This is a genomic window from Enterobacter cloacae complex sp. GYL001, assembly GCF_049237125.1.
GTDB lineage: Bacteria > Pseudomonadota > Gammaproteobacteria > Enterobacterales > Enterobacteriaceae > Enterobacter > Enterobacter hormaechei_C.
This window is the reverse complement of record NZ_JBMKGW010000002.1, coordinates 514,546-570,754: the sequence shown is the minus strand read 5'-3', so window position 1 is coordinate 570,754 and position 56,209 is coordinate 514,546. Positions and strand designations below refer to the sequence as shown.

At 58.7% G+C, this 56,209-nt stretch carries 56 protein-coding genes (2 of these 56 running past the window's edge); 20 read left to right on the top strand and 36 right to left on the bottom strand.

Going from position 1 to position 56,209, the window contains the following annotated elements; genetic code table 11:
- Together norV and norW are read left to right on the top strand one after the other, a co-directional pair.
- On the top strand, positions 1-1,327 hold the 3' portion of the coding sequence (gene norV, locus ACOTWU_RS06800; RefSeq protein ID WP_017692783.1) for an anaerobic nitric oxide reductase flavorubredoxin. The gene continues 122 nt to the left of window position 1, outside the view; the window shows 1,327 of its 1,449 coding nt (coding positions 123-1,449); its start codon lies off the left edge, out of view; its stop codon occupies positions 1,325-1,327.
- Entirely contained in the window at positions 1,324-2,457 is a 1,134-nt protein-coding gene (norW, locus tag ACOTWU_RS06795; protein ID WP_126498816.1) for an NADH:flavorubredoxin reductase NorW, read from the top strand. The genes norV and norW overlap by 4 nt, the downstream gene beginning before the upstream one ends.
- Before the next feature lie 125 nt (positions 2,458-2,582).
- Here norW and ACOTWU_RS06790 read toward each other — a convergent pair whose 3' ends face one another.
- The 4 genes from ACOTWU_RS06790 to ACOTWU_RS06775 all read right to left on the bottom strand — a co-directional run bounded on the left by ACOTWU_RS06790 (position 2,583) and on the right by ACOTWU_RS06775 (position 7,546).
- Complete coding sequence (locus tag ACOTWU_RS06790) at positions 2,583-3,605, bottom strand: HoxN/HupN/NixA family nickel/cobalt transporter (RefSeq protein WP_033487574.1); 1,023 nt, start codon at positions 3,603-3,605, stop codon at positions 2,583-2,585.
- Between the two features lies 1 nt (position 3,606).
- On the bottom strand, positions 3,607-5,823 hold the full coding sequence (gene hypF, locus ACOTWU_RS06785; RefSeq protein ID WP_126498815.1) for a carbamoyltransferase HypF: 2,217 nt from the start codon (positions 5,821-5,823) through the stop codon (positions 3,607-3,609).
- A 6-nt stretch (positions 5,824-5,829) separates the two neighbouring features.
- Entirely contained in the window at positions 5,830-6,375 is a 546-nt protein-coding gene (gene hydN, locus ACOTWU_RS06780; protein ID WP_017382793.1) for an electron transport protein HydN, read from the bottom strand.
- 133 nt (positions 6,376-6,508) lie between these two features.
- Entirely contained in the window at positions 6,509-7,546 is a 1,038-nt protein-coding gene (locus tag ACOTWU_RS06775; RefSeq protein ID WP_323132051.1) for a LacI family DNA-binding transcriptional regulator, read from the bottom strand.
- A 189-nt stretch (positions 7,547-7,735) separates the two neighbouring features.
- Here ACOTWU_RS06775 and ascF point away from each other — a divergent pair, with 189 nt between their 5' ends.
- Positions 7,736-9,187 (top strand): PTS cellobiose/arbutin/salicin transporter subunit IIBC, encoded by a 1,452-nt coding sequence (gene ascF, locus ACOTWU_RS06770; protein ID WP_017382795.1) that lies wholly within the window; start codon positions 7,736-7,738, stop codon positions 9,185-9,187.
- An 18-nt stretch (positions 9,188-9,205) separates the two neighbouring features.
- A complete protein-coding gene (locus ACOTWU_RS06765) occupies positions 9,206-10,630 on the top strand; it encodes a 6-phospho-beta-glucosidase (RefSeq protein WP_220719731.1) in 1,425 nt (474 codons plus the stop codon).
- 88 nt (positions 10,631-10,718) lie between these two features.
- Here ACOTWU_RS06765 and hycI read toward each other — a convergent pair whose 3' ends face one another.
- The 9 genes from hycI to hycA form a co-directional block, all read right to left on the bottom strand.
- The gene (gene hycI, locus ACOTWU_RS06760; RefSeq protein ID WP_017382797.1) at positions 10,719-11,174 is read right to left on the bottom strand and encodes a hydrogenase maturation peptidase HycI; all 456 of its coding nucleotides are present in this window, start codon (positions 11,172-11,174) and stop codon (positions 10,719-10,721) included.
- Positions 11,167-11,577 carry a formate hydrogenlyase maturation HycH family protein gene (locus ACOTWU_RS06755; RefSeq protein WP_063159876.1) on the bottom strand — a complete coding sequence of 137 codons (411 nt, stop codon included), beginning with the start codon at positions 11,575-11,577 and terminating at the stop codon, positions 11,167-11,169. The genes hycI and ACOTWU_RS06755 overlap by 8 nt, the downstream gene beginning before the upstream one ends.
- Positions 11,574-12,341: an NADH-quinone oxidoreductase subunit B family protein gene (locus tag ACOTWU_RS06750; RefSeq protein WP_032669323.1), complete on the bottom strand. Its 768-nt coding sequence runs from the start codon at positions 12,339-12,341 to the stop codon at positions 11,574-11,576. Before ACOTWU_RS06750 ends, ACOTWU_RS06755 begins: the two co-directional genes overlap by 4 nt.
- Positions 12,341-12,883: a formate hydrogenlyase complex iron-sulfur subunit gene (locus ACOTWU_RS06745; RefSeq protein WP_126498812.1), complete on the bottom strand. Its 543-nt coding sequence runs from the start codon at positions 12,881-12,883 to the stop codon at positions 12,341-12,343. The genes ACOTWU_RS06750 and ACOTWU_RS06745 overlap by 1 nt, the downstream gene beginning before the upstream one ends.
- 9 nt (positions 12,884-12,892) lie before the next feature.
- Entirely contained in the window at positions 12,893-14,602 is a 1,710-nt protein-coding gene (hycE, locus tag ACOTWU_RS06740) for a formate hydrogenlyase subunit HycE (protein ID WP_032660327.1), read from the bottom strand.
- Positions 14,603-14,617: 15 nt separating this feature from the next.
- A complete protein-coding gene (locus ACOTWU_RS06735) occupies positions 14,618-15,541 on the bottom strand; it encodes a respiratory chain complex I subunit 1 family protein (RefSeq protein WP_017382801.1) in 924 nt (307 codons plus the stop codon).
- Between the two features lies 1 nt (position 15,542).
- Positions 15,543-17,357: a formate hydrogenlyase subunit 3 gene (gene hycC, locus ACOTWU_RS06730; RefSeq protein WP_126498811.1), complete on the bottom strand. Its 1,815-nt coding sequence runs from the start codon at positions 17,355-17,357 to the stop codon at positions 15,543-15,545.
- Complete coding sequence (locus ACOTWU_RS06725; protein WP_017382803.1) at positions 17,354-17,962, bottom strand: 4Fe-4S dicluster domain-containing protein; 609 nt, start codon at positions 17,960-17,962, stop codon at positions 17,354-17,356. The genes hycC and ACOTWU_RS06725 overlap by 4 nt, the downstream gene beginning before the upstream one ends.
- 72 nt (positions 17,963-18,034) lie before the next feature.
- On the bottom strand, positions 18,035-18,499 hold the full coding sequence (hycA, locus tag ACOTWU_RS06720; protein WP_017382804.1) for a formate hydrogenlyase regulator HycA: 465 nt from the start codon (positions 18,497-18,499) through the stop codon (positions 18,035-18,037).
- 210 nt (positions 18,500-18,709) lie between these two features.
- Here hycA and hypA point away from each other — a divergent pair, with 210 nt between their 5' ends.
- The 6 genes from hypA (at position 18,710) to flhA (ending at position 24,457) form a co-directional block, all read left to right on the top strand.
- Positions 18,710-19,060, top strand: a complete 351-nt coding sequence (gene hypA / locus ACOTWU_RS06715; RefSeq protein WP_006811742.1) for a hydrogenase maturation nickel metallochaperone HypA — start codon at positions 18,710-18,712, stop codon at positions 19,058-19,060.
- 3 nt (positions 19,061-19,063) lie between these two features.
- Positions 19,064-19,927, top strand: coding sequence for a hydrogenase nickel incorporation protein HypB (gene hypB, locus ACOTWU_RS06710; protein WP_017382805.1), 864 nt, complete (start codon positions 19,064-19,066; stop codon positions 19,925-19,927).
- Positions 19,918-20,190, top strand: a complete 273-nt coding sequence (locus ACOTWU_RS06705; RefSeq protein ID WP_015571696.1) for a HypC/HybG/HupF family hydrogenase formation chaperone — start codon at positions 19,918-19,920, stop codon at positions 20,188-20,190. Before hypB ends, ACOTWU_RS06705 begins: the two co-directional genes overlap by 10 nt.
- A gap of 3 nt (positions 20,191-20,193) precedes the next feature.
- Complete coding sequence (gene hypD, locus ACOTWU_RS06700; RefSeq protein ID WP_017692769.1) at positions 20,194-21,315, top strand: hydrogenase formation protein HypD; 1,122 nt, start codon at positions 20,194-20,196, stop codon at positions 21,313-21,315.
- Entirely contained in the window at positions 21,312-22,322 is a 1,011-nt protein-coding gene (hypE, locus tag ACOTWU_RS06695; RefSeq protein ID WP_017692768.1) for a hydrogenase expression/formation protein HypE, read from the top strand. Before hypD ends, hypE begins: the two co-directional genes overlap by 4 nt.
- A 62-nt stretch (positions 22,323-22,384) precedes the next feature.
- Positions 22,385-24,457: a formate hydrogenlyase transcriptional activator FlhA gene (flhA, locus tag ACOTWU_RS06690; RefSeq protein ID WP_017382808.1), complete on the top strand. Its 2,073-nt coding sequence runs from the start codon at positions 22,385-22,387 to the stop codon at positions 24,455-24,457.
- A 61-nt stretch (positions 24,458-24,518) separates the two neighbouring features.
- Here the strand turns inward: flhA and ACOTWU_RS06685 are convergent, their stop codons facing one another.
- The gene (locus ACOTWU_RS06685) at positions 24,519-24,863 is read right to left on the bottom strand and encodes a nitrous oxide-stimulated promoter family protein (RefSeq protein ID WP_022649174.1); all 345 of its coding nucleotides are present in this window, start codon (positions 24,861-24,863) and stop codon (positions 24,519-24,521) included.
- Positions 24,864-25,038: 175 nt separating this feature from the next.
- On the opposite strand from ACOTWU_RS06685, the gene ACOTWU_RS06680 reads away from it, so the two are divergent.
- On the top strand, positions 25,039-25,269 hold the full coding sequence (locus ACOTWU_RS06680) for a SymE family type I addiction module toxin (RefSeq protein WP_017692767.1): 231 nt from the start codon (positions 25,039-25,041) through the stop codon (positions 25,267-25,269).
- A 113-nt stretch (positions 25,270-25,382) separates the two neighbouring features.
- On the top strand, positions 25,383-27,944 hold the full coding sequence (gene mutS, locus ACOTWU_RS06675; RefSeq protein WP_017692766.1) for a DNA mismatch repair protein MutS: 2,562 nt from the start codon (positions 25,383-25,385) through the stop codon (positions 27,942-27,944).
- 140 nt (positions 27,945-28,084) lie between these two features.
- Here mutS and ACOTWU_RS06670 read toward each other — a convergent pair whose 3' ends face one another.
- Genes ACOTWU_RS06670 through ACOTWU_RS06660 form a run of 3 tightly spaced genes read right to left on the bottom strand, consistent with a single transcriptional unit; the run spans position 28,085 to position 30,336 of the window.
- Entirely contained in the window at positions 28,085-28,306 is a 222-nt protein-coding gene (locus tag ACOTWU_RS06670; RefSeq protein ID WP_100122782.1) for a non-oxidative hydroxyarylic acid decarboxylases subunit D, read from the bottom strand.
- 10 nt (positions 28,307-28,316) lie between these two features.
- On the bottom strand, positions 28,317-29,744 hold the full coding sequence (locus tag ACOTWU_RS06665) for a non-oxidative hydroxyarylic acid decarboxylases subunit C (protein ID WP_015571702.1): 1,428 nt from the start codon (positions 29,742-29,744) through the stop codon (positions 28,317-28,319).
- Positions 29,734-30,336, bottom strand: a complete 603-nt coding sequence (locus tag ACOTWU_RS06660; protein ID WP_003862111.1) for a non-oxidative hydroxyarylic acid decarboxylases subunit B — start codon at positions 30,334-30,336, stop codon at positions 29,734-29,736. Before ACOTWU_RS06660 ends, ACOTWU_RS06665 begins: the two co-directional genes overlap by 11 nt.
- A gap of 174 nt (positions 30,337-30,510) precedes the next feature.
- On the opposite strand from ACOTWU_RS06660, the gene ACOTWU_RS06655 reads away from it, so the two are divergent.
- On the top strand, positions 30,511-30,918 hold the full coding sequence (locus ACOTWU_RS06655) for a MarR family winged helix-turn-helix transcriptional regulator (protein WP_015571704.1): 408 nt from the start codon (positions 30,511-30,513) through the stop codon (positions 30,916-30,918).
- Here ACOTWU_RS06655 and ACOTWU_RS06650 read toward each other — a convergent pair.
- Positions 30,915-31,802, bottom strand: coding sequence for a LysR family transcriptional regulator (locus ACOTWU_RS06650; protein ID WP_045907392.1), 888 nt, complete (start codon positions 31,800-31,802; stop codon positions 30,915-30,917). The two genes, ACOTWU_RS06655 and ACOTWU_RS06650, sit on opposite strands and share 4 nt — an antisense overlap.
- 109 nt (positions 31,803-31,911) lie before the next feature.
- Here ACOTWU_RS06650 and ACOTWU_RS06645 point away from each other — a divergent pair, with 109 nt between their 5' ends.
- Positions 31,912-33,114, top strand: coding sequence for an MFS transporter (locus ACOTWU_RS06645; protein WP_126498810.1), 1,203 nt, complete (start codon positions 31,912-31,914; stop codon positions 33,112-33,114).
- On the top strand, positions 33,111-33,488 hold the full coding sequence (locus tag ACOTWU_RS06640; RefSeq protein WP_015571707.1) for a DUF4440 domain-containing protein: 378 nt from the start codon (positions 33,111-33,113) through the stop codon (positions 33,486-33,488). The genes ACOTWU_RS06645 and ACOTWU_RS06640 overlap by 4 nt, the downstream gene beginning before the upstream one ends.
- A gap of 50 nt (positions 33,489-33,538) precedes the next feature.
- Here ACOTWU_RS06640 and rpoS read toward each other — a convergent pair whose 3' ends face one another.
- Together rpoS and nlpD are read right to left on the bottom strand one after the other, a co-directional pair.
- Entirely contained in the window at positions 33,539-34,531 is a 993-nt protein-coding gene (rpoS, locus tag ACOTWU_RS06635; protein WP_013098493.1) for an RNA polymerase sigma factor RpoS, read from the bottom strand.
- A 59-nt stretch (positions 34,532-34,590) separates the two neighbouring features.
- Positions 34,591-35,664 (bottom strand): murein hydrolase activator NlpD, encoded by a 1,074-nt coding sequence (gene nlpD, locus ACOTWU_RS06630; RefSeq protein WP_232964265.1) that lies wholly within the window; start codon positions 35,662-35,664, stop codon positions 34,591-34,593.
- Here nlpD and ACOTWU_RS06625 point away from each other — a divergent pair.
- Positions 35,597-35,737 (top strand): peptidase, encoded by a 141-nt coding sequence (locus ACOTWU_RS06625; RefSeq protein ID WP_223230135.1) that lies wholly within the window; start codon positions 35,597-35,599, stop codon positions 35,735-35,737. The genes nlpD and ACOTWU_RS06625 overlap by 68 nt on opposite strands.
- 94 nt (positions 35,738-35,831) lie before the next feature.
- On the opposite strand, the gene ACOTWU_RS06620 is transcribed toward ACOTWU_RS06625, so the two are convergent.
- The 11 genes from ACOTWU_RS06620 to cysG form a co-directional block, all read right to left on the bottom strand.
- On the bottom strand, positions 35,832-36,458 hold the full coding sequence (locus ACOTWU_RS06620) for a protein-L-isoaspartate(D-aspartate) O-methyltransferase (RefSeq protein WP_015571709.1): 627 nt from the start codon (positions 36,456-36,458) through the stop codon (positions 35,832-35,834).
- Positions 36,452-37,213: a 5'/3'-nucleotidase SurE gene (gene surE / locus ACOTWU_RS06615; RefSeq protein WP_017382816.1), complete on the bottom strand. Its 762-nt coding sequence runs from the start codon at positions 37,211-37,213 to the stop codon at positions 36,452-36,454. Before surE ends, ACOTWU_RS06620 begins: the two co-directional genes overlap by 7 nt.
- Positions 37,194-38,243 carry a tRNA pseudouridine(13) synthase TruD gene (gene truD / locus ACOTWU_RS06610; protein WP_032619143.1) on the bottom strand — a complete coding sequence of 350 codons (1,050 nt, stop codon included), beginning with the start codon at positions 38,241-38,243 and terminating at the stop codon, positions 37,194-37,196. Before truD ends, surE begins: the two co-directional genes overlap by 20 nt.
- Positions 38,240-38,719, bottom strand: coding sequence for a 2-C-methyl-D-erythritol 2,4-cyclodiphosphate synthase (gene ispF, locus ACOTWU_RS06605; protein WP_015571711.1), 480 nt, complete (start codon positions 38,717-38,719; stop codon positions 38,240-38,242). Before ispF ends, truD begins: the two co-directional genes overlap by 4 nt.
- Entirely contained in the window at positions 38,719-39,429 is a 711-nt protein-coding gene (ispD, locus tag ACOTWU_RS06600) for a 2-C-methyl-D-erythritol 4-phosphate cytidylyltransferase (RefSeq protein WP_032671932.1), read from the bottom strand. The genes ispF and ispD overlap by 1 nt, the downstream gene beginning before the upstream one ends.
- A gap of 19 nt (positions 39,430-39,448) precedes the next feature.
- Positions 39,449-39,760 (bottom strand): cell division protein FtsB, encoded by a 312-nt coding sequence (ftsB, locus tag ACOTWU_RS06595; RefSeq protein WP_003862095.1) that lies wholly within the window; start codon positions 39,758-39,760, stop codon positions 39,449-39,451.
- A gap of 79 nt (positions 39,761-39,839) precedes the next feature.
- Positions 39,840-40,166 (bottom strand): DUF3561 family protein, encoded by a 327-nt coding sequence (locus ACOTWU_RS06590; protein ID WP_006811767.1) that lies wholly within the window; start codon positions 40,164-40,166, stop codon positions 39,840-39,842.
- Positions 40,167-40,224: 58 nt separating this feature from the next.
- Complete coding sequence (gene cysC, locus ACOTWU_RS06585; RefSeq protein WP_015571713.1) at positions 40,225-40,830, bottom strand: adenylyl-sulfate kinase; 606 nt, start codon at positions 40,828-40,830, stop codon at positions 40,225-40,227.
- Positions 40,830-42,254: a sulfate adenylyltransferase subunit CysN gene (gene cysN / locus ACOTWU_RS06580; RefSeq protein WP_058689535.1), complete on the bottom strand. Its 1,425-nt coding sequence runs from the start codon at positions 42,252-42,254 to the stop codon at positions 40,830-40,832. The genes cysC and cysN overlap by 1 nt, the downstream gene beginning before the upstream one ends.
- A gap of 9 nt (positions 42,255-42,263) precedes the next feature.
- Complete coding sequence (cysD, locus tag ACOTWU_RS06575) at positions 42,264-43,172, bottom strand: sulfate adenylyltransferase subunit CysD (RefSeq protein ID WP_006811770.1); 909 nt, start codon at positions 43,170-43,172, stop codon at positions 42,264-42,266.
- Positions 43,173-43,181: 9 nt separating this feature from the next.
- Entirely contained in the window at positions 43,182-44,540 is a 1,359-nt protein-coding gene (cysG, locus tag ACOTWU_RS06570) for a siroheme synthase CysG (RefSeq protein WP_023304331.1), read from the bottom strand.
- Between the two features lie 237 nt (positions 44,541-44,777).
- On the opposite strand from cysG, the gene ACOTWU_RS06565 reads away from it, so the two are divergent.
- Positions 44,778-45,821 carry an aminopeptidase gene (locus ACOTWU_RS06565; protein ID WP_015571715.1) on the top strand — a complete coding sequence of 348 codons (1,044 nt, stop codon included), beginning with the start codon at positions 44,778-44,780 and terminating at the stop codon, positions 45,819-45,821.
- Between the two features lie 93 nt (positions 45,822-45,914).
- Here ACOTWU_RS06565 and cysH read toward each other — a convergent pair whose 3' ends face one another.
- The 3 genes from cysH to cysJ all read right to left on the bottom strand — a co-directional run bounded on the left by cysH (position 45,915) and on the right by cysJ (position 50,266).
- Positions 45,915-46,649 (bottom strand): phosphoadenosine phosphosulfate reductase, encoded by a 735-nt coding sequence (gene cysH, locus ACOTWU_RS06560; protein ID WP_015571716.1) that lies wholly within the window; start codon positions 46,647-46,649, stop codon positions 45,915-45,917.
- A 99-nt stretch (positions 46,650-46,748) separates the two neighbouring features.
- Positions 46,749-48,461 carry an assimilatory sulfite reductase (NADPH) hemoprotein subunit gene (cysI, locus tag ACOTWU_RS06555; RefSeq protein WP_015571717.1) on the bottom strand — a complete coding sequence of 571 codons (1,713 nt, stop codon included), beginning with the start codon at positions 48,459-48,461 and terminating at the stop codon, positions 46,749-46,751.
- Entirely contained in the window at positions 48,461-50,266 is a 1,806-nt protein-coding gene (cysJ, locus tag ACOTWU_RS06550) for an NADPH-dependent assimilatory sulfite reductase flavoprotein subunit (RefSeq protein WP_032619140.1), read from the bottom strand. The genes cysI and cysJ overlap by 1 nt, the downstream gene beginning before the upstream one ends.
- Before the next feature lie 303 nt (positions 50,267-50,569).
- On the opposite strand from cysJ, the gene queD reads away from it, so the two are divergent.
- The gene (gene queD / locus ACOTWU_RS06545) at positions 50,570-50,935 is read left to right on the top strand and encodes a 6-carboxytetrahydropterin synthase QueD (RefSeq protein WP_006811776.1); all 366 of its coding nucleotides are present in this window, start codon (positions 50,570-50,572) and stop codon (positions 50,933-50,935) included.
- On the opposite strand, the gene ACOTWU_RS06540 is transcribed toward queD, so the two are convergent.
- Entirely contained in the window at positions 50,920-53,274 is a 2,355-nt protein-coding gene (locus tag ACOTWU_RS06540) for a helix-turn-helix domain-containing protein (protein ID WP_252049357.1), read from the bottom strand. The two genes, queD and ACOTWU_RS06540, sit on opposite strands and share 16 nt — an antisense overlap.
- A 171-nt stretch (positions 53,275-53,445) precedes the next feature.
- On the opposite strand from ACOTWU_RS06540, the gene ACOTWU_RS06535 reads away from it, so the two are divergent.
- Entirely contained in the window at positions 53,446-54,615 is a 1,170-nt protein-coding gene (locus tag ACOTWU_RS06535) for a M20 aminoacylase family protein (RefSeq protein ID WP_015571720.1), read from the top strand.
- Between the two features lie 27 nt (positions 54,616-54,642).
- Positions 54,643-56,040, top strand: coding sequence for an MFS transporter (locus tag ACOTWU_RS06530; protein WP_017382823.1), 1,398 nt, complete (start codon positions 54,643-54,645; stop codon positions 56,038-56,040).
- A gap of 17 nt (positions 56,041-56,057) precedes the next feature.
- Here the strand turns inward: ACOTWU_RS06530 and queE are convergent, their stop codons facing one another.
- Positions 56,058-56,209 carry the end of a 7-carboxy-7-deazaguanine synthase QueE gene (gene queE / locus ACOTWU_RS06525; protein ID WP_015571722.1) on the bottom strand. Its footprint extends 520 nt past the window's final position, so 152 of the gene's 672 nt are visible here — the last part of the coding sequence; its start codon lies beyond the right edge, outside the window; the stop codon is at positions 56,058-56,060.

Genomic DNA, 56,209 nt, shown 5'->3' with positions numbered 1-56,209 from the left:
TGAAGGTAAAAACGTCCTGATCGATACCGTCGATCACAAATTCAGCCGCGAGTTCGTGCAGAACCTGCGCAGCGAAATCGATCTGAATGAGATCGACTACATTATCATCAACCACGCGGAAGAGGATCATGCCGGGGCGCTGACCGAGCTGATGTCCCACATTCCGGATACCCCGATCTACTGCACCACCAACGCCATTGACTCCATCAACGGCCACCACCACCATCCGGAGTGGAACTTCCACACCGTGAAAACCGGCGACACGCTGGATATCGGCAATGGCAAACAGCTGATCTTCGTGGAAACCCCAATGCTGCACTGGCCGGACAGCATGATGACCTACATGACCGGTGACGCGGTGCTGTTCAGTAACGACGCCTTCGGCCAGCACTACTGTGACGAACGTCTGTTCAACGACGAAGTGGATCAGACCGAGCTGTTCGAACAGTGCCAGCGCTACTACGCCAACATCCTGACCCCGTTCAGCCGTCTGGTCACGCCAAAAATCACCGAGATCCTCGGCTTCAACCTGCCGGTGGATATGATTGCCACCTCCCACGGCGTGGTATGGCGTGAAAATCCAACCCAGATTGTCGAACTGTACCTGAAGTGGGCGGCGGACTATCAGGAAGATCGCATCACCATCTTCTACGACACCATGTCCAACAACACCCGCATGATGGCGGACGCCATTGCCCAGGGCATCAACGAAGTTGACCCGAACGTGGCGGTGAAAATCTTCAACGTGGCGCGCAGCGATAAGAATGAGGTATTGACCAACGTCTTCCGCTCCAAAGGCGTGCTGGTGGGTACCTCCACCATGAATAACGTGATGATGCCGAAAATTGCCGGACTGGTAGAAGAGATGACCGGCCTGCGCTTTCGTAACAAACGCGCCAGCGCCTTTGGTTCACACGGCTGGAGCGGCGGCGCGGTAGACCGTCTCTCCACCCGTTTACAGGATGCCGGTTTTGAGATGTCCCTGAGCCTGAAGGCGAAATGGCGTCCGGATCTCGACGCGCTGGAAATCTGTCGTCAGCACGGTCGCGACATTGCCCGCCAGTGGGCGCTTGCGCCGCTGCCGGAAACCGCACCCGCTGCGGCAGTTACGCCGAAAGCTGTAGCAGAAGCCGCTCCTGCCGCTGCCGACCTCGGCCCTTGCATGCAGTGCAGCGTCTGCCAGTGGATTTACGATCCTGAGCTGGGCGAGCCGTTGCAGGATGTCGCGCCGGGTACGCCGTGGAGCGAGGTGCCGGACAACTTCCTCTGCCCGGAATGTTCCCTCGGGAAAGACGTCTTTGATGAACTGGCAACGGAGGCAAAATGAGCCACGGCATCGTCATTATCGGCTCGGGCTTTGCCGCCCGCCAGCTGGTGAAAAATATCCGCAAACAGGATGCTAACGTGCCGTTGACGGTGATCGCCGCCGACAGCATGGATGAGTACAACAAGCCTGATTTAAGCCACGTTATTAGCCAGAATCAGCGCGCCGACGATCTCACCCGCCAGACGGCGGGGGAGTTTGCAGAACAGTTTAACCTGCGTCTGTTTCCGTACACCTGGGTCACCGATATCGACGCCGACGCCCACGTGGTGAACGCGAAAGATAAAACCTGGCAGTACGACAAACTGGTGCTGGCGACGGGGGCATCGGCGTTTGTGCCGCCGGTTGAGGGCCGCGAGCTGATGGTCACGCTCAACAGCCAGCAGGAGTATCAGGCCAGCGAGACCCTGTTACGCGACGCCACGCGGGTGATAATTGTCGGCGGCGGACTGATTGGCACCGAGCTGGCGATGGACTTCTGCCGGGCGGGAAAATCCGTCACCCTGGTTGACCACGCGGCCAGCATTCTGTCAGCGCTGATGCCAGCAGAAGTAAGCAGTCGCTTACAGCATCGTCTGACCGACATGGGCGTGCATCTGCTGCTGAAATCGCAGTTACAGAGCCTAAGCAAAACCGAAACCGGCATTTGTGCGACGCTCGACCGCAACCGCAGCGTGGAAGTGGATGTGGTTATTGCAGCGACGGGGTTGCGCCCGGAAACCGCGCTGGCGCACCGCGCGGGCGCAGAGATCAATCGCGGCGTGAAGGTGGACAGCTACCTGCAAACCACCCAGCCGGACATTTATGCCCTGGGCGACTGCGCGGAAATTAACGGCCAGGTGCTGCCGTTCCTGCAACCGATTCAGTTAAGCGCCATGTTCCTGGCGAAAAACCTGCTCGGCGGCAACGCCCCGGTGAAATTACCCGCCATGCTGGTGAAGGTAAAAACGCCGGAACTACCGCTGCATCTCGCAGGTGAAACGCAGCGTCAGGATCTGGACTGGGAGATTGTCCTTTCGCCTCAGGGCATGGTGGCGCGCGGCACCGATACCGACGGTCAGATGCGCGCCTTTGTCGTCAGCGAAGACAGAATGAAGGAGGCCTTCGCGCTGCTGAAATCGCTACCAGCTTAACCCTCGTCATGCCGGGTGGCGCTCCGCTTACCCGGCCTACAGTACTGCCACGCTTACTTAACCTTTGGATTTTGTTGTCCACCGCCCCGATGTCCCGGGGCTTTTTTATCGCTACACTTTCAGCGTCAGGAGCGCACCACCAGCGCGTCATAACCGCGCCAGCGATAGTTCGCCATCGAGATCAGCCAGCAGGCGACAAACAGCCCGACCACCACAAATCCGGCATCGCCCAGGTTATCGTTCACCGCGCCAATCAGATCCCACACGCCGCCGCTGAGGGCGAACTTGTCCATCAGCAGACCCAGCGCTTCCAGGCCGCCGATAAACAGCGCCACCACCACCGAAGTGCCGGTGATGGTCATGTTGTAGTAGAGCTTGCGCTGCGGCTTGTTAAACGCCCAGCCGTAGGCACCCACCATCAGCAGGTTATCGAGCGTATCCACCAGCGCCATGCCGCTGGCGAAGAGCGCCGGGAAGATCATGATCGACCACACCGACATCCCGCTGGAGGCGCTGGCGGCGGAGATCCCCAGCACGCCGATTTCGGTGGCGGTGTCGAACCCCAGGCCGAACAGGAAACCGACCAGGTACATCTGCCAGCTTTTATTGACGAGGCGGAAGGTTTTGCCGAACAGCCAGTTCATGACGCCGCCCTGTGCAGGCAGCGTGATGTCGCCCTGCACGGGATTGCCGTGTTTCAGCGCCTGAAAACTGCGCCAGACGCCGCGCAGGATCACCATATTCACCAGCGCCATCGCCAGCAGGAAGGTGGCGGAGACGGCGGTGCCAATCAGGCTGCCGGTTTCGTGGAACCATGCCATGTTTTTCTGAAACGCCGTGGCGGTAGCGGCGATAGCAATGGAGGCCAGCACCACGATGGTGGAGTGTCCGAGGGAAAACCATGCGCCCACGCCGGACGGGCGCTTGCCCTGCTGCATCATCTTACGCGTCACGGTATCAATCGCGGCGATATGGTCGGCATCCACCGCATGACGCAGTCCGTAACACCAGGCCAGCAGGCTGGCCGCCATCAGCGCCGTACTGCCGCTAAAGGTGTGCCACGCCAGCCCCCAGGCCAGCAGGTTAGCCATCCCGAGAGCCAGCAGCAGGCACGCTGCACGAGGTTCATTGCGTAAAAGTCGTAACATTTTAAATCCCTTGTGAACATGATCGGGCGGCAGCAACCACCGCCTGCCCGAAGGAGATCGCTCCGTCGCCTGCGGGCAGGCGCGAAGGAAAAAGAAGCGTGAAATCAGAAAGGTAATGACGAAGGCGCGCGCGCAGCAGGCGGTTGTGAAGGACGCCTCCGCTGAAACACACCGTCGTGAGCGACCGTCGGCGGGCATGCGTTGCCGCCAGTTCGCTCAGCCCTTTTGCCAGCGCATCGTGAAAAGCCCAGGCACGCTCGCCGGGTTCCGCCCGCCAGGTAAGCCACTGTTGCCAGAACAGCGCAAGGTTATCCGTCTGGAGCGTCACCGGATGATCAACCCCTGCGCAGCGTTCGGCCAGCGCCTCCAGCCGGCACGCGGCTTCGCCCTCATAGCGTTGCGTTTCAATGCCCAGCGCACAGGCCACGGCGTCGAACAGACGACCACAGGAGGAGGCCCGCGGCGCATTGATACCGCGCGACACAGCCGTTGCCAGCAGCGGCCAGTTTTGACGCTGTACCACCTCAGTTTCCGGGTACTGCTGCCAGTCAGGTACGAACGCCAGACAGTGGGCGAGCAAATTGCGCCACGGCTGTTTTGCCGCCAGATCGCCCCCCGGCAGCGCAACGGCTGGCAGACCGCCCAGCCGTTCGCAGTCGCGATAGTTCACCCGCAGGCACTCGCCGCCCCACAGCGCGCCGTTCTCGCCCATGCCGATCCCGTCCAGGGTCAGGGCAATAACATCCCCGCCGTCGAGCGGCCAGCCGTTCTCCGCCAGACACGCTGCCGCATGCGCATGATGATGCAGCACGGTCTCAACGGGCAGCGCCTGCGCCCGGGCCCACTGTCGGGCGTGATAACCCGGATGGGCATCGCACACCACGCGCTCAGGCTGAAAGGCGTAGATGTCCTGCATCGTCGAGAGCGCACTGCGCCACTGCGCCTCTACCCCCTCGTCGCTCAGATCGCCAAAATGCTGGCTCAGCACCGCCTGGTTGCCACGCACCAGGCAGAAGGTGTTTTTCATCTCCGCGCCGGTGCATAACATGGGCGGGATGTCGCGGAATCCGGCGGGCAATGTGATGGCATCCGGTACAAAACCCCGCGCGCGACGCAGCATCGTGCCCTCCCGGTCCATCACTGAATCATCCATCCGTTGCAGGATGTCGCGGTTGTGCAGCAGGAAGCCATCAGCGATGTCACTGAGTTCTTCCAGCGCCTGCTGGTTGCTTATGGCGGGTGGATGGCCGCTGAGGTTGCCGGAGGTCATCACCAGCGGGCGCTGGCAGTCCAGCATCAGCAAATGCTGGAGCGGGTTCGCAGGCAGCATCACGCCGACCGTATCCAGCCCCGGCGCAATCACCTCAGGAAACGCAGGAAGGCAGGATTTTGGCGTCAGCACAATCGGCGCAGCGGGTGAACGTAACAGCGTCTGGATGGCCTCCGGCAGATCGTCCGCATGCGGGATCATCACCGCCAGCGGCCTGGTCGGGCGCTGCTTGCGTGCCCGTAATTTCCGAACCGCCTGCGGGTTAAGCGCGTCGCAGACCAGGTGAAAACCGCCCAGCCCTTTGACCGCCACAATCCCGCCGACTTTCAGCATCGCCACCGCCGCGCTTAACGCCGATTCGCGGGTGGCAGCACCCTCCCCAGCTCGCCACTCCAGCTGCGGTCCGCAATCCGGGCAGGCCACCGGCTGGGCGTGAAAACGCCGGTCAGCCGGGTTGCGGTACTCCGTTTCACAGGGCACACAGAGCGGGAATGGCGCCATTGACGTGGCCGGGCGGTCATAGGGCATGGCGCGGATAATGGTAAACCGCGGCCCACAGTGGGTGCAGTTGATAAACGGGTAGCGGTAGCGACGTTCGCGGGGATCGCGCATCTCCGCCAGGCATGCGGGACAGGTGGCGGCATCCGGGACGATTTGCGTGTCCATCGCCCCACTCTCGCTGTGGCGGATGACAAACTCGTCCGGCAGCGTCGTCCAGCTGAACGGCTGCGTTTCAATGCGATCGATGCGCGCCAGCGGTGGGCAGTCCTGGCGCAGTCTCGCGGTAAAGTCACCCCCACTGCCCGCGAGACGCACCAGGACACCCTCTCCGTCGTTGCAGACGTCGCCTGCCAGCCCCAGCTGGTGCGCAAGCTGCCAGACGAAGGGACGAAATCCTACCCCCTGCACCTTGCCGCGCACCCGAAGCTGTACGCCATTAACGCGCATTGCAGCTTAAAACAGCAGCGATGACGAGGTGTCGAACGCCGCGCGGCGGCGTTTTTCGGCACTCATCTGTTCGAGCTTGTCGCGATCGACGCAGACCAGCGCATGCGTCGGACAGGCTTCCATACACGCCGGACCGGCGTCGCGGTGGTAGCAGAGGTCACATTTATTGGCTTCGGCTTTCTCCGCGCGTACGCTCAGCCCGATACCGCTGTTGCGCACCACCGGGCGAACCACCACCTCCATCGCGCCATACGGACACGCCACCACACAGGTTTTGCACCCGATGCAGCGCTCCTGCATCACATGCACGAAGCCTTTCTCGCGCTTAATCGCCCCGTTCGGACAGACGTTGGCGCACGGCGCATCTTCGCACTGGCGACAGATAGCGGCGGTAGAAATATTCACGCCTTTAATGACGTGGATGCGCGGCAGGAAGGTATCAGGGGTGAGAGAGGCGCAATCCTGCTCTGCCTGATGGGACACCACGCACGCCACTTCACAGGTACGGCAACCAATGCATTTGCTGGCATCGGCCATAATAAAACGGTTCATCTGCTTCTCCGGCATTACTGTTATGCGCGAAGCTATTCATAAACCGTGCCAATATTTAATGCATTGATTTTATAGGGAAATTTAAAAGAGAGGGATCTGTCATCGTCATTAGTGACGATGACTGATGTCGACGTCAGCGATGCGGGCCGTCAATGACGGAGTCGCGCAGGATAAGCTCGCCGGAGAAGGTTTGCTGAGGCTTAAACTCACCGCCGTCGAGCATGAAAATCATACGGCTGATGGTCTCCTGAATCATCTCCGTTACCGGAATACGCACGCTGGAGAGGGACGGCACGATATAGGGCGCGATTGCCACGTCGTCAAAGCCGATGACGGACACTGCGCCCGGCGTGGCGACGCCGCTCTCGTGCAGCTGCCTGATGGCGCCAATCGCCATGTCGTCGTTACTCGCCACCAGCGCGGTAAACGTTTCGCCGCGGGTGAGCAACTGAGAGACCGCCGCCGCGCCGCTGGCCGGGTTCCACTTCCCTTCGGCGATCAGCGCGTCGCGAACTGCAATCCCGTGCTGCGCCAGCGCGTCCTTGTAGCCGGAAAGACGCTCCACCCCGGTGGGGGAATCCAGCGAACCGGTGATAAACGCAATCTCCCGGTGGCCTTTCTCAATCAGCTGCGATACCGCGTCCTGACACGACGCTTTATGATCGGACCAGACGCTGTGACTGCTGTTTTTCCGCAAACGGCGGTTGAGCACCATGATCGGCTGCTCGCATTTCTCAATGATCTCGTCCAGCGCTTCCACGCTCAGAAAACGCGGATAGATGATTACCGCGTCGCAGCGCATGTCGAGCAGGTACTGGATCGCCTCGCGCTCCTCTTCGGCGCTGTGCTTGCCGTCCGCCAGGATCAGCTGACGCCCCTTCTCTTCCGTCATCCGCGCGGCGTTAAACAGCAGCTCGCTAAAGTAGACCCCATGGTACAGGGTGTTCGTCACTACCAGCCCCAGAGTCTGGGTGCGTTTGGTCGCCAGGTTTCGCGCCAGCAGATTGGGGCGATACCCGCTCTCTTCGATGGCCTGAAAAACCCGGTCTTTCGTCTCCTGGCTGACGTAACCGTTCCCCGACAGTACCCGGGAGACCGTCGCTTTTGATACGCCTGCCCGCTTCGCCACTTCCAGCATCGTGGTCATATTATTATTCCGTCTGAACCTGATGGGCGCAGTGTACTGCACCGCAGAAAAATTGTCGCAGCGGCGTTATCACGCTTTTTACGGCCACGAGTGATCGTCATCACGAAACGAAAAAATGCATAAAAAGTGATCTTGTTTCATTAAAAGAAACTCATGATGATTGTGTGAAACCGGTTTCCTACACTTCTCACAACGATAACAGGATCACATCCGATGGCAAAAAATTACGCTGCGCTGGCGACCGACGTCGTTAGCGCGCTGGGCGGCAAAGAGAACATCGTCGCCGTCACCCACTGTATGACGCGACTGCGCTTCGTCCTGAAAGACGAAAGCCTCACCGACGCCGCACGCCTGAAAAGCATCAGCGGCGTGCTCGGCGTGGTGCGCAACGACAACCAGTGTCAGGTGATCATCGGCAACACCGTGTCCCAGGCATACCGTGAAGTGGTGAGCCTGCTGCCCGCTAACCTGCAACCTGCCGTAGCGGAAGGTCCACAGAAGCTCACGCTGCGCCGGATTGGCGCCGGGATCCTCGACGCGCTGATCGGCACCATGTCTCCGCTGATCCCGGCGATCATCGGCGGGTCGATGGTCAAGCTGCTGGCGATGATCCTTGAGATGACCGGCGTGCTGGGCAAAGGCGACCCGACGCTGACGATCCTGACCGTTATCGGCGATGGCGCGTTCTTCTTCCTGCCGCTGATGGTGGCGGCGTCCGCGGCGGTGAAGTTCAAAACCAACATGTCGCTGGCAATCGCCATCGCGGGCGTTCTGGTTCACCCGAGCTTTATCGAGCTGATGGCGAAAGCCGCGCAGGGCGAGCACGTTGAGTTCGCCTTCATTCCGGTGACGGCGGTGAAATACACCTACACGGTGATCCCCGCCCTGGTGATGACCTGGTGCCTGTCATACATCGAACGCTGGGTGGATCGCATTACCCCGGCGGTGACCAAAAACTTCCTCAAGCCGATGCTGATCGTGCTGATTGCCGCCCCGCTCGCCATCGTACTGATTGGCCCGCTCGGGATCTGGATCGGCAGCGCCATCTCCGCGCTGGTCTACACCATTCACGGCTATCTGGGCTGGCTCTCCGTTGCCATTATGGGCGCGCTGTGGCCGCTGCTGGTGATGACCGGGATGCACCGCGTGTTTACGCCGACCATCATCCAGACCATTGCCGAAACGGGCAAAGAAGGGATGGTGATGCCGTCGGAGATCGGCGCCAACCTGTCGCTCGGCGGTTCGTCGCTGGCGGTGGCGTGGAAAACCAAAAATCCGGAGCTGCGCCAGACGGCGCTGGCCGCGGCGGCCTCCGCCATCATGGCGGGGATCTCTGAACCGGCCCTGTACGGCGTAGCGGTACGCCTGAAGCGTCCGCTGATTGCGAGCCTGATCAGCGGCTTTATCTGCGGCGCGGTGGCAGGCATGGCAGGCCTTGCCAGCCATTCGATGGCGGCGCCGGGGCTGTTTACCAGCGTGCAGTTCTTCGACCCGGCCAACCCGATGACCATCGTCTGGGTGTTTGGCGTGATGGGTCTGGCGGTAGTGCTGTCGTTTGTGCTAACCCTGCTGTTAGGGTTTGAGGATATCCCGGTAGAAGACGAAGCCGAAAAAGCACGCGCCCTGCAAACCGCACCGGTACAGAACAAAGCAGCAGAAGCATAAACTGAAAGCGAGGTAAGAATGTCTGTTTTTCCACAAGGATTTTTATGGGGCGGCGCGCTTGCCGCCAACCAGAGTGAAGGGGCTTACCGTGATGGCGGCAAAGGACTGACGACGGTCGACATGATCCCCCACGGCGCAAACCGTCTGGCGGTAAAAGTCGGCAAGGAAAAACGGTTTTCGTTGCGGGACGACGAATTCTACCCGAGCCACGAGGCGATTGATTTTTACCATCGCTACAAAGAAGACATCGCCCTGATGGCGGAGATGGGCTTTACGGTGTTCCGCACCTCGATTGCCTGGAGCCGCCTCTACCCGAACGGCGACGAACCGCTGCCGAATCAGGAAGGCATTGCCTTCTACCGCGCGGTGTTCGAGGAGTGTAAAAAGTACAACATCGAGCCGCTGGTGACGCTCTGCCACTTCGACGTGCCGATGCACCTGGTGACGGAGTACGGCTCCTGGCGCAACCGTAAGATGGTGGATTTCTTCACCCGCTACGCCCGCACCTGCTTCGAGGCGTTTAACGGGCTGGTGAAATACTGGCTGACCTTCAACGAAATCAACATCATGCTGCACAGCCCGTTCTCCGGCGCGGGGCTGGTATTTGAAGAAGGTGAAAACGAGGACCAGGTGAAGTACCAGGCCGCGCACCACGAGCTGGTGGCGAGCGCGCTGGCGACCAAAATTGCCCACGAGGTGAACCCGGAAAACCAGGTCGGTTGTATGCTGGCGGGCGGCAATTTTTACCCCTGGTCCTGCAAGCCGGAAGACGTGTGGATGGCGCTGGAAAAAGACCGCGAGAACCTGTTCTTTATCGACGTGCAGGCGCGCGGCAGCTATCCGGCTTACTCTGCCCGCGTGTTCCGCGAGAAAGGCGTGGTGATTGTGAAAGACCCGGGCGACGATGAACTGCTGAAAAACACCGTCGACTTTGTCTCGTTCAGCTATTACGCCTCGCGCTGCGCGTCGGCGGACATGAACGCGGGAAACACCAGCGCGGCGAACATCGTGAAGTCCCTGCGCAACCCGCATATTCAGGTGAGCGAATGGGGCTGGGGCATTGACCCGCTCGGCCTGCGCATCACCATGAACATGATGTACGACCGCTACCAGAAGCCGCTGTTCCTGGTGGAAAACGGCCTTGGAGCGAAGGACGTCATTGATGAAAACGGCGAGATCAACGACGACTACCGAATCAGCTACCTGCGCGAGCATATTCGCGCGATGGCTGATGCGATTGAGGACGGCGTACCGCTGCTGGGCTACACCACCTGGGGCTGCATTGACCTTGTCTCGGCCTCAACGGGGGAAATGAGCAAGCGCTACGGGTTTGTGTACGTCGACCGGGACGACGCCGGGAACGGCACGCTGGACCGCAAGCGCAAGAAATCATTCTGGTGGTATAAGAAGGTGATTGCGAGTAACGGGGGGGATCTGGAGTAGCCTGTTGCCCTCACCCCAGCCCTCTCCCACAGGGAGAGGGGGATGGGTTTGGTAGGCCGGGTAAGGCGAAGCCGCCACCCGGCACTGCTCAGAGCTGAGAAAATCCCCCATCCCCAACCCACCCGGCAAGCCGTGAATAGACCACGTCCACCGCCTCTTTCACCGGCTGCGTCATCGGGTAATAGAACCCGACAATGTCCGGCTGAATCCCCAGAAACAGCACCTCACCCACGTCGTCTTTAATCTGATCGACCAGGTAGTTCAGCGGCATATTGTGCGTCGTCATCATAAACATTTCGGCGATGTCGTCCGGGTCAATCAGGCGGATCTCACCGGGGTTGAGCCCCATATCGGTGGCATCAACGATTAACAGCCTGTCCGGGCGCAGCTCGCGAATGGCCACCACGTCGTTTTCCGGCGCGCTGCCGCCGTCAATCACCACCCAGCTGCCCGGCGGGTTTGCGGCGCACAGTTCCGCCAGCAGCGGACCCGCGCCGTCGTCGCCCATCATGCTGTTGCCGACACACAGTAAAACGTCAGTCACGTAATCTCCTCACCATCAGGTAGATGGCGCTCTCCTGATGAATATCGTGCAGCATGCTAAGCAGCGTTTTGCTCCACGCCTGCTGCTCGGGGGTTTGCCTGCTCAGCGCCTCGTCAAAGGCGTTGGCGAACATCGCAATGTGGTTGGCGTCGATCACGATCTCGCCGTACTTCGGCACGCCTTCCATTTTGCGCCGCGCCGTGCTGCCCTCCTCCAGCGTGGCGATCCACGCCAGGTAATCGGCCCACGGGCAGCTCAGCGCCGCCTCCAGGCAGTCGATCACCCCGAGGTGATGCCCAATCGCCAGGCTGTAATAGACCACCTGCTGCGCCGCAGCCGGCGTGGCATCGTTCTCATCAATAAACTTACGGCTCAGCTGGCTGAACACCACCGTTTCACTCATCGGATACGCGCCTCATCCACGATGCTGTTCAGGTTCGCCACGATCTCATTGAGTCGCGGATCGTTTTCCGCCTCCAGCCAGCGCGCCACCTGATGGTCGCCCTGGCTCAGCAGGCGCAGATAATCGTCGGCAATCTGGCGTCCGTAGCGGTAGCCCGCCAGCCTGCGCGCCGTGCGGTCGATCTTCACCCGCAGCGGCTGCACCATATCCGGGTGCAGGATAGTGGCTGGCTGGTTGTCCAGCTCGCCCGGCTCGCGGGCGTGGATTTTCTGCTCCAGCAGGCCGAGCGCCATGGCAAAACCGTACAGCGTCGCGGCGGGCGTCGGCGGGCAGCCCGGAATGTAGACGTCCACCGGCACGATTTTGTCGGTGCCGCCCCAGACGCAGTACAGGTCGTGGAAGATGCCGCCGCTGTTGCCGCAGGCACCGTACGAGATGCAGATTTTCGGGTCCGGCGCGGACTGCCAGGCGCGCAGCGCGGGGGATCGCATGGCGCGGGTGACGGCCCCGGTAAACAGCAGAATGTCCGCATGGCGCGGAGACGGCACCACTTTGATGCCGAAGCGCTCGGCGTCAAACAGCGGTGACAGCGTGGCGAAGATCTCAATCTCGCAGCCGTTGCAGCCGCCGCAGTCCACGCGGTAGACGTAGGCCGAGCGTTTGATTTTTTTCAGCAGCGACGCCTTCATGCTGGCGATGGATTCGTCCACCGTCATCGGCACCGGAATGCCGTTAGCGTCGCGCGGGCCGAGTAAGTTTTCCATCAGCTGGCCTCTCTCATATGGCGGGTTAAATCGATGCGGTCAGACGGCAGCAGGCATTTCTGACGCTTGCACTCCGGGCAGGTTTCGAAGTTTTCGCGGTGATGCTCCGCGCGGACGTCGCCGTTGTGCTTCAGCAGCGCGATGGCGTAGTCGATCTCTTTTTGCACGGCGAACGGACGCTTGCAGACGCGGCAGTTGCACAGCGCAAAGCGCGACTGCTGGAGGAAGTCCTCTTTTTTCCACACCGCCAGCTCGTACTCCTGAGACAGGCGAATGGCCACCGTCGGGCAGACCTCCTCGCAGCGGCCGCAGAAGATGCAGCGCCCGAGGTTAAACTGCCAGGCCAGCTCGCCGGTTTTCAGGTCCGTTTCCACCGTTAAGGCATTCGACGGGCAGGCGTTGACGCAGGCCGCGCAGCCGATGCACTGCTGCGGGTTGTGCTCCGGCTTGCCGCGAAAGTTTTTATCCACCGGGATCGGCTCCAGCGGATAACTGCTGGTCTGCGCGCCGGTTTTGATCACTTTTTTGGTGAAGGTAAACATGGCGAATCCTTATTTCAGCGGCGAGTTCTTACGCTCGATGCTGTAGCGCTCAAGCTCTTTGTACGGCACCACCTGGCTTTTCTTCTTGCGCACGTCCACGACGGTCATGCGGTCGGTGCAGGAGTAGCACGGGTCGAGGCTGCCGATGATCAGCGGCGCGTCAGAGACCGTATTGCCGCGCAGCATGTAGCGCAGGGTTGGCCAGTTGGCGTAGGTCGCCGCGCGGCAGCGCCAGCGGTAGAGCTTCTGGTTGTCGCCGGTCATGCTCCAGTGGATGTCGTCCCCGCGCGGCGCTTCGGCAAAGCCGAGGGCAAAGCGGTTTGGAATGTAGGTGAAGCCTTCCACCATCAGCGGGCCGCCCGGCAGATTATCGAGGCCGTAGTCGATCATGTTCAGCGCGGTGAATACCTCGTTGATGCGCACCTTCAGACGGGAGATGACGTCGCAGCCCTGCTCGCTGTGCACGGTCATCGGCAGCAGGCCGTAACCGACGAACGGGTGATCGGCGCGGGTATCGCGGGCGTGGCCGCTGGCGCGCACCATCGGACCAACGTTACTGAAGTCGCGGGCGATTTCCGGGTCAAGACGGCCGATGCCCACGGTGCGCTGCTCGATGTTTGGCGTGCTGAGCAGCATGTCCACCAGCTCCTGCACGTCCCGCCGCATCTGCTGCGCCAGCTGGCGGGTCTGGATCATGTCGTCTTTCAGCAGGTCGCGGCGGATCCCGCCGATCAGGTTCAGGCCGTAGGTTTTACGCGCCCCGGTAAGGATCTCCGCCATCTTCATCGACGCCTCGCGCACGCGGAAGAACTGCATAAACCCGGAGTCAAAGCCGACGAAGTGGCAGGCCAGGCCGAGGTTGAGCAGGTGCGAGTGCAGGCGCTCCACCTCCAGCAGAATGGCGCGGATCATCTGCGCGCGTTCCGGCACCACGATCCCCATGCCGTTTTCCACCGAGGTGGTGTAGGCGGTGCTGTGGGCAAAGCCGCAGATGCCGCACACGCGGTCAGAGAGGAACGTGACTTCGTTGTAGCCCATGCGGGTCTCCGCCAGCTTCTCCATGCCGCGGTGGACGTAGAACAGGCGGTAGTCGGCGTCGATAATGTTCTCGCCGTCGACGAACAGGCGGAAGTGGCCCGGTTCGTCGGAGGTAACGTGCAGCGGGCCAATCGGCACCACGTTATTCTTCTTGCTGCCCAGCTCGTTGATGAACTCGTAGGTTTCGCTGTCGGTGGTCGGGGCCGGGCGCTGGCGGTAGTCCATGCTGTCCTTGCGCAGCGGATAGAGTTCATCCGGCCAGTCGTCCGGCAGCACCAGGCGGCGCTCGTCAGGCAGGCCAACCGGCACCAGACCATACATGTCGCGCACTTCGCGCTCGCCCCAGACGGCGGCAGGCACGCGCGGCGTGACGGAGGGGTATTCCGGCTTGTTCGGGTCGACTTCGACGCGCACGGTGAGCCAGCACTTCTCCCCCTGCTCCATCGACATCACGTAGTACACCGCATAGTTGCCACACAGCTGACGCTCGTCGTTGCCGAACAGCACTGACAGCCAGCCGCCCTGCTGGTAATAGAGAAACTCCACCACTTCCGGCAGATAGTTCACCTTAATGGTGACGGTGATCTGGTCTTTGGTTTGCCAGGACTCCTCCAGCACCACGCCCGGGAAAGCCTGATGCAACGCGGCGAGATACTGCTGACCTTTCTTTTCTTCAGACATAAACACTCTCTTTAATCACGCCACCAGCAAGGAGACGAACGCTAAAAATGCAAAACCAAAACCGGCCCAGGTGATGCGTGACGTTTCAACAAAACGCAGGCGCGCCATGCTGTTTTCAAACAGGGCAATCACCAGCACGCCGATAAGCAGCTTGAGCACAGCCACCACCACGGCCAGCAGCAGGCCGCCCGCAGAGAAGTGCGTCATCTGCCCCCACGGGAAGAAAACGCCGACGAACATCTGCAACACCACCAGCTGCTTGAGGCTGATGCCCCACTTCAGCACCGCAAAGCCGTAGCCGCTGTATTCGGTGAGCGGCCCCTCCTGTAATTCCTGCTCCGCTTCCGCGAGATCGAACGGCAACTTGCCCATCTCGATAAAGGTGGCGAACGCGCAGGCGCAGAGCGCCAGCACCAGCGGGAGAGAACGTGAAACCGGCCAGTGGTAAACGGTGTCGGTGATAAAACTGATATGGGTCGAGCCTGCAACCTGCGCGGCGACCCACAGCCCCAGCAGCAGAATTGGCTCAACCAGCACGCCGAGCATCGCCTCGCGGCTGGCGCCGATACCCGTAAACGGGCTGCCGGTATCCAGACCCGCAATCGCAAAGAAGAAACGCGCGATGGCGAAGAGGTAGATCAGCGTAATCAGATCGCCCAGCACCGGCAGCGGCGAGCCCACCGTCACCACCGGCAGCGCGGTGGCGATGGTCAGCATCACGCCCACCATCACAAACGGCGTCAGGCGGAACACCCAGCCTGCGGCGTCCGGCGCGACGCTCTGACGGGAAAGCAGTTTGAAGAGATCGCGGTACTCCTGGAGCACGCCAGGTCCGCGACGGTTGTGCAGCCGGGCGCGCGCCACGCGCGTGATGCCCGACAGCAGCGGCGCGGCGGCGAACAGCACCAGCGCCTGAAGAATTGCCAGTAACAGACTCATGTCAGGCTCCTCGTGAAATGACAATCACCACCAGCACCGCCAGTTCGATCAGCGCCAGGCGGCGGAACAGCACGGGCACGGCGGCACCCTGCCAGCCCGGCACCCAGCCCACCGGGTTCAGCCAGTGGCGCAGCTTCAGCACGGCGGCGAAGTTCTCCTTCACCGGCATAGCGAAACCGTGGGCGGTGATGACCATCGACTGCTCATGTTCGTAGCCGCAGGCCCACGCCGCGCCGCGCGAGCGGGAGGCGAGACGGTCGCGTCTGAAGAACAGCATCAGCACGAACGGCAGGAGCGGCGCGGCAATCAGCAGCAGCGCCATCATCGGCTGGGAAACGACGGTATGCGCCGTGACCAGCGGCAGCGGAATGGCGTGGCCCAGCTGCGGCAGCAACCACGGCGCGGCAACCCCGCCCGCGATGCAGCACAGCGCCAGTGCGACCACGCTGGTGGCCATCAGTACCGGGGCGCAACAGGCGTTTTCCGCTTCGCGGGTGCGCGGCGCGCCCAGGAAGGTGACGCCGTAAACCTTCGCCATACACATCACCGCCAGCGCGCCGGTGATCGCCAGGCCCACCGCCAGCAGCGGGCCGAGTAAACGCCCGATAAACGCCTCGCTCTGGCCGAGGGCGAAGAAGGACTGATAAATCACCCACTCGCCGGCAAAGCCGTTCAGCGGCGGCAGCGCAGCCATCGCCATCAGCCCGACCAGCATCGCCAGCGAAATGACGGGCATTTTTTTGCCAATCCCGCCGAGCTTTTCAATATCGCGGTGCCCGGTGCGGAACCAGACGCTGCCCGCACCGAGGAACAGGGTGCTTTTAAACAGACTGTGGTTGATAAGGTGATACAGACCGCCAATAAACCCGGCGGCAATCAGCGCCGGCTGGTTGAGCGCCAGCCCGGTGACGCCCGCGCCCATGCCGAGCAGGATAATCCCGATGTTCTCCAGGGTGTGGTACGCCAGCAGACGCTGGATGTTGTGCTCCATCAGCGCGTACAGCCCGCCGACGAACGCGGTGATCATCCCCGCAATCAGCAGCGCCACGCCCCACCACAGCGGCGGCTGACCGCCCGACAGGGTTATCGTCAGGATGCCGAACAGACCGACCTTCATCACCACGGTGGAGAACAGCGCAGCGGCCGGGGCTGAGGCATTGGCATGCGCCTGCGGCACCCAGCCGTGCAGCGGGATAATCCCGGCCAGCAGGCCAAAACCGACTACGCCCAACAGCCAGACGTCGTTGCCCAGCGGCTGACCGTTAAGCGCGGCAAAATCCAGCGTGCCGAAACGCTGCCACACCAGCCAGCAGGCCAGCGCCAGCAGCAGCGTACCGAGACGTCCGAGCGCAAACCACAGCTTTCCGGAGGCGCTGCATCCGGTCAGGAACACGCCGCACAGGGCCATGATTTCTGCCATCACCACCAGCGCGCCGAGGTTGCTGGCGATAACGGTACAGACCGCGGCGGCCATCAACAGGTTAACCAGCAGGCCGTTGGCTTTGCTGTGCTGATGTCGGTGCCAGTCGATATTAAACAGGCTGATAAACAGTCCGCACAGGCCAAAGGTTATCAGCCAGATGGCGTTCAGCGGCGTAAGCTCAACGGCGTGGTGAATCAGCGGGATGAGGGTGTCGACGGACTGGCCGTCGATCAGGACAACCCCGCCCGCCGCCAGCGTCATCAGGCTGCCGACCGCCCCGCCGATACCGGCGATCACCCCGCTCAGCGTTTTATGGAAGGAGAGAAGCAGCGCCAGGACAGCGGCGGCGGCAAACCAGGCCACACCGCTGGTCATCATAACTATCGCGTTCATTTCGCCCCCTCGTTAAGCGCCCGCAGCAGCGAAAGATCGCCGACGTCGGTATTGATGGTCAGCTCGCGCTTGCGTTTGCTGGTGCGAGCGATGTCGCGGATGTTGACCAGGACCAGCGCCCGGGTCGGGCAGGTCCGCACGCAGGCCGGACCCTGCTCATCGAAGCTGCACAGATCGCACTTCACCGCAACGGCGCGAATGCCCGGCACCCAGTCCAGCAGCGTACTCACGCGTGCCGGAGCCGGTGGCGCAGGCGGCGCTTTCGCAGTATTAGCATTCGCCGGAATATGCAGCGGACGGCTGCCTGAAAACTCAATGGCGCCGAACGGACAGGCGATGCCGCACAGCTTGCAGCTCACGCACAGGCTTTCGTTCAGCTGTACCGCGCCGTCAACGCGGGTGATGGCATTGACAGGACAGACGCCCGCGCACGGAGCGTCTTCACAGTGGTGACAGAGCTGCGGGGCAGACTCTTTCTCATTACGCATGACGCGCAGGCGCGGCATGGACTGTAGCCCGTGCAGGCGGTGCGTTTCCGAGCACGCCGCCTCACAGGTCCGACAGCCAATACAGACCGTCGAGTCAGCAATTACAAAACGGTTCACCGGGTCATCCTCTGGTGATAGTCATTTTTGACGAAAAAAACTGTCTTATCGACACTTCTCGACACTCGCTTTTCAGGCCACGTTCGCGGAGGATTTTCCGTCGATCAGCTGTTTCAGGTTGACTGGCCGATCGTGCTCAACGGCGGCGTAGAGGCCGTTATAAACCGGCGCGATTTTCTCCAGATAGTGCTCCAGCACCTGCTGGCGATCGCGGTTGCTGACATGACCGTCCACCATGCCGTCCGCCATCAGCTGCGCCCGGGCGATGCAGTGCCTGTCGCCCTCTTTCGTCTCGACGTAGTACTCAATCGTGTGGCTGTTGAAGGTCTCCGCCAGGGTGACGTAAATCGTAAAGTGACCGAACAGGACAAAACGCATATCCCCCTGCGCCGCACAGCTCATGGCGTGATGCAGATGGGCCTTCGACAGCGTAATCCCCTGGATCAGTGAATTGCAGTACAGGTGCCATTGCTCCTGGAGCTGCTGATGACGTTGCGCGATGTAATCCGCTTTTTCGCTAATTTCCCAAATAGTCATAAAAGGTATCCGGTTAATGGAGTTAGCGGCTGTTAAGCAGATTTCGTGCCAGTTTTTAATTTATTGATTTAAATGGATTTTAAAGAGAAGCGCACTGTCATCGCCGCGGTGTCGACGTGTCATTTCGACAGCGTTGACATCGTCACGCCATAACGCAAATCAAGCTGGCACCGTTATTGCATTGAAGGGGCAATTCATTAAGGAGGCGTCATGCACGAAATTACCCTCTGCCAGCGGGCACTGGAACTTATCGAACAGCAGGCAGTGCAAAACCACGCGAAACGCGTCACCGGCGTCTGGCTGAAGGTCGGGGCGTTTTCCTGCGTCGAGACCAGCGCCCTCACCTTCTGTTTTGAGCTGGTATGCCGCGGCACGCTGGCGGAAGGCTGCGAGCTGCATATTGAAGAGCAGCAGGCAGAGTGCTGGTGCGAGCAGTGTCAGGAGTACGTCACGCTGCTGTCATCGAAGGTGCAGCGCTGTCCGCAGTGCCAGAGCAGCGGGCTGCGCATCGTGGCGGATGACGGTATGCAGATCCAACGCCTCGAAATCGAGAAGGAGTAATGTATGTGTAGTACCTGCGGTTGCGCTGAAGGCAACCTGTATATAGAAGGGGATGAACACCGTCCCCACTCCGCGTTTCGCTCCGCGCCCTTTTCCCCTGCCCCGCGTCCCGCGGCGGCACTGACCGGCATCACCTTTGCCCCGCAGCGTTCCGACGCGGGCGACCTCCATTACGGCCATGGCGAAGCGGGTACGCACGCGCCGGGCATCAGCCAGCGCCAGATGCTGGAGGTGGAGATCAACGTGCTGGACAAGAATAACCAGCTCGCCGCCCGCAATCGCGCCCGCTTTGCCGCGCGCGAACAGCTGGTGCTGAACCTGGTCTCCAGCCCCGGCTCCGGTAAAACCACGCTGCTGACCGAAACCCTTAAACGTCTGAACGAACACGTCTCCTGCGCCGTAATCGAAGGCGACCAGCAAACGGTAAACGACGCCGCGCGCATCCGCGAAACCGGTACGCCTGCGATTCAGGTCAACACCGGGAAAGGGTGCCACCTGGACGCGCAGATGATTGCCGACGCCGCCCCGCGCCTGCCGCTGGCGGATAACGGTATCCTGTTTATTGAAAACGTCGGCAACCTGGTCTGCCCGGCAAGCTTCGACCTCGGCGAGCGGCATAAAGTGGCGGTGCTCTCCGTGACCGAAGGAGAAGACAAGCCGCTGAAATATCCGCATATGTTTGCCGCCGCCTCCCTCATGCTGCTGAACAAGGTCGACCTGCTGCCGTACCTGAATTTCGACGTGGATAAGTGCCTGGCTTACGCCCGGGAAGTGAACCCGGACATTGAGATCCTGCTGCTTTCCGCCACGCGCGGCGACGGGATGGACGCCTGGCTGAACTGGCTGGAGAACGAACGATGTGCATAGGCGTCCCCGGACAAATTCATTCCCTCGACGGCAATCAGGCCAAAGTGGAGGTCTGCGGCATCCTGCGCGATGTCGACCTGACGCTGGTAGGCAGCCACGATGAGACCGGCGCAACGCGTCTCGGCCAGTGGGTGCTGGTTCACGTGGGTTTTGCCATGAGCGTGATTAATGAGGAAGAAGCCCGCGACACGCTGGATGCGCTACAGAATATGTTTGACGTCGAGCCGGACGTGGGCGCCCTGCTGTATGGCGAGGAGCGATAACACATGCGTTACGTTGATGAATATCGCGCGCCGGAGCAGGTGTTGCAGCTTATCGATCGCCTGAAAACCCGCGCCTCGCTGCTGGACTACACGAAAGAAAAACCGCTGCGGATCATGGAGGTGTGCGGCGGACACACCCACGCCATCTTTAAATTTGGCCTCGACCAGCTGCTGCCGGAGAACATCGAGTTTATCCACGGCCCCGGCTGCCCGGTGTGCGTGCTGCCGATGGGGCGCATCGACAGCTGTATCGACATCGCCAGCCGCCCCGGTGTGATTTTTTGCACCTTTGGCGACGCCATGCGTGTTCCGGGAAAAAATGGCTCGCTGCTCCAGGCGAAGGCGCGCGGCGCGGACGTGCGGATCGTCTACTCACCGATGGATGCCCTGACGCTGGCGATGGCTAATCCTGAGCGTAAGGTCGTCTTTTTCGGGCTGGGTTTTGAAACCACCATGCCCGCCACCGCCATTACCCTCCAGCAGGCGAAAGCCCGCAACGTCACTAACTTTTACTTTTTCTGCCAGCACATCACGCTTATTCCCACGCTGCGCAGCCTGCTTGAAGCGCCGGATAACGGTATCGACGCGTTTCTGGCGCCGGGCCACGTCAGCATGGTGATCGGCACAGAAGCCTACGGTTTTATCGCTGAACAGTACAATCGTCCGTTAGTGGTGGCTGGTTTCGAGCCACTTGATCTACTGCAAGGCGTGACCATGCTGGTTGAGCAGAAAATAGCGGCCCTGAGTGCGGTGGAAAATCAGTATCGTCGCGTGGTGCCCGATGCAGGTAACAGACGGGCACAGCAGGCCATAGCCGACGTGTTTAGCGTCGAAGGCGACAGCGAGTGGCGCGGACTGGGGCTGATTGCCGAATCCGGCGTACACCTGACGCCCGCGTATCGCGCCTTCGACGCCGAAGCGCATTTCCGCCCGCAGCCGCAGCAGGTGTGCGACGATCCCCGCGCCCGCTGTGGCGACGTACTCACCGGCAAATGCAAACCTCATCACTGCCCGTTATTTGGCAACGCCTGTAACCCGCAAACCGCGTTTGGCGCGCTGATGGTCTCTTCCGAAGGGGCATGCGCCGCGTGGTATCACTATCGCAACCAGGAGTGTGAAGCATGAACACGGTGGAAATGGCGCACGGAAGCGGTGGACAGGCGATGCAGCAGCTGATTAACCGGCTGTTTATGGAAGCCTTTAATAACCCCTGGCTCGCCGAGCAGGAAGATCAGGCGCGTATTGACCTCGCGGCCCTGACCGCCCACGGTGACAGGCTGGCGTTCTCTACCGACAGCTACGTGATTGACCCGCTGTTCTTCCCGGGAGGCGATATCGGCAAGCTCGCCGTCTGCGGCACGGCAAACGACGTCGCCGTCAGCGGCGCGATCCCCCGCTACCTCTCCTGCGGGTTTATCCTCGAAGAAGGGTTACCAATGGAGACGCTCACGGCGGTGGTCAACAGCATGGCGCACACCGCCCGCGAGGCGGGGATCGCCATCGTCACCGGGGATACCAAGGTGGTGCAGCGCGGCGCGGCGGATAAGCTCTTCATCAACACAGCCGGGATGGGCGCGATCCCTGCCGACATTCACTGGGGCGCGCAGCAGCTTTGCGCAGGCGACGTGCTGATTGTCAGCGGCACGCTGGGCTGCCACGGGGCAACCATCCTGAACCTGCGCGAAGGCCTGGGGCTGGATGGCGAGCTGCGCAGTGACTGCGCGGTACTCACGCCGCTGATCCAGACGCTGCGCGACATGCCGGGCGTAAAAGCCCTGCGCGACGCCACGCGGGGCGGCGTGAATGCCGTCGTGCACGAGTTCGCGGCAAGCTGCGGCTGCGGGATTGAGCTGACCGAGCGCGGCCTGCCCGTTAAGCCCGCCGTGCGCGGGCTGTGCGAGCTACTAGGTCTAAACCCGCTTAACTTTGCCAATGAGGGCAAGCTGGTGATCGGCGTGGAACGCGCGGCGGCGGAAGCCGTACTTGCACAGCTGCGCACGCATCCTTTAGGGAAAGACGCGGCCATCATCGGCGACGTGGTTGAGCGCAAAGGGGTGCGCCTGACCGGGCTTTACGGCGTGAAGCGCACGCTGGATCTGCCGCACGCTGAACCGTTACCCCGAATTTGCTAGACCGCGCCAAAAGCGGTCAGCGCTGAATTTCTCTTTTTGCCAGTTTCTATTGGAAAGCAACAATGCCGTATACACCGATGAGCGATCTTGGACAGCAGGGCCTGTTTGACATCACGCGCACACTTTTACAACAGCCCGATCTCGGCGCGCTGAGCGATGCCCTGACGCGGCTGGTCAGGCAATCAGCGCTGGCGGACAGCGCCGCCATTGTGCTCTGGCATAGCGCAACCCACCGCGCGAGCTATTTCTCAACGCGTGATAACGGCAAAATCTTCGAATATGAAGATGAAACGTTTCTGGCCCACGGCCCGGTGCGGCGTATCCTCTCCCGCCCGGAAGCGCTGCACTGCAATTTTGACCAGTTTCGCCAGGCCTGGCCGAAGCTGGCAGAGAGCAATCTTTACCACCCATTCGGCCACTACAGCATGCTGCCGCTGGCGGTGGAAGGGCAAATTTTTGGCGGCTGCGAGTTTATCCGCGATACCGACCAGCCCTGGAGCGAGGCGGAGTACGAACGCCTGCACACCTTTACCCAGATTGTGGCCGTTGTCGCGGAGCAGATCCAAAGCCGCGTCACCAATAATGTGGACTACGACCTGCTGAGCCGCGAGCGCGATAACTTCCGCATTCTGGTTGCCATCACCAACGCCGTGCTCTCCCGCCTGGACATGGATGAGTTGGTCAGCGAAGTGTCAAAAGAGATCCATCACTATTTTAAAATCGATGCCATCAGCATTGCGCTACGCGGCAACCGGAAAGGCAAGCTCAACATCTACTCCACCCACTACCTTGATGAAGCCAACCCGGCGCACGAGCAGAGCGAAGTGGACGAAGCGGGAACGCTGTCCGAGCGGGTATTTAAAAGCAAAGAGATCCTGCTGCTCAATCTCAATGAACAGGATCCGGTAGCCCCCTACGAGCGGATGTTGTTCAACACCTGGGGCAACAAGATCCAGACCCTGTGCCTGCTGCCGCTGATGTCCGGCAACACCATGCTCGGCGTGCTTAAACTGGCGCAGTGCGATGAAGCCGTATTTACCACCGCTAACCTGAAGCTGCTGCGCCAGATCGCCGAGCGTATCTCCATTGCGCTGGATAACGCCCTCGCCTATCAGGAGATCCATCGCCTGAAGGAGCGGCTGGTGGACGAAAACCTGGCGCTGACCGAGCAGCTCAACAACGTGGACAGCGAGTTTGGCGAAATCATCGGGCGCAGCGATGCCATGTACAGCGTCCTTAAGCAGGTGGAAATGGTGGCGCAGAGCGACAGCACGGTGCTGATCCTCGGTGAAACCGGTACCGGGAAAGAGCTGATTGCCCGGGCGATCCACAACCTGAGCAACCGCAATAGCCGCCGGATGGTGAAGATGAACTGCGCGGCGATGCCTGCGGGCTTACTGGAAAGCGACCTGTTCGGCCACGAGCGCGGCGCCTTTACCGGCGCCAGCAGCCAGCGGCTGGGCCGTTTTGAACTGGCGGATAAAAGCTCGTTGTTCCTCGACGAAGTGGGCGATATGCCGCTGGAGCTTCAGCCCAAGCTGCTGCGCGTTTTGCAGGAGCAGGAGTTCGAGCGCCTCGGCAGCAACAAGCTGATCCAGACCGACGTGCGTCTTATTGCCGCCACCAATCGCGATCTAAAAAAAATGGTCGCCGACCGCGAGTTTCGCAGCGATCTTTACTATCGCCTGAACGTCTTCCCGATCTGCCTGCCGCCGCTGCGCGAGCGCCCGGAAGATATTCCACTGCTGGTGAAAGCCTTTACCGCGAAGATTGCCCGCCGGATGGGGCGAAATATCGACAGTATTCCTGCCGAAACGCTACGCACACTCTCGGCGATGGAGTGGCCGGGGAACGTGCGCGAGCTGGAAAACGTCATTGAACGCGCGGTCCTGCTGACCCGCGGGAACGTGCTCCAGCTCTCCCTGCCAGAGGTTACTCCTTCTGAAACGACCGTGACCGCAACCGAGCTTGCGAAAGAGGGAGAAGATGAATATCAGCTCATTATGCGAGTGCTGAAGGAGACCAACGGCGTGGTAGCCGGACCGAAAGGTGCGGCGCAACGGCTGGGGCTGAAGCGTACCACCCTGCTCTCGCGCATGAAGCGTCTGGGAATCGATAAAGAGAGTCTGAATTAACCCGTCATTCCGGCGACGTCGCCCTGCGCGTAATTTGTCGCCCACTGCGGCGCGGAGCCGGTTATTTTTTGGGCCGATACTTTTCGGGTAATTCCGGAACCGGACGGCGATCGTCGATCAGATGACGGATGGTCAGAATCGGATGGCGCCATAACATACGTGGCCCTGCCCAGCGCATCACCTGCTTCATCTCTTCCCGTCGGGCGGGCTGATAACAGTGCACAGGGCACTGTTTGCAGGCAGGTTTTTCCTCACCAAACACGCATTTATCCAGCCGCTTATCGGCATAAGCCTTGAGCGCTGAATAGTGCCCCTCTTCTTTTATGGCGTGCGGACACCTGTTTTCGTACAGGGCGATCATTCTGGCGATCGTCTTTTTTTCTCGTGAAATACGTTTACCGGACATAACGTCGTCCTCAACAATAAAGTGCATTTATAATACCCTTTTATCCGCACATTTTCAGTCATTGCATTCCATTTTCTGAAGCGCCCTTCCAGAATTACCCCGCCCCCCGCTGCGTTTTACTGGTATTTTATACAGGCATAAATAACCACCTTTGACCGCATTCACCGGAGAGCTTATGCAAGAGATCGCGATCGCCAAACCCTATCGTCACTTGAAAGTGGGTTACTTCAGAAAACGTCATGAAGACCGTAAAACGAAAATTCCAAAACGCTACAGCGTACACGCAGCGCTGAGCCTGAAAGGCGACTGGCTTGAGCAAGCGGGATTTACCACCAACTCGCAGGTTCGGGTGGGCGTCGAGCACGGGAAAATCATCATTGAATTAATGGTGGAAGATGCCTCGTAAAGTCGTGACTTTTTTCTGCGCCGCACCTTTTTTTCATGCGACAATAGAAGGAACAATCGGCCATTGAGCCGCTCAAAGCGTAATATTTTCAAAGAAATGGATATCATAACTCCATGAGCACAATCGACAATTTCGACGCGCATACGCCAATGATGCAGCAGTACCTGAAGCTGAAGGCACAGCATCCGGAAATTTTGCTGTTTTACCGTATGGGCGATTTTTACGAGCTTTTTTATGACGATGCGAAACGTGCGTCTCAGCTGCTCGACATTTCCCTGACGAAACGTGGCGCGTCAGCAGGCGAGCCCATCCCGATGGCAGGTATCCCGCATCACGCGGTTGAAAACTATCTGGCGAAGCTGGTGAACCAGGGTGAGTCTGTCGCTATCTGCGAACAAATTGGCGACCCGGCCACGTCGAAAGGCCCCGTTGAGCGCAAAGTCGTACGCATCGTGACGCCGGGAACCATCAGTGATGAGGCCCTGCTTCAGGAGCGCCAGGATAACCTGCTGGCGGCGATCTGGCAGGACGGTAAAGGGTTTGGCTACGCCACGCTGGATATCAGCTCCGGTCGTTTTCGCCTGAGTGAACCGGCTGACCGTGAAACCATGGCGGCTGAACTACAGCGCACCAATCCGGCAGAACTGCTTTATGCAGAGGATTTCGCCGAGACGGCGCTGATTGAAGGTCGCCGCGGCCTGCGTCGTCGTCCACTGTGGGAGTTCGAAATTGATACCGCGCGCCAGCAGCTGAACCTGCAATTTGGCACGCGAGATTTGATTGGCTTTGGCGTAGAAAACGCCCCGCGCGGGCTGTGTGCCGCAGGCTGCCTGTTGCAGTACGTTAAGGATACGCAGCGTACCGCCCTGCCCCATATCCGTTCCATTACCATGGAGCGTCAGCAGGACAGCATCATCATGGATGCCGCCACGCGCCGCAACCTGGAGATCACTCAGAACCTCGCTGGCGGCATGGAAAATACGCTGGCGTCGGTTCTCGACAGCACGGTTACCCCCATGGGCAGCCGTATGCTCAAACGCTGGCTGCATATGCCGATCCGCAATACCGACACGCTGATCGGCCGCCAGCAAACCATTGCCGCATTGCAGGATCGTTACACCGACTTGCAGCCGGTGCTGCGTCAGGTGGGTGATCTTGAGCGTATCCTGGCGCGCCTGGCACTGCGCACCGCGCGTCCACGCGATCTTGCCCGTATGCGTCACGCGTTCCAGCAGTTGCCGGAACTGCGTGCTCAGCTGGGAGAGATCGACAGCGCGCCAGTGCAGAAGCTGCGCGAAACCATGGGCGAATTTACCGAGCTTCGCGAACTGCTGGAACGCGCCATCATTGATGCGCCGCCTGTTCTGGTGCGGGATGGCGGGGTTATTGCTCCAGGTTATAACGAAGAGCTGGACGAATGGCGTGCGCTGGCCGATGGCGCGACGGATTATCTGGATAAGCTGGAAATCCGCGAGCGTGAACGTCTGGGGCTCGACACCCTGAAAGTCGGCTACAACGCGGTACACGGTTACTATATCCAGATCAGCCGTGGGCAGAGTCACCTGGCGCCGATTCACTACGTTCGCCGCCAGACGCTGAAAAATGCCGAGCGCTACATTATTCCCGAGCTGAAAGAGTACGAAGACAAAGTGCTCACGTCGAAAGGTAAAGCGCTGGCGCTGGAGAAACAGCTGTATGACGAGCTGTTTGACATCCTGATGCCGCACCTGGCTGACCTGCAACTGAGCGCCGCTGCGCTGGCCGAGCTGGATGTCCTGGTAAACCTGGCCGAGCGCGCCGATACGCTGAACTACACCTGTCCGACCTTTACTGACAAACCCGGCATTCGCATTACCGAAGGCCGCCACCCGGTGGTTGAGCAGGTGCTGAACGAGCCGTTTATTGCCAACCCGTTGAACCTGTCACCGCAGCGAAGAATGCTGATCATTACCGGTCCCAACATGGGCGGTAAAAGTACCTATATGCGCCAGACAGCCCTTATCGCGCTGCTCGCCTACATCGGCAGCTACGTTCCGGCGCAGAAGGTTGAGATTGGCCCTATCGACCGTATCTTCACCCGTGTGGGTGCTGCGGACGATCTGGCGAGCGGTCGCTCTACCTTTATGGTCGAGATGACCGAAACCGCCAACATTCTGCATAACGCGACAGAGAACAGTCTGGTGTTGATGGACGAAGTAGGACGCGGTACCTCCACCTATGACGGCCTGTCCCTGGCCTGGGCGTGCGCGGAAAGTCTGGCAAATAAAATCAAGGCGCTGACGCTGTTCGCAACGCACTATTTCGAACTGACACAGCTGCCAGAGAAAATGGAAGGCGTGGCTAACGTCCACCTTGATGCGCTTGAGCACGGCGACACCATCGCCTTTATGCACACGGTGCAGGACGGCGCGGCAAGCAAGAGTTATGGCCTGGCCGTCGCGGCGCTGGCGGGCGTGCCAAAAGAGGTGATCAAGCGCGCGCGTCAGAAACTGCGTGAACTGGAAAGTTTGTCACCGAATGCGGCGGCGACGCAGATAGATGGTACGCAGATGTCACTGCTGGCGGTCCCGGAAGAGACCTCTCCGGCCGTGGAAGCGCTGGAAAATCTCGACCCGGATTCCCTGACGCCGCGACAGGCGCTGGAGTGGATTTATCGGTTGAAGAGTCTGGTTTAGTTCTCTGCGGTCTTTTTTGCCGGGTGGCGGCTTCGCCTTACCCGGCCTACAAAACCCGTAGGCCCGGTAAGCGTAGCGCCACCGGGCAAAGGACCGCACAATATTATCGCCCGGTAAGCGCAGCCGCCACCGGGCTTTTTTTACAGCAGCGGCGGGATCGTCGGCACCTGCGGCGCCTCATCAATATCCTTCTGCGTCATGTGGAACGCTTCCGGGTAATGCTCGCGGCTGGTACGGCGCAGCGGTTCGGTATCGCGCCAGGTATACAGACAGTGCTGACACTGGTATACCGTCCAGACACCTTTCACCGGTGATGTTGCCATCACTTCAATATGTTCATCGGCACAACGTGGACAAATCATTTTTTCCTCCTTATTGACGTGCCGCCAGCATCGCGGTCAGTTTTTCGGCCCAGGCTTTGGTTTCAGGGAGATCCTGTACCGGCTGGCTGTAGTGACCACGGTTGTCCGGGGCAACAGGGGTGGTGGCATCAATGATCAGCTTGTCAGTGATCCCCGCCGGGCTGGAGCCGGGGTCAAGCTCGAGCACAGACATATTCGGTAGCTGCACCAGATCGCCTGCCGGATTGACCTTCGATGACAGCGCCCACATCACCTGCGGCAGGTTAAACGGATCGACATCTTCATCCACCATAATCACCATCTTCACGTAACCCAGACCGTGTGGCGTAGTCATGGCGCGGAGCCCGACCGCACGGGCAAAACCGCCGTAACGCTTTTTAGTGGAGATAATCGCCAGCAGACCGTGGGTGTACATGGCGTTTACCGCCTGCACTTCCGGGAATTCAGCCTTCAGCTGCTGATAGAGCGGTACGCAGGTGGCGGGCCCCATCAGATAATCAATCTCGGTCCACGGCATGCCCAGGTAGAGAGATTCGAAAATCGGTTTAGTGCGGTAAGAAACTTTGTCGATACGCACAACCGTCATGTTGCGCCCGCCGGAGTAGTGACCGGTAAACTCACCGAAGGGCCCTTCAATTTCACGTTTCCGGCCTTCAATCACCCCTTCCAGGATCACTTCCGACCCCCACGGCACATCGAAACCGGTCAGCGGAGCCGTCGCAATCGGATACGGGCTTTCACGTAGCGCACCGGCCATCTCATACTCGGACTGATCGTATTTCAGCGGCGTGGCGCCCATCAGGGTGATGATCGGATCGTTACCCAGCGTAATGGCAATTGGCAGGTCTTCGCCGCGCTCTTCTGCCTTATGCAGATGCAACGCAATATCGTGCATCGGCACCGGTTGCAGGCCGAGCTTACGCTTGCCCTTCACTTCCATACGATAGATCCCGACGTTCTGCTTGCCGAAGTGATCGGGGTCGAGCGGATCGCGGGAGACAACGCATGCTTTATCGAGATAAAAGCCCCCGTCACCGTCGTTCAGGCGGAACAGCGGCAGAATGTCGAACAGGTTAATGTCTTCCCCGTCCACCGTGTTCTGCGCCCAGGCCGGGTTTGCACGACGCTCTGGCGCGACGGGGAATTTGTCCCAGCGACGAATAAACTCGTCGATCTGTTTTTTCACCGGGGTATTCGCTGGCAGCCCCATCGAAATAGCGTGGTTTTGCCACGAGCCGATAGTGTTCATCACCACACGGGCATCGGTGAAACCGCGAATATTATCGAACCACAGCGCAGGCGCGCCATCGCCAATGCGCCCGGTAGCGTTGGCGGCCGCCGCTAAATCCGGCTCAGCGTTTACCTCTTCCTCAATTTTCAGCAGCTGCCCTTGCTCATCGAGCGCCTGCAAGAAGCTTCTCAAATCATCAAATGCCATCTTTATTCTCCTGTGAAAAATGTTTCGCTGCCTGCAAACCTTCCCAGCGTCGGGCTTTTTTATGCTCCAGACCGAACTGGTCGAGAACGCGGGTCACGATATGCTGGGTAATGTCATCGGCGGTTTGCGGGTGGTTGTAGTACGCAGGCATAGGCGGCACCATCGCCACGCCCATGCGGGAAAGGGCAAGCATGTTCTCGAGATGGATGGTGCTGAGCGGCGTCTCACGGGGAACCAGCACCAGCTTGCGTCCCTCTTTCAGCACCACGTCTGCCGCACGCCCTACCAGCCCTTCGGCGTAGCCCGCGCGGATACCCGCAAGCGTTTTCATGCTGCACGGGATGACGATCATGCCGTCGGTGCGAAACGAGCCGGAGGAGATGGTGGCAGCCTGATCGGCCGGGCTATGGACGACATCCGCCAGGGCAGCAACGTCATGCGCAGTGAAGGGCGTTTCCAGCTCAATCGTGGTTTTTGCCCACTTCGACATCACCAGATGCGTTTCCACCTCCGGCATTTCCCGCAGCGCCTGCAACAACGCCACGCCTAATGGCGCACCCGTTGCGCCCGTCATTCCCACAATCAATCTCATTCAGCACCTCAATTAGTTTTGTTCGTATACGAACATATTAATTAAACTACGCCTTGATCCTGCTGCTGACAAGATCGTTCGTATACGATCACACTAATCGCTAAAAAACTCTCGCGTTAAAATTCAGCCCGAGAGCGGCTATCATAGAGGGAGTATTTTTCCGTCGGAGTGTCCATGGAGTTAAGACAAGAAGCTTTCCACCTGCTACGTCAGCTTTTTCAACAGCATACCGCCCAGTGGCAGCACGCATTGCCCGAACTGACAAAGCCACAGTATGCGGTGATGCGGTCAATTGCTGAAAATCCTGGCATTGAGCAGGTTGCCCTGACTGAAGTCGCTGTGAGCACCAAAGCGACGCTGGCAGAAATGCTGAGCCGCATGGAAGCACGCGGCCTGGTCAGGCGCGAGCACGATCCGGCGGACAAGCGCCGTCGGTTTGTCTTTCTGACGGCCGAAGGTGAGGCCCTGCTTGAGAGCAGTAAACCGATTGGAAATGAGGTGGATGAGGCGTTTTTAGGGCGCCTTAACGGCGCGGAACGAGAGCAATTTTCAGCGCTCATTAAAAAGATGATGCAGGATTAAGTAACCCTGACGCGCATAAAATCAATAAATGTTCGCACTTTCGCGGGCACATGCCGGGCATCAGGATAAACGGCATAGATGCCCTGCTGAGCGAACGTGTACGCCGGTAACAGCGAGACCAGTTCCCCTGCATCCAGTGCGTTTCGCACCAGCCACTCCGGCAGCAGCGCCACTCCACATCCCGCGAGGGCAAAAGCCATCAGCGCCTGGGCGCTGTCTGCATACAGGCGCGGCGCTTTCTTGATCTCAAAGGAAACCGGCTGCCCATCAACGCCTCTCACCTGCCAGCGCAGCGGCGAGGTTAAACGCTCGTGAATGATCCAGTCCGCTTCCGCCAGCTGCTCCAGCGAGTTAACCGGATGGTTTGCCAGCCAGCCTGGCGTTGCCACGGGCAGGATGGTGAAGGAGGTCATCAACGCGGCGTGGTAGCGCGAATCTGCAAGCGTGCCGAGCCGGATAGCGACATCGAAGCGCTCGGCGATAAGATCGGCATGCAAAGAGGACGAGACATGCCGCACGCGAAGGTCCGGGTGCAGCTGGCTAAATTCAGCCAGCAAAGGCACCACCACCTGCGAGCCATATTCGGGCGTGGTGGTGATCCGCAGTTCTCCCGTCAGCCCGGCGTGGTTGGCGCGAACATCATCCTGCAATCGCTCTGCATCCCGTAACAGCATCACGCTTCGTTGATGAAAGAGCTTCCCCGCCTCGGTCAGCGTCAGGCGTCGGGTGGTTCGCAGCAACAGGGTGACGCCCAGCTCCTCTTCAAGCTGACGAATATGAAAGCTGACCACCGCTTTTGTCAGCCCCATCGCCTCCGCTGCGGCGGTGAAACTGCCGGTGTCCGCTACGGCGATAAACATCGCCGTACGCTGTAAATTAAGCATCGCTTGCCTGGTTAACTGTCAAAATAATGTTGACAGTATATCGTGCTTTGTCGCGTTTATCCGTAACGCGCGGGCCGATACGATACGCCACCTCACCGGAGGAACTTCCATGACGTATCGCAGCAAAATCGCCGTCGTCTTTCTGCTCGGCTTTTTCCTTGATTTGATAAACATGTTTATTGCCAGTATCGCCTTTCCGGCGATGGCTCGTGCTTTCAATACCACACCTTCCGCGCTTGCCTGGGTAAGTAACGGATACATTGCCGGGCTGACGCTAGTCATCCCTTTCAGCAGTATCCTGACGCGCCGCGTCGGGCCGAAGCGCGTTATCCTGCTCTCACTGCTTCTCTTTAGCGCGGCCTCCGTTGCGGCGGGTCTCTCCTCTTCGCTGGAAAGTCTGATTGCCTGGCGAGTCGTACAGGGCGCCGGAGGGGGTTTACTGATCCCGGTTGGTCAGGCGCTGACCTGGCAACAGTTTAAGCCTCATGAGCGGGCCAGACTCTCCTCGGCGGTGATGCTCGTCGCACTGCTTGCCCCCGCGTGCTCACCGGCTGTGGGCGGTATGCTGGTTCAGACATTCAGCTGGCGCTGGATATTTTTTGCCACCCTGCCCGTCGCCATTGTCACCTTTGCTTTGGCCTGCGCGTGGCTTAAAACAGAACCGTCGCCGATAAACACCACCAGGACAGTAAACCTGTCTTTGCTGACGGATCCGCTGTTGCGCTTATCCATGCTTATCTATGTGTGCGTACCCGGCATTTTTATCGGCGTGAACGTAACGGGCATGTATTACCTCCAGAGCGAGGCCAATATGACACCCGCCGCAACGGGCATGCTTATGCTGCCGTGGTCTGTGGCTTCGTTTTTGGCTATCACCGCGACAGGACGCTATTTCAACCGTATCGGCCCCCGGCCGCTGGTGGTCATCGGTTGCCTGTTGCAGGCGACGGGCATTCTGCTTTTAGTTAACGTCGGCCCGGCAATGCTGCTACCTGCCGTTGCGTTTGCGCTGATGGGCGCAGGGGGAAGCCTTTGCAGCAGTACGGCTCAGAGCAGCGCGTTTTTGACGATGCGACCGGAAGATATGCCCGATGCCAGCGCGCTATGGAATCTGAATCGTCAGTTGAGCTTTTTTGCGGGCGCTCTGCTGCTGGCGCAGGCGCTGAGCTGCATGCAGGATTATCTCGCGCCGCTGGCCGCCTGGCACGGGATGTTTGTTTTTGCCGCAGTCATCACCCTACTGCCCGTACTGTACGTCTACCGTCTTAACAACACGCAGTTACTTGCGCAACTGCAACAGGAGCAACCATGACCCATTTCGAACAAGAGATCCTCGACATTCACGTCGCCCTTGAAAACTGGTTAGGTGCAGGCGAAGGCGATCGGGACGCCCTGCTCGCCCGTTTCCGTCCGGATTTTCTGATGGTTCCACCGAGTGGCAACCCTTTAGATCATCACGCGCTTGCCCAATTTTTATATGCGCAGCGGGGAACCCGACCGGGGCTCAGGATCGACATTGATGCGTTAACAACGCTTCAGACATGGGACAACGGCGCAGTGCTCCATTACCGGGAGACGCAAACCCGGCCAGGCCAGCCCGTCAACGTGCGCTGGTCAACCGCAGTGCTTAATCAGGAAGGGGATAACATCACCTGGCGTTTGCTGCACGAAACGGCGCAGCCGTAAGGCATAAAAAAGGCCCGTCTCACGACGGGCCTTTTCTGACGAATGGTTGCTTACTCGCGGAACAGCGCTTCGATATTCAGACCTTGCCCTTGCAGGATTTCACGCAGGCGGCGTAGTCCTTCAACCTGAATCTGACGAACACGTTCACGGGTCAGGCCAATCTCACGACCGACGTCTTCCAGTGTCGCAGCTTCATACCCCAGTAAACCGAAACGACGTGCCAGCACTTCACGCTGTTTGGCGTTCAGTTCGAACAACCATTTGACGATGCTCTGTTTCATGTCATCGTCCTGCGTGGTGTCTTCCGGGCCGTTGTCTTTTTCATCGGCCAGGATGTCCAGCAGCGCTTTTTCGGAGTCGCCACCCAGCGGGGTGTCAACCGAGGTAATGCGCTCGTTGAGACGCAGCATACGGCTTACGTCATCAACCGGTTTGTCGAGTTGCTCTGCAATCTCTTCCGCACTTGGCTCGTGGTCCAGTTTATGGGACAACTCGCGCGCGGTACGCAGATAAACATTCAACTCTTTGACGATGTGGATCGGCAGTCGAATCGTACGGGTCTGGTTCATAATAGCCCGTTCGATGGTCTGACGAATCCACCAGGTCGCGTAGGTTGAGAAACGGAACCCGCGTTCCGGGTCAAACTTCTCAACTGCGCGGATGAGACCTAAGTTGCCCTCTTCAATCAGATCCAGCAGAGCCAGACCACGATTGCCGTAACGGCGGGCAATTTTCACGACCAGTCGCAGGTTACTTTCGATCATGCGACGACGCGAGGCAACATCACCACGCAAAGCACGACGTGCGAAATAGACTTCTTCTTCGGCCGTTAGCAGTGGGGAGTAACCAATCTCCCCAAGGTAAAGCTGAGTCGCGTCCAGCACACGCTGTGTGGCACCCTGCGATAACAGCTCTTCTTCAGCCAAATCGTTATCACTGGGTTCCTCTTCTACTAAGGCTTTTTCGTCAAAAGCCTCTGCTCCGTTCTCATCAAATTCCGCGTCTTCATTTAAATCATGAACTTTCAGCGTATTCTGACTCATAAGGTGGCTCCTACCCGTGATCCCTGGACGAGACACCCTGGCTGGCATGTCCCATCAATTTATCGCTGCGGTAAATATTGCAGCGGGTTTACGGATTTCCCCTTGTAACGAATTTCAAAATGCAAGCGTGTAGAACTGGTTCCGGTGCTACCCATGGTAGCGATTTTTTGCCCCGCCTTAACTTCTTGTTGTTCCCGGACCAGCATAGTGTCGTTATGGGCGTAGGCACTCAGGTAATCATCATTATGTTTGATGATAATAAGATTACCGTAACCGCGCAGTGCGTTACCGGCATAGACAACGCGCCCGTCTGCGGTCGCGATGATTGCCTGTCCTTTACTGCCTGCGATATCGATCCCTTTGTTGCCCCCCTCAGAGGTAGCGAAGTTCTCGATAATCTTGCCGTCAGTTGGCCAGCGCCAGGTGGTGATTGACGAGCTGGCATTCTGACTGCTTGCAGTCGGTACAGTAGAGCTAACCACAGGTGCCGTAGTCGGTGCTGTGACAACAGTCGCAGTACCTTTATTATTCGGCAACATTTTGTTAGCACTCTGATCACCTGAATCCTCAGAATACGTAATTACAGGTTGTGAAGCAACCACCGTGGTGGATTTTTGTGCAGGCTTAACGCTGTTATTTTGAGCCGTCACATCTGCCGCTGAAACCGTGTTGCCAGGCGTCAGTGGGGTACCCGTTGCATTGCCTACCTGGAGCGTTTGCCCGACTTCCAGACCATACGGGGCCTGGACGTTGTTTCGCTGTGCCAGATCGCGGAAATCGTTCCCGGTGATCCAGGCAATATAGAACAGCGTATCGCCGCGCTTCACGGTATAGATGCTGCCGCCGGTATAGCTACCTTTCGGAATGTTCCCATACTTACGGTTATACACTATGCGGCCATTTTCGGTCTGAACAGGCTGATCCACTGGCTGAATCTGCGAAGGCTGCGTAACTGGACGCTGAACCGGCTGGATCTGCGGAGTTTGCTGCGCCGTGGACGTACCCATTTTAGGCGGAGGGGTAATCAACATTCCGCTGGACGTGTTACCCGAGCCGCTGGTTCCATTGACGGAACTGACGGGCGCAGGTGCATTGTCAGAACTTGTACAGCCTGCCAGCCAGAGCGAAACCAGTGATAATGCCGCAACACGGCTGATGGTGAATTTTGGGCTTCCCGCGCTCATTTATCCCCCAGGAATGTGTTAACTACCAGTGACTTAAAAATAACCGTGATGGCACGAACCTATCGCGCCACACCATACGCTGAATTTGCCTCAATAACCCTGGAAAAATCCGAGTCTCAGGCCAGCTCGCCCTTAACCAGGGGCACAAAGCGCACGGCTTCCACGGTATCGATAATAAACTCGCCGCCGCGTCGACGAACGCGCTTTAAAAGCTGCTGCTCATCGCCGACGGGCAAAACTAGAATGCCGCCCTCGTCCAGCTGCGAGAGAAGTGCAGCGGGAATTTCAGGTGGCGCGGCCGTGACTATTATGGCGTCAAACGGGGCGCGAGCCTGCCAACCCTGCCATCCATCGCCGTGGCGTGTCGATACATTATGTAAATCAAGCTGTTTCAGGCGACGGCGCGCCTGCCACTGCAAGCCTTTAATCCGTTCCACGGAACAGACATGGTGCACAAGGTGGGCCAGGATCGCGGTCTGATACCCTGAACCGGTGCCAATTTCCAGCACCCGGGAGTCTGGCGTTAACTCCAGAAGCTCCGTCATACGCGCCACCATGTAAGGCTGCGAAATCGTCTGGCCTTGCCCGATGGGCAGCGCCACGTTTTCCCACGCTTTGTGTTCAAACGCCTCATCTACAAACTTCTCACGGGGAACCTGGGCAAGCGCATCCAGCACCTGCTCGTTGGCGATCCCCTGTGCGCGTAATTGTTCCAGAAGAGTTTGTACACGTTTACTTACCATTGCGCGTTCACTCCGACCCGATCTAACCAGTCCGACACCACATCATGCGCGCTATAAGCGGTTAAATCTACGTGCAACGGCGTAACGGAAACGTAACCCTCATCCACCGCAGCGAAGTCGGTGTCTGGCCCGGCATCGCATTTATCTCCCGGCGGGCCGATCCAGTACAGGGTATTGCCGCGCGGATCCTGCTGGGGAATAACCTGATCGGCCGGATGGCGACTGCCGCAGCGCGTCACGCGGATCCCTTTAATCTCGTCCAGCGGGAGATCCGGCACGTTAATATTGAGGATACGTCCGGTACGCAGCGGCTCGCGGCCAAGCGCACGGAGAATAGAGCAGGTTACCGCGGCGGCAGTGTCATAGTGGGTGTGGCCGTTTAACGAGACCGCCAGCGCCGGGAACCCCAGGTGACGCCCCTCCATCGCCGCGGCCACGGTGCCGGAGTAAATCACATCATCGCCAAGATTCGGCCCGGCATTGATGCCGGAGACCACAACATCCGGCCGCGGGCGCATCAGCGCATTTACGCCCAGAAACACGCAATCGGTCGGCGTCCCCATCTGGACGGCAATATCGCCATTCTCAAAGGTAAAGGTGCGAAGTGAAGACTCCAGCGTCAATGAGTTAGACGCGCCACTGCGGTTACGATCGGGAGCCACGACCTGCACATCCGCAAATTCGCGGAGGTGTTTCGCCAGCGTCTGAATACCTGGCGCATGGATCCCGTCATCGTTACTCAGCAATATTCGCATAATCACCCGACGTGTTGATAAGTTCCCTGACAACACTGGTGGCAAAGCTACCTGCCGGCAGCCAGAAGCGTAACTCGACGGTTACGTCATCCCACCAGTTCCAGCTCAGCTGTTGCGGGTAGAGGAGCATCGCACGGCGCGCCGCCTCGACTTTTTCCCGCACCAGCAATGATTGTAATTCTGGCGCATCCGCCACCGCTGACTGCTCAGCGGCCAGCGCCTCGCCCTGGGTTCCCCAGTCGCCTGAGCCCGGCAAGGCGGCGGTAATCATCAGCGATTTAGCGTCCACGCGCGACTGGGCATCGGCCATCTCATCGGCCGTTGCCACAAACCAGCTTCCGCGTCCCGCTAATTGTAGCGCATCGCCGACAACAACTTGATTCGCGTCCGGTTTTTTCAGCCGTTCGCTCACAATCTGATTAAACAACGCACTGCGGGCTGCCGACAACCAAAAACTGCGTTTATTCCTGTCGCGCACCGGCGCGCTGCTTTGCGCCCAGCGCAGCGCGCCCAGCAGGTTGCTGCCACCAATGCCAAAGCGCTGTGCGCCAAAATAGTTTGGCACGCCGCGTTCGGTAATGGCCTTAAGGCGTTTTTCAACGTCATCGCGGTCGGTCACTTCACGCAGCACCAGCGTGAAATCGTTGCCTTTCAACGCTCCCGGACGCAATTTGCGTTTGTGGCGGGCATACTCCAGTACCTTACAGCCCTCAAGCTCAAATTTGCTTAAATCGGGCATGGCATTGCCGGGCACGCGGGCGCAAAGCCACTGTTCGGTCACGGCATGCTTATCCTTTTGACCGGCAAAGCTCACCTCGCGGGCGTGAATGTTGAGGAATTTTGCCAGCGCGTCCGCCACGAAGCGGGTGTTGCAGCCGTTTTTCAGAATGCGCACCAGGATGTGCTCGCCTTCGCCGTCCGGCTCAAAACCCAGATCTTCCACTACCACGAAATCTTCAGGGTTGGCTTTCAGCAGACCCTTGCCCTGCGGTTTGCCGTGCAGATACGTCAGGTTGTCGAAATCCGTCATTTGACCGCCTTCACCAGCAGCGCCACGGCTTCACAGGCAATGCCTTCGCCACGACCGGTAAAGCCCAGCTTCTCCGTGGTGGTCGCTTTGACGTTGACGTCGTCCATATGGCAGCCCAGATCTTCAGCGATAAACACGCGCATCTGAGGGATGTGCGGCAGCATCTTCGGTGCCTGAGCAATGATCGTCACATCAACGTTGCCGAGGGTGTAGCCTTTGGCCTGAATACGACGCCAGGCTTCGCGCAGCAGTTCGCGGCTGTCTGCGCCTTTAAAAGCAGGATCGGTGTCCGGGAACAGTTTACCAATGTCGCCCAACGCGGCGGCACCCAGCAGCGCGTCGGTCAGCGCATGCAGCGCCACGTCGCCATCAGAATGCGCCAGCAAACCTTTTTCGTATGGAATGCGCACGCCGCCAATGATAATTGGGCCAACGCCGCCAAAGGCGTGTACATCAAAACCGTGTCCAATACGCATTATGCCTTCTCCTGAGGGGTCGTACGGGTAAGATAAAATTCCGCGAGCTGTAAGTCTTCCGGGCGCGTCACTTTTATATTATCAGCGCGCCCTTCAACAAGCGTTGGGTGGAAACCGCAATACTCCAGCGCCGAGGCTTCGTCCGTAATGGTCGCACCTTCTTTAAGCGCACGCGTTAAGCAGTCGTGGAGTAATTGGAGGGGAAAAAATTGTGGCGTCAGCGCGTGCCAGAGATCGACGCGCTCGACGGTGTGGGCAATCGCCGGTTTACCCGGTTCGGCACGCTTCATGGTGTCACGCACCGGGGCGGCCAGAATGCCGCCCACGTTACTGGTTTCACTCAGGGCCAGCAGACGTGACAGATCGTCGTGATGCAGACAGGGACGCGCGGCATCGTGCACCAGCACCCACTGCGCGTTCCCGGCAGCCTGAATGCCCGCCAGAACAGAGTCGGCCCGCTCGGCGCCGCCGTCAACAACGGTAATCTGAGGATGATTTGCCAGCGGGAGCTGTGCAAAACGCGCATCGCCGGGGCTGATGGCAATAACCACGCGTTTCACCCGGGCATGCGACAGCAGCGCTGCCACGGCGTGCTCGAGGATCGTTTTATCGCCAATTGAGAGGTACTGCTTAGGACATTCTGTCTGCATGCGCCGGCCAAAACCTGCGGCCGGCACCACGGCACAGACGTCCGAAAAAGTTGCTGCCATGTCGTAATCCTGGGCCTGATTATCGATTGTTTTGTGCGGAGCCCTGATTGCGTTTAGACGCATCCGGAACCAGGCGATAAAACGTTTCGCCCGGCTTAGTCATACTGAGTTCATTGCGTGCGCGTTCCTCAATCGCCTCCTGGCCGCCATTGAGGTCATCAATTTCAGCAAAAAGTTGATCGTTACGCGCTTTAAGTTTGGCGTTTGTAGCCTGCTGTGCCGCGACGTCATCGCTCACCCGGCTGTAGTCGTGCAGTCCGTTTTTGCCGAACCACAGCGAATATTGCAGCCAGACCAGCAAAGCCAGCAACAGCAGCGTTAGTTTACCCATCCTGCCCCCTGAAAAAACGGCATCATCATCCCATAACTTTCCGCTGGACTCTACTGCGGGGTTTTAATTATGCCGTAAGTTAGCCCATCAGCCATAAAAACAGCAGGCCAAAGATGACCACAACGGTGGCGATAGTGATGAGCGTACTATACAGGAGCTTGCCGTTGAAAAGGGAGTGCAGCGCCACGCCCACAACCACCGCAACGGGCATCAGCGCCAGAAAGAAAGGCCAGGTATAGAGGAAGAAAAAGAGGGTGTTACCACCGTAGATCAAAAACGGGATACCCAGCGCCAGTAGCCACGATACGAAGCCGACTATCGCCCCAGGGAAGGACCAGGTCGTCTCGTCGTCGGTCGTTAACGGTTCCGACCCGGTGGTAATCATGTAGTTTTCACTGTTGCGCATAGCTAATCCTGTGACCGTGACTCATCGCTCGGGAAGACAGCTCCCGAACGATACCGTCTCAGGATCTGATAATATCGTCCCGTCTGAGCAGGTCTAATAATTGGCTTACTAAATTTGTTACCAATTGTTGGCCTTCCAGATGAATCTCAGGGGATTCAGGCGCTTCGTAAACCGAGTCAATGCCGGTGAAGTTTCGCAGCTCTCCCGCGCGGGCTTTTTTGTACAGCCCTTTTGGATCGCGCGCTTCGCAGATTGCCAGCGGGGTATCCACAAACACTTCAATAAAGCGATTCTGCCCCACGCGCTCACGCACCATCTGACGTTCGGCGCGGTGCGGTGAGATAAACGCCGTTAGCACCACCAGCCCGGCATCCGCCATCAGGCTGGCGACTTCCCCTACCCGACGAATGTTCTCTTTACGGTCTTCATCGCTGAACCCTAAATCGCTGCACAGGCCGTGACGCACGTTGTCGCCGTCCAGCAGGTAGGTGCTCACCCCCTGCTGATGCAGCGCCTCTTCCAGTGCGCCTGCCACCGTGGATTTACCGGAGCCAGACAGCCCGGTAAACCACAGCACAACCCCACGGTGACCGTGGAGCTGTTCGCGCTGGGCGACGGTGACCGGATGAGGATGCCAGACGACGTTCTCATCATGGGCGGCCATCACTTGCCTCCCAGCAGATCGCGTGCGCCCCAGTGCGGGAAGTGCTTACGCACCAGCGCGTTCAGTTCCAGCTCGAAGGCGCTGAACTCAGACGTCACGCTCGCCTGTGCGTCAGGCTCGCGGACCATGCCGGCACCGACGGTGACGTTGGTCAGGCGGTCAATGAAGATCAGCCCGCCCGTCACCGGATTCTGCTGATACGGATCCAGCACCAGCGGCTCGTCGAAGGTCATATCCACCAGACCGATGCCGTTCAGCGGCAGCTCGCTCACGTCACGGTGGGTCAGGTTGTTGATGTCCACCTGGAACTGAATGCCGTCCACGCGGGCGCGGGTTTTCTTGCCGGCGATTTTAATGTCATAGCTCTGGCCTGCGGTCAGCGGCTGTTCGGCCATCCACACTACATCCACGGATGCGCCCTGCACCGCCGCCAGCGTTTCCTGCGCGTCGACCAGCAGGTCGCCGCGGCTGATATCAATTTCGTCTTTCAGTACCAGGGTTACCGCTTCACCTGCCCCGGCTTCGTCCAGATCGCCATCAAAGGTGACGATACGGGCGATGGTCGATTCCACGCCGGATGGCAGCACCTTGACGCGCTGACCCACCTTCACGGAGCCTGAAGCGAGAGTACCGGAGAAGCCGCGGAAATCGAGGTTCGGACGGTTCACGTACTGCACCGGGAAGCGCATCGGCTGGGTATCGACCACGCGCTGAATTTCAACGGTTTCCAGCACTTCCAGCAGCGTCGGGCCGCTGTACCACGGCATGTTCGCGCTCTGAGAGGCGACGTTATCCCCTTCCAGCGCCGACAGCGGCACAAAGCGAATATCGAGGTTGCCCGGCAGCTGTTCAGCAAAGGTCAGGTAGCTCTGGCGGATCTCGTCGAAACGCGCTTCGCTGTAGCCCACCAGATCCATTTTGTTCACCGCCACCACCAGATGCTTGATCCCCAGCAGCGTAGAGATAAAGCTGTGACGACGAGTCTGATCCAGCACACCTTTACGGGCGTCGATCAGCAGGATCGCCAGGTCACAGGTGGACGCGCCGGTCGCCATGTTACGGGTGTACTGCTCGTGCCCCGGGGTGTCGGCGATAATAAATTTGCGCTTTTCGGTAGAGAAGTAGCGATAGGCGACATCAATGGTAATGCCCTGCTCGCGCTCCGCCTGCAAGCCGTCCACCAGCAGCGCCAGGTCGAGTTTTTCGCCCTGGGTGCCGTGGCGTTTACTGTCGTTGTGCAGGGAAGAGAGCTGATCTTCGTAGATCTGGCGCGTGTCGTGCAGCAGACGACCAATCAGGGTACTTTTCCCGTCATCCACGCTGCCGCAGGTCAGGAAACGCAGCAGGCTTTTGTACTGTTGGGCGTGCAGATAAGCTTCTACGCCGCCTTCATCGGCAATTTGTTGGGCAATAGTCGTATTCATGGCGGCTCCTTAGAAATAACCCTGACGTTTCTTCAGCTCCATGGAGCCTGCCTGGTCGCGGTCAATCACGCGGCCCTGTCGCTCACTGGTGGTCGACACCAGCATCTCCTCGATGATCTCGGGCAGCGTCTGCGCACTGGATTCCACCGCGCCGGTCAACGGCCAGCAGCCGAGAGTACGGAAACGGACCATCTGTTTTTTGATCACTTCGCCCGGCTGTAAATCAATGCGATCGTCGTCGATCATCATCAGCATGCCGTCGCGCTCCAGCACCGGGCGCTCGGCCGCCAGATACAGCGGAACGATCTCAATATTTTCCAGATAGATGTACTGCCAGATATCCAGCTCGGTCCAGTTGGAGAGCGGGAAGACGCGAATGCTTTCGCCCTTGTTGATCTGGCCGTTGTAGTTGTGCCACAGCTCCGGACGCTGGTTTTTCGGGTCCCAGCGGTGGAAGCGGTCGCGGAAAGAGTAGATACGCTCTTTGGCGCGGGATTTCTCTTCGTCACGTCGCGCGCCGCCGAAGGCCGCATCAAAACCGTATTTATTCAGCGCCTGCTTCAGCCCTTCGGTTTTCATGATGTCGGTATGCTTGGCGCTGCCGTGCACGAACGGGTTGATGCCCATCGCCACCCCTTCCGGGTTTTTGTGCACCAGCAGCTCGCAGCCGTAGGCTTTGGCGGTACGGTCACGAAACTCGTACATCTCGCGGAATTTCCAGCCGGTATCCACGTGTAACAGCGGGAACGGCAGCGTACCCGGATAAAACGCTTTACGCGCCAGGTGCAGCATGACGCTGGAATCTTTACCGATGGAGTACATCATCACCGGGTTAGAAAACTCGGCGGCCACTTCGCGGATAATGTGGATACTTTCCGCTTCGAGCTGCCGCAGGTGAGTAAGTCGTTTTTGGTCCATAACCGTTCCTTAAGCCAAATTTATAACAGAAGCGCCAAAGCCTTCTGTGTCGGTTGTGTGTTGGAACCAGGCGAGCGTGCTGTGCAGCTGCACCACTTCTCCCACCACGATCAGGGCGGGCATTGGGGCGTCTTTCGCCAGGGTTGCAAGGTCTTGTAAGGTGCCGATGGCGACATGCTGATCGACGCGTGTCCCGCGGGAGATCACCGCTACCGGCGTCGTCGCATCGCGACCGTGCTGAATAAGCTGTTCGCTGATGTCAGCCGCTTTCATCGTGCCCATATAAATCGCCAGCGTTTGTCGGCTCTGGGCGAGATGCGACCAGTCAAACGGCGTGCTGTCGGCTTTATAGTGCCCGGTCACAAAGGTCACGCTCTGGGCGTAATCGCGATGGGTCAGCGGAATACCGGCGTAGGCCGTGACGGCAGACGCCGCCGTAATGCCGGGAACCACCTGGAACGGGACGCCCGCTTCGGCTGCCGCCTGCAACTCCTCGCCACCACGACCGAAGATAAACGGGTCGCCCCCTTTCAGGCGCACCACGGTCTTGCCCGCTTTCGCGGCGGCAATCAGCATCTGGTTGGTGTCGTGCTGGGGCACGGAGTGCTCGCCGGCACGTTTGCCGACGCAAATTTGCTCCGCGTCACGGCGGATCAGCTCGCGAATACCGTCGGTGACCAGGTGGTCATAGAACACGACATCCGCATCCTGAAGAACCTGGAGGCCACGCAGCGTGAGCAGCCCGGCATCGCCCGGCCCGGCGCCCACCAGAATGATCTCTCCGCCCGTACTGCCGGGGTTATCCAGTTCGTCTTCGAGAATTTGTTGCGCCGCCGTCTCGTTACCGGCCTGCATCAGGCTGGCAAAGCGGCCGCGAAACACACGCTCCCAGAAGCGACGGCGTTCCGTCACGCTGGTCAGACGCGTTTTCAAATGGTTGCGCCAGTAGCTGGCCTTCTCCGCCATGCGTCCGAGGCTGGTCGGCAGCAGCGCTTCGATTTTTTCTCTCAGCACGCGCGCCAGCACCGGGGCGGTGCCGCCGGAGGAGATCGCCACCAGCAGCGGCGAGCGGTCGACAATCGACGGGAAGATAAATGAACATAACGGCTGGTCGTCTACCACGTTCACCAGACGGTGACGGGCCTGAGCTGCGTCGGAAATGCGGCGGTTGAGCGCCCGATCTTCGGTTGCCGCAATCACCAGCACCACGCTGTCGATCTGAGACTCTTCAAAATCCGCCTCTGCAACGATCTGCACCTGCGCCCCGGCGCGTTGCAGGAAGGCGATTTTGCGATCGGCAATTTCACCCGTCCCGACAACCAGTACCGGTCGGTCTTTTAAGGCAGCAAAAAGGGGGAGATAGTCCACAGGCAACAACTCACTAACAACCACGAATAAAGGGACTATAGGGGGCGGCTTAGATCGAATGAAATTACGAATTGGAATGAGTAGTTACTCAATGGAATAACGCCGTGGAAAAGCAAATATCAAAAAGTGCTTAACACGCGAAATTTCGGGCATTTAGGAGCAATTCAAATTGTGTCTACCCGATCACAGTTTCATACTATGCGGGTTAAAATTTTGCTCTGTTTTTAAGGACTCACTATGTTTTCCGCAATGCGCCACCGATTCGTTGCCCTGGCGCTCGGCGTTTGCTTTATCCTTCCGGCTCAGGCAAAAAATCAATCTTACGGTGAAATAGCCAGTATGCAGGCGCGGCATATTGCGACGGTCTTTCCGGGCCGTATGACCGGAACCCCAGCCGAGATGCTCTCGGCAGACTATATCCGTCAGCAATTTGCGGATATGGGCTATGAGAGCGACATTCGCGCTTTCCATAGCCGCTACATCTATACCACACGCAATAAAACGCAGAACTGGCATAACGTAACCGGCAGCACGGTCATTGCGGCGCACGAAGGAAAGGCGGCTGAGCAGATTATTATTATGGCGCACCTTGATACCTACACGCCGTTGAGCGACGCCGATGTCGATAATAACCTCGGCGGGCTGACGCTTCAGGGGCTGGATGACAATGCGGCGGGTCTGGGCGTGATGCTTGAGCTGGCCGAACGCCTGAAGAATATTCCGACGAAATACAGCATTCGCTTTGTTGCGACCAGCGGCGAAGAAGAAGGAAAACTCGGCGCTGAGAATCTCCTTAAGCGCATGAGCGCTGAGGAGAAGAAGAATACGTTGCTGGTGATTAACCTCGATAATCTGATCGTGGGGGATAAGCTCTATTTTAATAGCGGACAGAGCACGCCGAGCAGCGTACGTAAACTCACCCGCGACCGCGCGCTGGCGCTTGCCCGCACGCATGGCGTCTATGCCGCGACAAATCCGGGCGGTAACCCGCAGTATCCTAAAGGCACAGGCTGCTGTAATGACGGTGAAGTGTTTGATAAGGCGGGCATTCCGGTGCTTTACGTCGAGGCGACGAACTGGGCGCTGGGCAAAAAAGATGGCTATCAGCAGCGCAGCAAATCGAAAGCCTTTCCGGACGGCACCAGCTGGCATGATGTGCGGCTGGATAATCAGCAGCACATTGATAAAGCGCTGCCGCAGCGGATTGAGCACCGCAGCCGGGATGTCGTGAAGGTGATGCTGCCGCTGGTGAAGGAGCTGGCGAAAGCGGGGAAAGCCTGAGGCAATTAAGCCCGGCGGCGCTGCGCTTACCGGGCCTACAACGGCACGAAACGTAGGCCCGGTAAGGCGTAGCCGCCACCGGGCGAAACGACATTACCCTTCGTGCAGCCCGCACTCGCGCTTCAGCCCAAAGAATCGCGTCTCTTCTTCCGCCATTCCCGGTTCCCATTTACGCGTGGTGTGGGTGTCGCCTACCGACAGGTAGCCTTGATCCCACAGCGGATGGTACTTCAGCCCGTGCTTTTGCAGATACTGGTACACCGTGCGGTTATCCCAGTCGATGATCGGCAGCACTTTGAACACGCCGCGCTGCACCGCCAGCACCGGCAGCGTTGCCCGGCTCCCGGACTGCTCGCGGCGCAGGCCCGCGAACCAGGTCTGAGCGTTCAGCTCTTTCAGCGCCCGGTTCATCGGCTCGACCTTGTTGATCTCATTGTATTTCTCAATGCCCTCAACGCCCTGTTCCCACAGCTTGCCGTAGCGCGCCTCCTGCCAGGCCGCGCTTTCCGTCGCGCGGTAAACTTTGAGGTTCAGCTTGAGCTTGTCCGTCAGCTCGTCAATAAACTGGTAGGTCTCCGGGAACAGATAGCCGGTATCGGTGAGGATCACCGGAATGTCCGGGCGGAGCCGATTCACCAGGTGCAGGCTGACCGCCGCCTGGATGCCAAAGCTTGACGACAGCACATAGTCACCCGGCAGGTTTTCCAGCGCCCACGCCACGCGCCCTTCGGCGTCGAGTTTTTCCAGCTGGGCGTTGGTTTCTGCCAGGGCCAGAATGCGTTCGACTTTTGGCAGGTCATTAAGGGCGTTTAGATCGAGTACGGACATAAGAACCTCGTTTGCCTGTTTTGCCGGGCGGCACTGCGTTTGCCCGGCCTACAAAACCCGTAGGCCCGGTAAGCGAAGCGCCACCGGGCAAAGGATGCGTTACTCCCAGAAATCCCTGGCGGGATCGAGCACCGGGCGAATGATGCCCGCACGCACCGTAAAGTCGCCGAAGCCTTCACCCGCTTCGCGCTCTTTCGCCCAGCGCCCGACAAGCTCGTCGATGGAATCAAGAATTTCCGGTTCCGTAATATTTTCACGGTACATACGCGGAATGCGCGTCCCCATACGGTTGCCGCCAAGGTGCACGTTGTAACGACCCGGCGCTTTGCCCACCAGACCCAGCTCGGCCAGCATCGCGCGACCGCAGCCGTTCGGGCAGCCGGTGACGCGCATAACAATATGCTCGTCCGGAATACCGTGTTTTTCCAGAATCGCTTCCACTTTATCAGTGAAGGACGGCAGGAAACGTTCCGCTTCGGCCATCGCCAGCGGGCAGGTCGGGAACGACACGCAGGCCATCGAGTTTTCACGCTGCGGTTTAACCGCATTCATCAACCCATGATCGCGCGCCAGCTTCTCGATCTTCGCCTTCTGGCTTTCCGGCACGCCGGCAATAATCAGGTTCTGGTTGGCGGTAATGCGGAACTCGCCTTTATGGATCTTAGCAATTTCCAGCAGACCGGTTTTCAGCGGGCGGCCCGGATAATCCAGAATACGACCGTTTTCAATAAACAGCGTCAGGTGCCATTTATTATCGATACCTTTCACCCAGCCAATGCGATCGCCGCGACCGGTGAATTCGTAAGGGCGGATCGGCTCAAACTTGATCCCCGCGCGACGCTCCACTTCTTCTTTGAACGTCTCGACGCCTACACGCTCCAGGGTGTATTTGGTTTTCGCGTTTTTACGGTCGGTACGGTTGCCCCAGTCGCGCTGGGTAGTAACCACCGCCTCAGCCACGGCCAGCGTGTGCTCCAGCGGCAGGAAGCCGAACTCGCTCGCGGTGCGGGCGTAGGTTTTCTTGTTCCCATGCTCGATGGACAAACCGCCGCCCACCAGCAGGTTAAAGCCGACCAGCTTGCCATTTTCGGCAATCGCCACGAAGTTCATGTCGTTGGCGTGCAGGTCGATATCGTTCTGCGGCGGGATAACCACCGTGGTCTTGAATTTGCGCGGCAGGTAGGTCTGACCGAGGATCGGCTCTTCGTCCGTGGTCGCGACTTTCTCCTGATCGAGCCAGATCTCCGCATAGGCACGCGTGCGTGGCAGCAGGTGCTCGGAGATCTTCTTCGCCCACTCGTACGCTTCGGCGTGCAGCTCGGACTCATACGGGTTCGAGGTGCAAAGCACGTTACGGTTCATGTCGTTGGCGGTCGCCAGCGCGTCCAGCCCCACGGAGTGCAGCATCTGGTGCACCGGCTTGACGTTTTTCTTCAGAATGCCGTGGAACTGGAAGGTCTGACGGTTAGTCAGACGGATGCTGCCGTAAATCGTGTTTTCACCGGCAAACTTGTCGATCGCCTGCCACTGTTTGGTGGTGATGATGCCACCCGGCAGGCGGCAGCGCAGCAGCATCGCATGACGCGGCTCCAGCTTCTGTTCGGCACGTTCGGCGCGGATATCGCGGTCGTCCTGCTGGTACATACCGTGGAAACGGATCAGCAGGAAGTTGTCGCCTTTGAAACCGCCGGTCAGGCCGTCATTTAAATCTTCGGCAATGGTACCGCGCAGGTAGTTGCTCTCTACCTTCATGCGCTCGGCATCAGACAGTTTGCCTTCGACCACCAGTGGGCCAGGATGTTTTTCGCTCATTAGTAGACATCTCGCTGATAACGGCGCTCTACGCGCAGCTCACTTAAAAATTCATCCGCCGTTTCGGCATCCATACCGCCGAATTCGGCAATCACTTCCAGCAGTGCCTGCTCAACGTCTTTCGCCATGCGATTGGCGTCGCCGCAGACATAAATGTGGGCGCCGTCATTGATCCAGCGCCACAGCTCTGCGCCCTGTTCGCGCAGTTTGTCTTGTACGTATACTTTTTCTTTCTGATCGCGGGACCAGGCCAGATCGATGCGGGTCAGCACGCCCTCTTTGACGTAGCGCTGCCATTCAACCTGGTAGAGGAAATCTTCAGTAAAATGCGGGTTGCCGAAGAACAGCCAGTTTTTACCCGGCGCCTCGTCCGCTGCACGCTGCTGCATAAAGGCGCGGAACGGTGCGATGCCGGTGCCCGGGCCAATCATGATCACCGGCGTTTCCGGGTTCGCCGGCAGGCGGAAGTTGTCGTTGTGTTCGATAAAGACGCGCACCTCGCCCTCTTCTTCCACGCGGTCGGCCAGGAAGCCCGACGCCCCGCCCGCCCGCGCGCGGCCTTCGATGTCGTAACGCACCACGCCAACGGTGATGTGGACTTCGTTTTCCACTTCCGCCTGTGAAGAGGCGATGGAGTAAAGACGCGGCGTCAGCGGACGCAGCAGGCCGATCAGCGCGTCGGCATCCAGCTGTGCCGGGGAGAAACGCACCATATCGACAATCGGCGTCGTCGCGGCGTAATGCTGTAACTTCACTTTGTCCCCCACCAGCGGCAGAAGGGACTCGCTGCGCGTTAAGGTGGCGTAGTTTTCAACGATATTGGCGGTGTTCACCGTCAGCTCGAAATGCCACTGAAGCGCCTCAGAGAGCGGTAAGGTTTTACCTTCCACCTGGACCGGCTCCGTGCCTTTCAGCCACAGCAGCTCGACCAGCTCTTTCACCAGCGCCGGATCGTTCTGATACCAGACGCCCAGCGCATCGCCAGGCTGATAACGCAGGCCGGAGTCACCGAGATCGATTTCGATATGGCGCACGTCTTTTTCCGAATCACGGCCCGTGATTTTCTGGTTTACCGACAGGCTCGCCGTCAGCGGCGCCTCTTTCGTGTAAGGGCTGGTGTGGATTTCGTTGACGGTGCCCGCTGCGGTAACGGCGGCCTGCGCTGGCGTCTCTTTCGGGACGCGGGCCTTCAGCACCTCAACGATGCGCGTCCGCCATTCGGCGGCGGCGGCCTGGTATTCGACATCAGCGTCTACGCGATCCAGCAGGCGCTCTGCACCCAGCTCCGCCAGCTTGCTGTCGAAGTCTTTACCGGACTGGCAGAAAAATTCATAGGACGTATCACCGAGGCCGAAGACGGCAAAGGCGGTGCCCTCCAGCCTGGGCGCTTTTTTCGAGAACAGGAACTTATGCAGCGCGACGGCTTCTTCCGCAGGCTCACCTTCCCCCTGCGTTGACGCCACCACCACCAGCAGTTTTTCTGACGCGATCTGTTTGAATTTATAATCCCCGGCGTTGACCAGGTTGACGTTCAACTTCGCGGCGAGCAGGTCATCACGCAGCGCTTCGGCCACACGACGGGCATTACCCGTTTGCGAAGCGGAGATAAGCGTGATGGCAGGAATTTCAACGGCCGTTGGCGGGACGCCAGCCACAGCACCCGGCTGCTGATTGAGCATTCCCCAGAAATAGCCGGAGACCCAGGCGAGCTGGGTGGGTGAAAAATCGGAAGTCGCGGCCTGTAGGCGCGCCAGTTGCTCCGGGTTAAGGGGAAGCAAATTTGAAGGTGGGGCCTGTGTTGTCATGCGTCGTTATGTTCCAGTAGCAAAGCGGACTTTAAGCGAATAAATCCAAACTGAAGATAAGGTTAACGGCGGGGATAATAACAATTAAAGAAGGGATGGAAATAATAAATAACCAAATGGACTAACCTGTTTTAGTTATCGTTCTTAACGATAAAAGCGATTAAATAACTATTTGAAATAAAACAATAAAGGCCGATAAACACCATGAATACGAGGCGGTGACCATTCAGAGCCGTTTTAGTTAATGATAAAAATTGTGCTTTCCGGTACTATGCGGCGGTTTTTTCCGCATTCCTGAGAGCTATGATGTCCACCACACTGTTTAAAGATTTCACCTTCGAAGCCGCACACCACCTTCCACACGTTCCTGCCGGGCACAAATGTGGCCGCCTGCATGGACACTCGTTTATGGTGCGTCTTGAAATCACCGGTGAAGTCGATCCCCATACGGGCTGGATCATGGACTTTGCCGAACTGAAGGCTGCGTTTAAGCCGACCTACGATCGTCTCGATCACTACTATCTGAATGATATTCCGGGCCTTGAAAACCCGACCAGCGAAGTGCTGGCGAAATGGATTTGGGATCAGATGAAACCGCTGGTCCCGCTGCTGAGCGCAGTGATGATCAAAGAGACCTGCACGGCAGGCTGCGTCTACCGCGGGGAGTGAATCTCCTCCGTTGCGGCCTCACGAGGCACGAGCGGCGTAAACTCGTAGAGCACCAGCGCATTACTCTCCAGTGATTCACTCAGTTGCCAGCCGTCATAAAGGCGTTCATCGCGTACGGAAAGCGTTGGACGCGCTTTATGCGCTATCCAGCGCCACATCTCTTCATCAGGGCCGCTTTCGCTGCCAACCCCTTCAAGTAACGGATAGAGCGCGCCGTTGTGCTGATCAAACAGATGACATTTAATTCGCCATTTACCGCGCATTCCCTTCAGGTGTAAATGATACTGCTGGCGAAAACGCTGGATGAATGCTTCTTCACTGGAAAGGAGCGGATTAAAAACCACCACATTACGCAGCAACAGCTGATAACCATTGCGATGGCGCGTAAGCAGGACACGCTTATCATTGACCAGCACCTCGCCCCGCAGACGTTGCCAGAGCCAGAGTACCCAATAAACCGGACGCGGCAGACCATGGTTATACTGTAGCGCCAGGCTTGAGGTATCGATGGTGTTGTTCGCACGAGCTTCTCCCTGAAGGCCCGAATTGAGCCAGAATCCCGCCAGCCAGACCTGCTCCGAAAGCCCGAGCAGGTTCTGCATCAGCAGCGCCCCACGAAAAAACCAGCCGTTTGTCGCCCGCGTGTTGCCGGTGAGGGTATTCCAGGAGAGAAGCCAGACGGGAAGCGAACATTTACGCAGGCGAAGGGCGGCGAGGATCTGGCGGACCTTCAGTATCGGATAATTTTCCGTTGGGGAGAGAGGGGTTGCCTCCAGCTGCGCGGGATCGAGAAGCTCATTGGCATCGGCCGAACAGGCAAGAAAATCGGCCTGCATCAGGATGGCTGAACTGAACAGGGTATCGTCGCTTACGCCCGCGCTGACGGGGGCAAATCGGTGCCATAAACCAAACTTTGCCTGCGGAAGATAAGTTCGTATTGCCTTTTGCTGGGCCAGCCAGACCTGCTCCCGGGTCTCCTCACTCGCCTGTGTTGACCAGTGCATGACGAAGTGCCAGCCCGCGGTGATCTCTGGCGAAAAATGATTAACCGACTGTTGTAAAAAACGGGTAAGAAGATCGCGACGGGTCGTTACGCCGGTGTGCAGTAGCACCGTCCAATGCTTTTTTGCCAGCCAGGTGAAGAGCTGATGCAGATTGTACCAGCAGGCGTAGCCCGCCATCTGGGGGTCATCCCACCCGGTGGCAAACAGACGACTGCTGAGAAAAGGTTCGGCGATATCAATCCCCTCAATGGGAATGGCCTCATTTATCGCCTCCAGATTTTGTCGAACGTCCTCACGCAGCAAATCGTCGAGCTCACGCAGGGTAATGACCACCCGCATACGGCGCAGCGAGGCAGAAAGAGGATTAAGCTGCTCAAGATCCAGGCTCTGCTCCTGCTGCGGATGAACGATGAGCGGCGAGGCTCCCCAACCGCGCGCCACCGGTTCATTGAGCAGGCTAAACAGCTTGTCCACGGCGACCGGATAGCGCTGCTCACGCCTGTCCGTCCGAATACGTGCCGCCTCCGGGTGCTGGCGCCGGGCCTTACGAAACTCACCCGGAGACATATTGTGAACACGCCTGAACCGATCGCTCATCATACGCGTGCTGGCGAAACCCTGCTCAAGCGCAATCTGATGCAGCGGTCGGTTCGTCAGCCGGAGAGCGTCGGCCGCCTTTTCCAGCCGCAGGTGGGTGATGTACTGCATGAAACTGATCCCCACCTCCTTGCGAAAGAGACGAGAGAGCCAGGCTTCAGAGACATATTCACTCGCGGCGATTTCCGCAAGCGTAATACGGCGGGAATAACTGGCATTGATCCGCTCTATCACCCGGGCGATGCGTTTGCTGTGCGCTGAGGAAAGTTCCCGGGACAGCATACGAGCGGGCTGTTGAAAGCGGCTGGTCAGCAACAGCAATATCTCGCTCAGCCAGCGGTACGCCTCCAGCCGGTAGCGGTGCGGGTCGTTGATGAGGGTGACCACAAGAAGCTGGCGCAGCAGATCGCGAAGCGCATCGCATTGGGGCCAGACGCCTCCGGCTTCTGCCGGTACAGCATAATCATGGGCAAAAAAATCATTGCAGAGCTGGACGACCCAGCGCCCGGAAAGGGTTACGCGCAGGGTGACATTTGCCGTTTCGCTCGTGAACTGCCAGCGCCGATGACGGTTGATGATAGCAAGGGTATTGGCCTCCAGGATGTCATGTCCCACTTCGGTGTTCAGCTCTGCCCGCCCTTCCAGCACCCAGAGCAACGTTAGCGTATCGCCTTCATCCTCCACGCAGTGGCGAATGTCCTGAATCTCTATCCAAAACTCATCTCCCCATTGCGCCATCTTACCCCTCACCAAAGACAAAAAATGACCTGATCTTTTTTGTCATAACTGAATTGTATGAAAAACAATCAAAATAAAGCCGTCGCTTTACAACAAAAAAATGCATTTTCAGGCGGGACGATCGTCATAGACTCGAAATTATCATCGTTTGGCAGAAAAAGGATAACAAAAATGACACATCCAATTATCGAAGCTCTGCGTGGCAACGAAGCCCGGTTCACTGAATTACGTCACTATTTTCATCAGCATCCTGAAATTGGTTTTGAGGAGCACAACACGAGCGATCGCGTTGCAGCTCTGCTTCAGGAATGGGGATATGAGGTTCATCGCGGCCTGGCGAAAACCGGTGTGGTCGGCACACTGAAGGTGGGTAACGGGCATAAACGCCTGGGCCTGCGCGCCGATATGGATGCGCTGCCAATGCAGGAAAACAACGGCAAGGCGTGGAGCAGTACCGTTGAGGGTAAATTCCACGGCTGCGGTCATGACGGCCACACCACAACGCTCCTGTATGCAGCGGAGTACCTGGCACGCACCCGTAATTTTAACGGCACGCTGCACCTTATTTTTCAGCCCGCGGAAGAACTTCTGTATGGCGGACGCGTTATGGTAGAGGACGGTTTGTTTGACCTGTTCCCCTGCGACCACATCTTTGGTCTGCACAATATGCCGTCACAGCCCCTCGGAAAAATTGGTCTGCGCGATGGCGCCATGATGGCCTCTTCCGACACCCTTCATATTGAGGTTAACGGCGTGGGTGGTCACGGCGCGGTGCCAGAACATACCGTTGACGCCACCCTGGTTGCCTGTCATATCACTATCGCGTTGCAGTCCATTGTTTCGCGCAACATTACCCCCTTCCAGCCAGCCGTCGTTACCGTAGGCAGCATTCAGGCCGGGCACGCCCCTAACATTATCAACGACAAAGTGTTGATGAAACTTACCGTACGCACGCTGGATGAACGCGTGCGGCAAACCGTGCTACAGCGTATCCATGATATCGCCGTTGCACAGGCGGAAAGTTTCAATGCGACGGCCACCATTCGACACATTAACGGCAGCCCGGTGCTGAAAAACAATCCGCAAGCCAACGAGATGGTGCGCAGCGTCGCCACCGATCTGTTCGGTCAGGATGCCGTCGCGGAGGTCAATGCGTTTATGGGCAGCGAGGACTTTGCTTTCATGCTCGAGAAAAATCCCAATGGATGCTATTTCACGCTTGGCGCCGGGGATGAGCCTGACCGCTGCATGGTACATAACCCGGGCTACGACTTTAACGACAACATTCTCCTCACCGGCGCGGCGCTGTGGGCCGCACTGACCGAACACTATCTGCGCTGATTCGCACCTTCCCGGGAGGGCTGCACTATGAGTACCGTTTCCCTGACAGGCGCATCCGCCTACGCCGGTAACGATCGGCTGCTGGCGGGTATCGTCATGAGCGTTCTGACATTCTGGCTGTTTGCCCAGTCGGTTATCAACGTGGTTCCGGCCATGCAGAATAGCCTCGATATTGCCCTCGAAACCCTTACGCTGGCCGTCAGCCTGAGCGCGTTGTTCAGCGGCTGTTTTGTCGTCGCCTGCGGTGGGTTTGCCGATAAGTTTGGGCGCATGCGCCTGACCATGATTGGCCTGATCCTGAGCATGATCGGGAGTGGTCTGCTGTTCATTTCATGGGAGCCCGTCCTGTTTCTGTTGGGACGAGCGATACAGGGGCTATCAGCGGCCTGCATTATGCCCGCCACGCTGGCGCTGATTAAAACCTGGTATGAAGGTAAAGCACGCCAGCGCGCAATCAGTTTCTGGGTTATCGGTTCATGGGGCGGGAGTGGCCTGAGCTCGTTTGTGGGAGGCGCCATCGCCACCACGCTGGGCTGGCGCTGGATTTTTATTCTGTCGATGGTGGTGGCTCTGGTCGCGCTATTGCTTATCCGCGCCACGCCGGAAAGCCGCAGCCCTGATGCGTGTCGACACAAACTGGATATCAGCGGCCTGGTGAGTTTTGTCCTTATGCTGGTGCTGTTCAATCTGTTTATCAGCAAAGGACACAGCTGGGGCTGGAGCAGCAGTTTATCGCTTCTTGTACTGTGTGGAGCCGTGATTGCACTGATGTGCTTTATCGTTACCGGGCGGCGGAAAGGCGATGCGGCGCTGATCGATTTCGCCCTGTTTAAAAACCGGGCCTATAGCGCCTCGGTATTCTCAAATTTCCTGCTCAACGGCTGCATTGGCACCATGATGATCGCCAGCATCTGGTTGCAGCAAGGCCATCATCTGTCACCGCTACAGACAGGCATGATGACGCTGGGGTATCTGGTTACCGTACTGGCGATGATCCGGGTGGGTGAAAAACTGCTTCAGCGCTATGGCGCCAGGCTGCCGATGATGACCGGCCCGCTGCTGACCGCAACAGGTATTTCGCTGATTTCATGCACCTTCTTAAGCAAAGAGGTCTACATTGTTACCGTTTTTCTGAGCAATATTTTATTCGGGCTGGGGCTCGGATGTTACGCCACGCCCTCAACGGACACGGCGGTAATGAATGCCCCTGAAAACAAAGTGGGGGTGGCTTCTGGGATCTATAAGATGGGCAGTTCCCTGGGCGGCGCAATGGGTATCGCGGTCACCGCATCGCTGTACGCGCTATGGCTGCCGATGGGAACGGCCAGTGCCGCGCAGTATGCCTTGCTTTTCAACAGTGCGATTTGCCTTGGGTCGGCAGTCGTGACCTGGGCTTTACTGCCAACAACAAAAGCCCCGCGTTAAGCGGGGCCACAAAAGTATCAGGCAATGTTCAGATATTTGTGCGTCTGCATCGACAGCCGCCAGTTGCGGGCGATACAGGTTTCAATGCACAGACGGGTCGCATCGTCTTTCTGGCTGATAGGCTGTAGCGCGATCACGCGCTGCTTTTCGTCCGTCAGCGTCGCCAGCA

Excerpts from the sequence above, each read along its gene's own strand:
- ACOTWU_RS06680 (WP_017692767.1), top strand. The coding sequence starts at position 25,039 with ATGCAAGAGATCGCGATCGCCAAACCCTATCGTCACTTGAAAGTGGGT.
- cysJ (WP_032619140.1), bottom strand. The coding sequence starts at position 50,266 with ATGACAACACAGGCCCCACCTTCAAATTTGCTTCCCCTTAACCCGGAG.
- ACOTWU_RS06535 (WP_015571720.1), top strand. The coding sequence starts at position 53,446 with ATGACACATCCAATTATCGAAGCTCTGCGTGGCAACGAAGCCCGGTTC.
- ACOTWU_RS06645 (WP_126498810.1), top strand. The coding sequence starts at position 31,912 with ATGACGTATCGCAGCAAAATCGCCGTCGTCTTTCTGCTCGGCTTTTTC.
- norW (WP_126498816.1), top strand. The coding sequence starts at position 1,324 with ATGAGCCACGGCATCGTCATTATCGGCTCGGGCTTTGCCGCCCGCCAG.
- ACOTWU_RS06705 (WP_015571696.1), top strand. The coding sequence starts at position 19,918 with ATGTGCATAGGCGTCCCCGGACAAATTCATTCCCTCGACGGCAATCAG.
- hypE (WP_017692768.1), top strand. The coding sequence starts at position 21,312 with ATGAACACGGTGGAAATGGCGCACGGAAGCGGTGGACAGGCGATGCAG.
- queD (WP_006811776.1), top strand. The coding sequence starts at position 50,570 with ATGATGTCCACCACACTGTTTAAAGATTTCACCTTCGAAGCCGCACAC.
- cysC (WP_015571713.1), bottom strand. The coding sequence starts at position 40,830 with ATGGCCGCCCATGATGAGAACGTCGTCTGGCATCCTCATCCGGTCACC.
- ACOTWU_RS06745 (WP_126498812.1), bottom strand. The coding sequence starts at position 12,883 with ATGTTTACCTTCACCAAAAAAGTGATCAAAACCGGCGCGCAGACCAGC.
- cysN (WP_058689535.1), bottom strand. The coding sequence starts at position 42,254 with ATGAATACGACTATTGCCCAACAAATTGCCGATGAAGGCGGCGTAGAA.
- ACOTWU_RS06735 (WP_017382801.1), bottom strand. The coding sequence starts at position 15,541 with ATGAGTCTGTTACTGGCAATTCTTCAGGCGCTGGTGCTGTTCGCCGCC.
- hydN (WP_017382793.1), bottom strand. The coding sequence starts at position 6,375 with ATGAACCGTTTTATTATGGCCGATGCCAGCAAATGCATTGGTTGCCGT.
- hypD (WP_017692769.1), top strand. The coding sequence starts at position 20,194 with ATGCGTTACGTTGATGAATATCGCGCGCCGGAGCAGGTGTTGCAGCTT.
- cysI (WP_015571717.1), bottom strand. The coding sequence starts at position 48,461 with ATGAGCGAAAAACATCCTGGCCCACTGGTGGTCGAAGGCAAACTGTCT.
- ACOTWU_RS06660 (WP_003862111.1), bottom strand. The coding sequence starts at position 30,336 with ATGAGATTGATTGTGGGAATGACGGGCGCAACGGGTGCGCCATTAGGC.
- cysH (WP_015571716.1), bottom strand. The coding sequence starts at position 46,649 with ATGTCCGTACTCGATCTAAACGCCCTTAATGACCTGCCAAAAGTCGAA.
- ACOTWU_RS06755 (WP_063159876.1), bottom strand. The coding sequence starts at position 11,577 with ATGAGTGAAACGGTGGTGTTCAGCCAGCTGAGCCGTAAGTTTATTGAT.
- surE (WP_017382816.1), bottom strand. The coding sequence starts at position 37,213 with ATGCGAATATTGCTGAGTAACGATGACGGGATCCATGCGCCAGGTATT.
- ACOTWU_RS06640 (WP_015571707.1), top strand. The coding sequence starts at position 33,111 with ATGACCCATTTCGAACAAGAGATCCTCGACATTCACGTCGCCCTTGAA.
- ACOTWU_RS06620 (WP_015571709.1), bottom strand. The coding sequence starts at position 36,458 with ATGGTAAGTAAACGTGTACAAACTCTTCTGGAACAATTACGCGCACAG.
- ACOTWU_RS06565 (WP_015571715.1), top strand. The coding sequence starts at position 44,778 with ATGTTTTCCGCAATGCGCCACCGATTCGTTGCCCTGGCGCTCGGCGTT.
- ACOTWU_RS06655 (WP_015571704.1), top strand. The coding sequence starts at position 30,511 with ATGGAGTTAAGACAAGAAGCTTTCCACCTGCTACGTCAGCTTTTTCAA.
- hypB (WP_017382805.1), top strand. The coding sequence starts at position 19,064 with ATGTGTAGTACCTGCGGTTGCGCTGAAGGCAACCTGTATATAGAAGGG.
- ACOTWU_RS06685 (WP_022649174.1), bottom strand. The coding sequence starts at position 24,863 with ATGTCCGGTAAACGTATTTCACGAGAAAAAAAGACGATCGCCAGAATG.
- hypA (WP_006811742.1), top strand. The coding sequence starts at position 18,710 with ATGCACGAAATTACCCTCTGCCAGCGGGCACTGGAACTTATCGAACAG.
- hycC (WP_126498811.1), bottom strand. The coding sequence starts at position 17,357 with ATGAACGCGATAGTTATGATGACCAGCGGTGTGGCCTGGTTTGCCGCC.
- ACOTWU_RS06530 (WP_017382823.1), top strand. The coding sequence starts at position 54,643 with ATGAGTACCGTTTCCCTGACAGGCGCATCCGCCTACGCCGGTAACGAT.
- rpoS (WP_013098493.1), bottom strand. The coding sequence starts at position 34,531 with ATGAGTCAGAATACGCTGAAAGTTCATGATTTAAATGAAGACGCGGAA.
- ACOTWU_RS06790 (WP_033487574.1), bottom strand. The coding sequence starts at position 3,605 with ATGTTACGACTTTTACGCAATGAACCTCGTGCAGCGTGCCTGCTGCTG.
- ACOTWU_RS06590 (WP_006811767.1), bottom strand. The coding sequence starts at position 40,166 with ATGCGCAACAGTGAAAACTACATGATTACCACCGGGTCGGAACCGTTA.
- ACOTWU_RS06540 (WP_252049357.1), bottom strand. The coding sequence starts at position 53,274 with ATGGCGCAATGGGGAGATGAGTTTTGGATAGAGATTCAGGACATTCGC.
- hycE (WP_032660327.1), bottom strand. The coding sequence starts at position 14,602 with ATGTCTGAAGAAAAGAAAGGTCAGCAGTATCTCGCCGCGTTGCATCAG.
- flhA (WP_017382808.1), top strand. The coding sequence starts at position 22,385 with ATGCCGTATACACCGATGAGCGATCTTGGACAGCAGGGCCTGTTTGAC.
- hypF (WP_126498815.1), bottom strand. The coding sequence starts at position 5,823 with ATGCGCGTTAATGGCGTACAGCTTCGGGTGCGCGGCAAGGTGCAGGGG.
- hycA (WP_017382804.1), bottom strand. The coding sequence starts at position 18,499 with ATGACTATTTGGGAAATTAGCGAAAAAGCGGATTACATCGCGCAACGT.
- mutS (WP_017692766.1), top strand. The coding sequence starts at position 25,383 with ATGAGCACAATCGACAATTTCGACGCGCATACGCCAATGATGCAGCAG.
- ispF (WP_015571711.1), bottom strand. The coding sequence starts at position 38,719 with ATGCGTATTGGACACGGTTTTGATGTACACGCCTTTGGCGGCGTTGGC.
- ACOTWU_RS06650 (WP_045907392.1), bottom strand. The coding sequence starts at position 31,802 with ATGCTTAATTTACAGCGTACGGCGATGTTTATCGCCGTAGCGGACACC.
- ACOTWU_RS06670 (WP_100122782.1), bottom strand. The coding sequence starts at position 28,306 with ATGATTTGTCCACGTTGTGCCGATGAACATATTGAAGTGATGGCAACA.
- ACOTWU_RS06750 (WP_032669323.1), bottom strand. The coding sequence starts at position 12,341 with ATGGAAAACTTACTCGGCCCGCGCGACGCTAACGGCATTCCGGTGCCG.
- ACOTWU_RS06665 (WP_015571702.1), bottom strand. The coding sequence starts at position 29,744 with ATGGCATTTGATGATTTGAGAAGCTTCTTGCAGGCGCTCGATGAGCAA.
- cysD (WP_006811770.1), bottom strand. The coding sequence starts at position 43,172 with ATGGACCAAAAACGACTTACTCACCTGCGGCAGCTCGAAGCGGAAAGT.
- truD (WP_032619143.1), bottom strand. The coding sequence starts at position 38,243 with ATGACGGATTTCGACAACCTGACGTATCTGCACGGCAAACCGCAGGGC.
- ACOTWU_RS06765 (WP_220719731.1), top strand. The coding sequence starts at position 9,206 with ATGTCTGTTTTTCCACAAGGATTTTTATGGGGCGGCGCGCTTGCCGCC.
- ftsB (WP_003862095.1), bottom strand. The coding sequence starts at position 39,760 with ATGGGTAAACTAACGCTGCTGTTGCTGGCTTTGCTGGTCTGGCTGCAA.
- ascF (WP_017382795.1), top strand. The coding sequence starts at position 7,736 with ATGGCAAAAAATTACGCTGCGCTGGCGACCGACGTCGTTAGCGCGCTG.
- ispD (WP_032671932.1), bottom strand. The coding sequence starts at position 39,429 with ATGGCAGCAACTTTTTCGGACGTCTGTGCCGTGGTGCCGGCCGCAGGT.